Origin of the sequence: Natronoglycomyces albus (assembly GCF_016925535.1) — a bacterium.
Lineage (GTDB): Bacteria > Actinomycetota > Actinomycetes > Mycobacteriales > Micromonosporaceae > Natronoglycomyces > Natronoglycomyces albus.
The window spans coordinates 748,584-806,254 of record NZ_CP070496.1; the positions used below are offsets into that span (position 1 = coordinate 748,584).

The 57,671-nt window shown below is 61.4% G+C and carries 54 protein-coding genes and 1 riboswitch (2 of these 55 cut by a window edge); of the genes, 41 read left to right on the forward strand and 13 right to left on the reverse strand.

The window, feature by feature from the left end; genetic code table 11:
• The 4 genes from mgtE to JQS30_RS03140 form a co-directional block, all read right to left on the reverse strand.
• Positions 1-849, reverse strand: the 5' portion of a protein-coding gene (gene mgtE / locus JQS30_RS03125; RefSeq protein ID WP_213171943.1) for a magnesium transporter. The gene continues 522 nt to the left of window position 1, outside the view; the window shows 849 of its 1,371 coding nt (coding positions 1-849); the start codon lies at positions 847-849; its stop codon lies off the left edge, out of view.
• Between the two features lie 375 nt (positions 850-1,224).
• A riboswitch (M-box (ykoK) riboswitch) is annotated at positions 1,225-1,400 on the reverse strand.
• A gap of 317 nt (positions 1,401-1,717) precedes the next feature.
• On the reverse strand, positions 1,718-2,257 hold the full coding sequence (locus JQS30_RS03130) for a thioredoxin family protein (RefSeq protein ID WP_213171944.1): 540 nt from the start codon (positions 2,255-2,257) through the stop codon (positions 1,718-1,720).
• A 112-nt stretch (positions 2,258-2,369) separates the two neighbouring features.
• Positions 2,370-3,242, reverse strand: coding sequence for a Fic family protein (locus JQS30_RS03135; protein ID WP_213172939.1), 873 nt, complete (start codon positions 3,240-3,242; stop codon positions 2,370-2,372).
• Complete coding sequence (locus JQS30_RS03140; RefSeq protein WP_213171945.1) at positions 3,229-3,507, reverse strand: Fic/DOC family N-terminal domain-containing protein; 279 nt, start codon at positions 3,505-3,507, stop codon at positions 3,229-3,231. Before JQS30_RS03140 ends, JQS30_RS03135 begins: the two co-directional genes overlap by 14 nt.
• A gap of 758 nt (positions 3,508-4,265) precedes the next feature.
• Between JQS30_RS03140 and JQS30_RS03145 the strand changes: the two genes are divergently transcribed.
• The 10 genes from JQS30_RS03145 to JQS30_RS03190 all read left to right on the forward strand — a co-directional run bounded on the left by JQS30_RS03145 (position 4,266) and on the right by JQS30_RS03190 (position 16,627).
• Complete coding sequence (locus tag JQS30_RS03145) at positions 4,266-6,503, forward strand: HelD family protein (RefSeq protein WP_213171946.1); 2,238 nt, start codon at positions 4,266-4,268, stop codon at positions 6,501-6,503.
• Between the two features lie 467 nt (positions 6,504-6,970).
• Positions 6,971-8,518: a S8 family peptidase gene (locus JQS30_RS03150; protein WP_213171947.1), complete on the forward strand. Its 1,548-nt coding sequence runs from the start codon at positions 6,971-6,973 to the stop codon at positions 8,516-8,518.
• 10 nt (positions 8,519-8,528) lie between these two features.
• On the forward strand, positions 8,529-9,134 hold the full coding sequence (locus JQS30_RS03155; RefSeq protein ID WP_213171948.1) for an RNA polymerase sigma factor: 606 nt from the start codon (positions 8,529-8,531) through the stop codon (positions 9,132-9,134).
• Position 9,135: 1 nt separating this feature from the next.
• Positions 9,136-9,600, forward strand: a complete 465-nt coding sequence (locus JQS30_RS03160; RefSeq protein WP_213171949.1) for a hypothetical protein — start codon at positions 9,136-9,138, stop codon at positions 9,598-9,600.
• 1,138 nt (positions 9,601-10,738) lie between these two features.
• Entirely contained in the window at positions 10,739-12,172 is a 1,434-nt protein-coding gene (locus tag JQS30_RS03165) for a CHAT domain-containing protein (RefSeq protein ID WP_213171950.1), read from the forward strand.
• Positions 12,173-12,468: 296 nt separating this feature from the next.
• On the forward strand, positions 12,469-13,164 hold the full coding sequence (locus JQS30_RS03170) for a DUF4129 domain-containing protein (RefSeq protein ID WP_213171951.1): 696 nt from the start codon (positions 12,469-12,471) through the stop codon (positions 13,162-13,164).
• Complete coding sequence (locus tag JQS30_RS03175) at positions 13,161-13,679, forward strand: hypothetical protein (RefSeq protein ID WP_213171952.1); 519 nt, start codon at positions 13,161-13,163, stop codon at positions 13,677-13,679. The genes JQS30_RS03170 and JQS30_RS03175 overlap by 4 nt, the downstream gene beginning before the upstream one ends.
• A complete protein-coding gene (locus JQS30_RS03180; RefSeq protein ID WP_213171953.1) occupies positions 13,676-14,719 on the forward strand; it encodes an AAA family ATPase in 1,044 nt (347 codons plus the stop codon). The genes JQS30_RS03175 and JQS30_RS03180 overlap by 4 nt, the downstream gene beginning before the upstream one ends.
• Positions 14,719-16,065, forward strand: a complete 1,347-nt coding sequence (locus tag JQS30_RS03185; RefSeq protein WP_213171954.1) for a DUF58 domain-containing protein — start codon at positions 14,719-14,721, stop codon at positions 16,063-16,065. The genes JQS30_RS03180 and JQS30_RS03185 overlap by 1 nt, the downstream gene beginning before the upstream one ends.
• Positions 16,049-16,627 (forward strand): hypothetical protein, encoded by a 579-nt coding sequence (locus tag JQS30_RS03190; RefSeq protein WP_213171955.1) that lies wholly within the window; start codon positions 16,049-16,051, stop codon positions 16,625-16,627. Before JQS30_RS03185 ends, JQS30_RS03190 begins: the two co-directional genes overlap by 17 nt.
• Positions 16,628-16,692: 65 nt before the next feature.
• On the opposite strand, the gene JQS30_RS03195 is transcribed toward JQS30_RS03190, so the two are convergent.
• A complete protein-coding gene (locus JQS30_RS03195) occupies positions 16,693-16,866 on the reverse strand; it encodes a DUF397 domain-containing protein (protein ID WP_213171956.1) in 174 nt (57 codons plus the stop codon).
• On the reverse strand, positions 16,866-17,699 hold the full coding sequence (locus tag JQS30_RS03200; protein ID WP_213171957.1) for a helix-turn-helix domain-containing protein: 834 nt from the start codon (positions 17,697-17,699) through the stop codon (positions 16,866-16,868). Before JQS30_RS03200 ends, JQS30_RS03195 begins: the two co-directional genes overlap by 1 nt.
• A gap of 253 nt (positions 17,700-17,952) precedes the next feature.
• Between JQS30_RS03200 and JQS30_RS03205 the strand changes: the two genes are divergently transcribed.
• From JQS30_RS03205 to JQS30_RS03235, 7 genes are all read left to right on the forward strand, one after another.
• Positions 17,953-18,255, forward strand: a complete 303-nt coding sequence (locus tag JQS30_RS03205) for a hypothetical protein (RefSeq protein WP_213171958.1) — start codon at positions 17,953-17,955, stop codon at positions 18,253-18,255.
• Positions 18,252-18,596 (forward strand): hypothetical protein, encoded by a 345-nt coding sequence (locus JQS30_RS03210; protein WP_213171959.1) that lies wholly within the window; start codon positions 18,252-18,254, stop codon positions 18,594-18,596. Before JQS30_RS03205 ends, JQS30_RS03210 begins: the two co-directional genes overlap by 4 nt.
• 14 nt (positions 18,597-18,610) lie before the next feature.
• On the forward strand, positions 18,611-18,889 hold the full coding sequence (locus JQS30_RS03215) for a hypothetical protein (protein WP_213171960.1): 279 nt from the start codon (positions 18,611-18,613) through the stop codon (positions 18,887-18,889).
• Positions 18,889-20,232 (forward strand): NAD(P)/FAD-dependent oxidoreductase, encoded by a 1,344-nt coding sequence (locus JQS30_RS03220; protein ID WP_343076148.1) that lies wholly within the window; start codon positions 18,889-18,891, stop codon positions 20,230-20,232. Before JQS30_RS03215 ends, JQS30_RS03220 begins: the two co-directional genes overlap by 1 nt.
• Positions 20,233-20,578: 346 nt before the next feature.
• Entirely contained in the window at positions 20,579-21,268 is a 690-nt protein-coding gene (mtrA, locus tag JQS30_RS03225) for an MtrAB system response regulator MtrA (RefSeq protein ID WP_213171962.1), read from the forward strand.
• Positions 21,269-22,840 carry an MtrAB system histidine kinase MtrB gene (gene mtrB / locus JQS30_RS03230; RefSeq protein WP_213171963.1) on the forward strand — a complete coding sequence of 524 codons (1,572 nt, stop codon included), beginning with the start codon at positions 21,269-21,271 and terminating at the stop codon, positions 22,838-22,840.
• Positions 22,833-24,626 carry an LpqB family beta-propeller domain-containing protein gene (locus tag JQS30_RS03235; RefSeq protein WP_213171964.1) on the forward strand — a complete coding sequence of 598 codons (1,794 nt, stop codon included), beginning with the start codon at positions 22,833-22,835 and terminating at the stop codon, positions 24,624-24,626. The genes mtrB and JQS30_RS03235 overlap by 8 nt, the downstream gene beginning before the upstream one ends.
• A gap of 161 nt (positions 24,627-24,787) precedes the next feature.
• On the opposite strand, the gene JQS30_RS03240 is transcribed toward JQS30_RS03235, so the two are convergent.
• Positions 24,788-25,015: a DUF3107 domain-containing protein gene (locus JQS30_RS03240; RefSeq protein ID WP_213171965.1), complete on the reverse strand. Its 228-nt coding sequence runs from the start codon at positions 25,013-25,015 to the stop codon at positions 24,788-24,790.
• A 173-nt stretch (positions 25,016-25,188) separates the two neighbouring features.
• On the reverse strand, positions 25,189-25,821 hold the full coding sequence (locus JQS30_RS03245; protein ID WP_213171966.1) for a TetR/AcrR family transcriptional regulator: 633 nt from the start codon (positions 25,819-25,821) through the stop codon (positions 25,189-25,191).
• 122 nt (positions 25,822-25,943) lie between these two features.
• Between JQS30_RS03245 and JQS30_RS03250 the strand changes: the two genes are divergently transcribed.
• The 16 genes from JQS30_RS03250 to JQS30_RS03325 all read left to right on the forward strand — a co-directional run bounded on the left by JQS30_RS03250 (position 25,944) and on the right by JQS30_RS03325 (position 44,793).
• Complete coding sequence (locus JQS30_RS03250) at positions 25,944-28,199, forward strand: hypothetical protein (protein ID WP_213171967.1); 2,256 nt, start codon at positions 25,944-25,946, stop codon at positions 28,197-28,199.
• A 193-nt stretch (positions 28,200-28,392) separates the two neighbouring features.
• On the forward strand, positions 28,393-29,562 hold the full coding sequence (locus tag JQS30_RS03255) for an alpha/beta fold hydrolase (RefSeq protein WP_213171968.1): 1,170 nt from the start codon (positions 28,393-28,395) through the stop codon (positions 29,560-29,562).
• A gap of 19 nt (positions 29,563-29,581) precedes the next feature.
• On the forward strand, positions 29,582-30,361 hold the full coding sequence (locus JQS30_RS03260; RefSeq protein WP_213171969.1) for a DUF3152 domain-containing protein: 780 nt from the start codon (positions 29,582-29,584) through the stop codon (positions 30,359-30,361).
• Between the two features lie 177 nt (positions 30,362-30,538).
• Positions 30,539-31,717 (forward strand): adenylyltransferase/sulfurtransferase MoeZ, encoded by a 1,179-nt coding sequence (gene moeZ / locus JQS30_RS03265; RefSeq protein WP_213171970.1) that lies wholly within the window; start codon positions 30,539-30,541, stop codon positions 31,715-31,717.
• Positions 31,718-32,431: 714 nt separating this feature from the next.
• A complete protein-coding gene (locus tag JQS30_RS03270) occupies positions 32,432-33,343 on the forward strand; it encodes a transporter substrate-binding domain-containing protein (protein ID WP_213171971.1) in 912 nt (303 codons plus the stop codon).
• Positions 33,344-33,352: 9 nt separating this feature from the next.
• Entirely contained in the window at positions 33,353-34,072 is a 720-nt protein-coding gene (locus JQS30_RS03275) for an amino acid ABC transporter permease (protein ID WP_213171972.1), read from the forward strand.
• On the forward strand, positions 34,073-34,738 hold the full coding sequence (locus JQS30_RS03280) for an amino acid ABC transporter permease (protein ID WP_213171973.1): 666 nt from the start codon (positions 34,073-34,075) through the stop codon (positions 34,736-34,738).
• Positions 34,719-35,534 (forward strand): ectoine/hydroxyectoine ABC transporter ATP-binding protein EhuA, encoded by an 816-nt coding sequence (ehuA, locus tag JQS30_RS03285; RefSeq protein WP_343076149.1) that lies wholly within the window; start codon positions 34,719-34,721, stop codon positions 35,532-35,534. Before JQS30_RS03280 ends, ehuA begins: the two co-directional genes overlap by 20 nt.
• Before the next feature lie 471 nt (positions 35,535-36,005).
• A complete protein-coding gene (locus JQS30_RS03290; RefSeq protein WP_213171974.1) occupies positions 36,006-36,833 on the forward strand; it encodes an SGNH/GDSL hydrolase family protein in 828 nt (275 codons plus the stop codon).
• 176 nt (positions 36,834-37,009) lie between these two features.
• Complete coding sequence (locus tag JQS30_RS03295; RefSeq protein ID WP_213171975.1) at positions 37,010-38,029, forward strand: SGNH/GDSL hydrolase family protein; 1,020 nt, start codon at positions 37,010-37,012, stop codon at positions 38,027-38,029.
• Positions 38,030-38,538: 509 nt separating this feature from the next.
• Entirely contained in the window at positions 38,539-39,426 is an 888-nt protein-coding gene (locus tag JQS30_RS03300; protein ID WP_213171976.1) for an SGNH/GDSL hydrolase family protein, read from the forward strand.
• Positions 39,427-40,025: 599 nt separating this feature from the next.
• A complete protein-coding gene (locus JQS30_RS03305) occupies positions 40,026-40,901 on the forward strand; it encodes an SGNH/GDSL hydrolase family protein (RefSeq protein ID WP_213171977.1) in 876 nt (291 codons plus the stop codon).
• Between the two features lie 667 nt (positions 40,902-41,568).
• Positions 41,569-42,606 carry an ABC transporter substrate-binding protein gene (locus JQS30_RS03310; RefSeq protein WP_213171978.1) on the forward strand — a complete coding sequence of 346 codons (1,038 nt, stop codon included), beginning with the start codon at positions 41,569-41,571 and terminating at the stop codon, positions 42,604-42,606.
• Positions 42,603-43,379 (forward strand): ABC transporter ATP-binding protein, encoded by a 777-nt coding sequence (locus JQS30_RS03315; protein WP_213171979.1) that lies wholly within the window; start codon positions 42,603-42,605, stop codon positions 43,377-43,379. Before JQS30_RS03310 ends, JQS30_RS03315 begins: the two co-directional genes overlap by 4 nt.
• Positions 43,369-44,301 carry an ABC transporter permease gene (locus tag JQS30_RS03320; protein WP_213171980.1) on the forward strand — a complete coding sequence of 311 codons (933 nt, stop codon included), beginning with the start codon at positions 43,369-43,371 and terminating at the stop codon, positions 44,299-44,301. Before JQS30_RS03315 ends, JQS30_RS03320 begins: the two co-directional genes overlap by 11 nt.
• A 264-nt stretch (positions 44,302-44,565) precedes the next feature.
• Positions 44,566-44,793, forward strand: a complete 228-nt coding sequence (locus JQS30_RS03325; protein WP_213171981.1) for a hypothetical protein — start codon at positions 44,566-44,568, stop codon at positions 44,791-44,793.
• 312 nt (positions 44,794-45,105) lie between these two features.
• Here the strand turns inward: JQS30_RS03325 and JQS30_RS03330 are convergent, their stop codons facing one another.
• From JQS30_RS03330 to JQS30_RS03340, 3 genes are read right to left on the reverse strand one after another with little or no spacing between them, the layout of a single operon-like run.
• Entirely contained in the window at positions 45,106-45,993 is an 888-nt protein-coding gene (locus JQS30_RS03330) for a carbohydrate ABC transporter permease (protein WP_213171982.1), read from the reverse strand.
• A gap of 10 nt (positions 45,994-46,003) precedes the next feature.
• Positions 46,004-47,371 carry a carbohydrate ABC transporter permease gene (locus JQS30_RS03335; RefSeq protein ID WP_213171983.1) on the reverse strand — a complete coding sequence of 456 codons (1,368 nt, stop codon included), beginning with the start codon at positions 47,369-47,371 and terminating at the stop codon, positions 46,004-46,006.
• Between the two features lie 9 nt (positions 47,372-47,380).
• The gene (locus tag JQS30_RS03340; RefSeq protein ID WP_213171984.1) at positions 47,381-48,757 is read right to left on the reverse strand and encodes an extracellular solute-binding protein; all 1,377 of its coding nucleotides are present in this window, start codon (positions 48,755-48,757) and stop codon (positions 47,381-47,383) included.
• 571 nt (positions 48,758-49,328) lie between these two features.
• On the opposite strand from JQS30_RS03340, the gene JQS30_RS03345 reads away from it, so the two are divergent.
• Entirely contained in the window at positions 49,329-49,784 is a 456-nt protein-coding gene (locus JQS30_RS03345; RefSeq protein ID WP_213171985.1) for a DUF2269 family protein, read from the forward strand.
• Between the two features lie 159 nt (positions 49,785-49,943).
• On the opposite strand, the gene JQS30_RS03350 is transcribed toward JQS30_RS03345, so the two are convergent.
• Together JQS30_RS03350 and mca are read right to left on the reverse strand one after the other, a co-directional pair.
• Positions 49,944-50,537: a YqgE/AlgH family protein gene (locus JQS30_RS03350; protein WP_246498028.1), complete on the reverse strand. Its 594-nt coding sequence runs from the start codon at positions 50,535-50,537 to the stop codon at positions 49,944-49,946.
• 579 nt (positions 50,538-51,116) lie between these two features.
• A complete protein-coding gene (gene mca / locus JQS30_RS03355) occupies positions 51,117-51,974 on the reverse strand; it encodes a mycothiol conjugate amidase Mca (RefSeq protein WP_343076168.1) in 858 nt (285 codons plus the stop codon).
• Positions 51,975-52,219: 245 nt separating this feature from the next.
• Here mca and JQS30_RS03360 point away from each other — a divergent pair, with 245 nt between their 5' ends.
• From JQS30_RS03360 to JQS30_RS03390, 7 genes are all read left to right on the forward strand, one after another.
• Complete coding sequence (locus JQS30_RS03360; protein WP_213171986.1) at positions 52,220-52,636, forward strand: DUF4307 domain-containing protein; 417 nt, start codon at positions 52,220-52,222, stop codon at positions 52,634-52,636.
• Between the two features lie 149 nt (positions 52,637-52,785).
• Complete coding sequence (greA, locus tag JQS30_RS03365; RefSeq protein ID WP_425498832.1) at positions 52,786-53,343, forward strand: transcription elongation factor GreA; 558 nt, start codon at positions 52,786-52,788, stop codon at positions 53,341-53,343.
• Between the two features lie 844 nt (positions 53,344-54,187).
• Positions 54,188-55,414: a threonine ammonia-lyase gene (gene ilvA, locus JQS30_RS03370; RefSeq protein WP_213171988.1), complete on the forward strand. Its 1,227-nt coding sequence runs from the start codon at positions 54,188-54,190 to the stop codon at positions 55,412-55,414.
• 121 nt (positions 55,415-55,535) lie between these two features.
• Complete coding sequence (locus JQS30_RS03375) at positions 55,536-56,222, forward strand: uracil-DNA glycosylase (RefSeq protein WP_213171989.1); 687 nt, start codon at positions 55,536-55,538, stop codon at positions 56,220-56,222.
• A gap of 129 nt (positions 56,223-56,351) precedes the next feature.
• Positions 56,352-56,579, forward strand: coding sequence for a hypothetical protein (locus JQS30_RS03380; protein WP_213171990.1), 228 nt, complete (start codon positions 56,352-56,354; stop codon positions 56,577-56,579).
• Positions 56,580-56,597: 18 nt separating this feature from the next.
• Positions 56,598-56,879: a hypothetical protein gene (locus tag JQS30_RS03385; RefSeq protein ID WP_246498031.1), complete on the forward strand. Its 282-nt coding sequence runs from the start codon at positions 56,598-56,600 to the stop codon at positions 56,877-56,879.
• A gap of 214 nt (positions 56,880-57,093) precedes the next feature.
• On the forward strand, positions 57,094-57,671 hold the 5' portion of the coding sequence (locus tag JQS30_RS03390) for an alpha/beta hydrolase (RefSeq protein ID WP_343076169.1). Its footprint extends 199 nt past the window's final position; 578 of the gene's 777 nt are visible here — the first part of the coding sequence; the start codon lies at positions 57,094-57,096; its stop codon lies off the right edge, out of view.

The window sequence follows — 57,671 nt, forward strand, 5'->3', positions numbered from 1 at the left end:
CACCGAGTACCAGATGTTTCCGGTGGTCAGACGGTAGCTTCGCAGCATATCTGTGGCGTGGGCGACATCTTTGATGCCGGCCTTGCGGTACATGGTCTCCGACGTTTCGTCCTCCAGCGCGTCCATGGAGTCATCGAAGGTCACCGCTCCCACGAGGCGTTGCTCGGAATCGACCACCGCCAGCGCACCCAGGTCGTACCGTTGCAGCATCCGGGCGGCCTCAGGGGCGGGTTCGCAGGTGAGGACCGCGGCTTGTGAAAGCCGCGCCAGATCACTCACGGGAGTCGTCGGCTCAGCGGTGACCAGCTCGGTCACGCTCACCAGTCCCCGGTAGTGACGTTGCTGATCGATGATGAACACGGTGGTGACCTGCCTGGGGTCTAGGTCGCATTCGCGGACCGACTGGAGGGCTTCGCCAGCGGTCACGACGTCTTTGACGGCCACATAGTGTGGATTTGCCAGGCGGCCGGCACTTCCTCGTTGGTAGGCCAAGGTTGCCGCGACCTGGGTGACCTTGTCGCCGGTGCGTTGCGCGACCAGCTTCTTGGCCACCGACGCGGGTGCCTCGTCGAGCAGGTTCGCCATCTCACCGGAGTCCAGTGAGGAGAATACGTTCGCGGTCTCGGCTAGGGCGTTGAGTAGTTCGATCTTCTTCAGTCGCGGGAGCTCCTCGAAAACCAGGTGAGCTTGTGCCTTCTCCAAAAGTCGAAAGGCAAGAGCCTTTTCGGTTCCAGTGAGCTCGTTGAGTTCGACAATGATGCTGTCGAGTGGAAGCCTCGTCAGCAAATCCTTGACTTGAGAGAGGTCACGTTGCGTCAAGAGTTGGTGGATAGTGGTAGTGGTGGTCATCTTTTCCTCCAGCAAGAAGGCACACCAATTAACCCCACTCGGCCCAACGTGAAATAAGCGTGAAAGCGGGTTTTAAGTCTCGCGAAAAGGCGAGGAGGTTAATGGGAGGTGTGCCATTGGCGAATGGGATATGCGCGTGGTGGCTCGTACTATGACTCGGGTCCGCATCGACGGACACGCGGGAACTTCGACCAGGCATGGACCTCACCTCCTCGGTGGCATAGTGATCTGGGCAGGGCCGTGTCGCTGCCCAGCCGATGGGTGCGACTTCGAGCCAGTTTGGCCCAATGGGATATGTGGAATGGCGTACCAGTGGTAGGCAAGCATAAGAAAAGGCCTCCCCAGCAGGAGAGACCTTGCGTCACACTAAGAATTGGGTGATCCCAATGTCAAAGCTTCAGCACTGTGTGGTTAGTCCAAGCCGAAGCTTGACGGTCTGTATTAAGCCGGACCTTGATTCGGTCGCGGCCTGTTCAACCCATTGGGGTCTCTCGACCTTTCTGGGCAACAGACACATCCACACACAGGAGCCTCACCTAACGGGATGGCATTATGTGTTTGCCTCACATAGCCTAGCATGTCTTTTCGCATTGGCCTGGTAATGGTAGTGACAACGGCAATGGGGGAGCTATTGACACGACTGTCCCGTGCGCGGGGAGGTGATGGGGGTGGCGCCAATGCAAACCGGGCCTGTGTTGGCCGACTACCGGTTTCGAGACGGGAGATCTCATCGCCAGGCATGGCGTTCTCGCCGTTGCTGAGGGAGGGGCGGGACACGTGCAAGCGAAAAAGCACCTTTAGCGGCAAAGAGGGTGATATGTCAATGACGTGGACACATCACCCCCTTTGGCTAAGCCTCCCAAATGAATCACTTCCACTTGATGCCACAGCCGACCGAGGCGTGGTGCGGCTCGGGGACGGCCTGCCCGGACCGCACGGCCTCCACTGCGGCGGCTAGGTATTCGCCGGTGAGCGGCTTGCCGTTGCCCGGTGACGAGCCATCGAAGGCTCCGCGGTAGGCGAGCTTGCGGTCGGGGCCGTACAGGAAGAAGTCCGGGGTGCACACCGCCGAATAGGCCCGGGCGACGTCTTGACTTTCGTCGATCAGGTAGGGGAACTCCCAGCCAGCGCGCTTAGCCTGGTCGGCCAGCCCCTCTGGCCCGTCGTCCGGATATTTCACCGCGTCGTTGGAGCAGATGCCGACCACGTTCAAGTCTTCTTGCCCCGAGACGAACTGCCCAAATGCCGTCTCGATGTGTTTGACGTATGGGCAGTGATTGCATAGGAACGCCACCAGCAGTACCGGCGCTTCGAAGTCGGTCAGGGAGCGCCCCTGTCCGGCCAGGTCTGGCAGCGTGAAGTCAGGGGCGGGGGTGCCCAGCGGCACCATTGCGGATTGCAGGGCCATGCGAGCTCCTTTTCGGGTTCTTGTTGTGGGAGTTCACATTGTAGTGAACCGATATGAACACTTATGATGCGGAAGCTGAAGGATCGCACTGTTTGCCCAAGGCTTGCTCACCTTAGGGCCGCCGATACGGGCTCGGGTCGCGCCTACTCGTCACTGGACCAGTGTGGGAGAGGCGGTACGGTGAGGTGATCCTGTGGGCCTTCGGACATATGAAGTTTCTATTAACCTTTTGGCCGGTTGCTTTCCGGAGGATTCCTCGGTCCACCAACTTGGATACGACGTTATTAGATGATTCTTGCGATTTTCCCAATATGGTGCACACGGTCGCAACATCGATAGCTGGGTAGCCTATGCGGAGTTCCACCAGTTCGATGATCGTCCCGCTGAGGCCGTCGCGACGCAGCGAATTGATGGTTTGGTTCTTGAAAGCTGTGAGTTCTTCAATCGCCGTAACTGCTTCGATAGCTTGTCGTTCCATCGCAGTAGAAAAAAATTCGATCCAGCTATCGAACTTTCCGGATTCGCTGACTGACAACAGGTGGTCTTGGTAAGCGTCCTTATAAAGTTCGAGGTAGAAAGAGAGGTTAATGATGGGAAGCGCAAGTTCGCCGCTCTCGACTAGCTGGAGGATCGCTACCAGTCGGCCAAGCCTGCCATTCCCGTTGTGGTAGGGGTGCAAGGTCTCAAACTGGTAGTGCGCCAATGCCATTTTTATGATGATGGGAACATCGTTTTCCGCGTTGACCCACTTCTCCCAATCGCTCACGCCTTCTACCAATACGTTGCCGGGAGGCGGAGGCATAAAGCGTGCTTCTGTCACCGGGCGATTCTCCGCTCCGATGGCCACTTGGCGGGTTCGCAAATCACCAGCCTCAGGTGAGTCATCACGGGCGTCTTTGACGATTGTTTTTTGCAGCTTGCTAAGAACTGTTCTGCAAATAGGGTATTTCTGTATGAGCTCTAGCGCGCCTTCAGCGGCGGCAATGTAGTTTTTTCACCTCGCGAACTGCCGAGGACAGTTTCTGTTCGGCGATAAAGTCGGATTCAAGCGTTTCGTCGTAAGTCGCGTAGGTGCCTTCGATGGCCCACGTACTGACAGCCTCGCGCCGGATTGTGGGTCGAGCCAACAGCGCCGGATTCGGCAATCCAGACGCGGCCATATCGAGCCGTGCGACCGCCATCGCCGCACGGGTAGGCGCGTCGATGGCGGGGAACCCAACAGCGGGTGCGGCTGGCAGCGGGGGCAGCACGAACGCATGGTGGCTCCAGGTTTTCCCATGCGGTGGTCCTGCCCTGATACTGGAACCAGTCGGCCGCATGGGGAGTTTCCAAGTGCTTCGAGGTCCATAGATTCAAGGATGCGCTGATTTTCCTGAATCCAGCAGCGGTGAATTCAGGAAATACCCAAATTTCGGGAATCGTTTGCCCTGGATTCAGGACATCCGGAATCCAGCGCGCGTGGATTCACGGAAATGTCACAACATCTGAATGTGGGGCTCGCGAAGCGAGTGGCAAGGGTTTGGGCCGATGACTGAATCCAGATCTAGGTGCGGGGCTGCCGTTGGGCATAAATGCCGCCACCTGAAGAAGCGGCGGCCTCCTGGGCCAGGTAAATCAGGAGGCCGCCGCGCGGCCGCCCGAGCTACCCCACTACTCCGGGCGACCTGTGGTGATGGAGGTAAAGCCTCATCACTGGCCGCGGAAGTAACGTATAACGCCTCATTACGGATTGTAAGTCAATAATCCGACATCTAGGCGTGATCTTGTTCCAAAATAACCGTCGTCGCCGATAACAGACGTACCCTGCCCGCCCGATCGATATCGCCCAAACTCAGCAGAGACCTCAGCGGTCCCCAGGGCCCCGAACCGGCAAAATGCCGCCTGGAACCCAGAGAACAGCATCGCGCGGTAGGATTATTCGCCCGCATTCGTAGATCTCTGTGGCCCGGTCCACCAGGAACCAGGTCTTCGCCCACACCAGCCAAGCCCGACGGGAAGGTAGCCGGCCTTGAGCGCTCAACACCCGCGCACCTCAGTAGACGACAGCGCCCTTGGCGGCGACCCGACACAGCCACACGGCACCACGCCCGCACAGGGCCAGGACCGCGCCTCCGCCCACATCGATGCGGCCCTTGAACACGCCACCGACACCACGCACGCCGTGGCCCACTCCGACCCCAACAACACCCACGACCAGGAAGTGGCCATCGAACAAAAGTTCGTCGACCTGGTCTACCGCCGCCTTGACGACTTGCGCGACGACGCCCAACAACGCCAAAGGGCCGGCTATGAATGGCGCGAGGCCACCGTCCCCGGAGCCCAATTCGAACGCGACGTCTTCGTCTACCGCGCCACCAAACGCATCGTCGACATCGACTCCCAGCACGAGGGCCTCGTCTTCGGCCGCCTCGACCTCGACGGCGGGCGAGTCCGCCACATCGGCCGCCTCGGCGTGCGCGACCTCGAATACCGCCCGCTGCTCATCGACTGGCGCGCCCCCGCCGCCTCGCCCTTCTACCAAGCCACCGGGCTAGACCGCAAAGGCGTCGCCCGCCGCCGCGTCATCCGCTCCTTCGGCCAGACCGTGCAGGAAGTCTCCGACGACCTGCTCGACCCCGAAGCCGAAGGCACCCTACCCGTCATCGGCGACGGCGCGCTCATGGCTGCCCTGACCCGCAAACGCACCGGCCGCATGCGCGACATCGTCGCCACCATCCAGGCCGAACAAGACGCCGCCATCCGCGCACCCGGACGCGGAGCCACCTACATCACCGGCGGCCCCGGCACCGGCAAGACCGTCGTGGCGCTCCACCGCGCCGCCTACCTGCTCTACCAAGACCGCAGCCGCTACGAAGCCGCCGGAATCCTCGTGTGCGGCCCCTCGGCGGTCTTCATGCGCTATATCGACCGCGTCCTTCCCAGCCTGGGGGAGGAAACCGCCGCGCTGTACTCACTGGGCGAACTGTACGAAGGGGTCGAAGCCACCCGCCAAGACCCACCCGAAGTCGCCGAGCTCAAAGGCAGCCTGCGCATCCGGCCCGTTCTGGTTGCCCTGTCTCGCCTCGCGCCGCCGGAAGCCCCGAAAAACCTACGCATCGTCTATCACGGCGAGGTCTTCGACCTCGACGAACACGACCTCACCGAAGCGCGAAAGCGGGCGCTGGCGAAGGAGAACCGGCCCAACCTGGCCAAGACCGAGGCGGGCCGAGCGCTATTGGTCAGCCTGTGGCGCAAGATCAAGCCAGTGCTACCCGAGGCCGAGCCCGCCGTGTTTTCCCGCGACGTGGGCAGCCGAGGGGAGTTCCTGACTTTCCTGGATGCCTGGTGGCCGACCCTATCGCCAGAGATGGTGCTCGACTGGGCCGCCGATGCGCGTCACCTGGCCGCAGCGGCGGGGGACAACCTCACGCAGCGGCAGGTCGCCGACATCGCCGCCACGTTCCAGGAGACTGACTTTTCGATCCAGGATGTGCCGTTGCTCGACGAGCTGCGCCAGCTGCTGGGCGTGAAGCCGCAGCGAACCCAGTCCCGCGATCGAGTGAAAGTGATCGACGGGGTTGCCGAGCTTTCGACGGCCCAAGACCGTTTTTACGACGCCGGGCCGCGTACCTCGCGGGACGCCTTCTATGACGGCTATGCCCACATCATTCTCGACGAGGCGCAGGATTTGACGCCGATGCAGTGGAGAATGCTCGGGCGCCGAGGTAAAGGCGCGGGCTGGACGATCGTGGGCGATGAGGCCCAATCCTCGTGGCCCCGCCCAGGCGAGGCCCGCCATGCGCGCTTGCAGGCGGTCCATACGCGACAGACGCATGAGTTCCACCTGCGGACGAACTATCGCAACTCCGCTGAGGTGTTCGACTATGCCGCACAGTGGGTGAGCGGGCGTCTCTCCAAGGTGGATCTACCGGAGGCGGTGCGCAGCACTGGAATTCCGGTGCGAGAGCACCAGGTCGACGCCCATGAACTGCTGCCGCTAGTGGCGAGCATCGTGCAGGACATGCTCGGCGCGGTCGAGGGAACAGTGGGCATTATCGCGCCCTATGCGCGCCATGAGGAACTGAAGCGGGTCGTGACCGATGAGCGGGTTTCACTCGTGGGGCCCTTGGAGTCCAAGGGGCTGGAATGGGACGCCGTGGTGACAGTGGACTTGGAACAGATCGAGCGGCGACATGGTCCCGGAGTGGCCTATGTGGTGTTGACGCGAGCGACTCAGTTGCTCGACCGTCTCACTATTACGCAGTAGCCACCGGCCTGTAGTCGATTAGTCCCACTTACACCTCGGGTGTCGGCTTAAAGTCCAAAAGGGATATAACTTCCCTCGGTGAGCTGCGTCCGATTTCCGGCCCCCGGAGCGCCCTCAAGGGAGCCGTAACCTGCGTGAATGGCAAGAACATGCACAGATGTGCCTGAATGTCTCAATCAGGTCCACTCCACCTAATAGAGCCTGTTCGACCCAAAAATTCGATGGAAAAATAGTCAAAAAAATTCTGTATTTGAATGTATTTTTCACCCACACTCCGACTCTTAGATAAGCGTGACCCACTGAGAGGGAGTCCTGAACAGACTGACAGGCTTGCACCGACGACCCCTGCCGTCGTCGATGCTTCCCTGGGCCGGGAATGAGTGCCTCTCGGCCCCTGGGGCAGGCGTTTGGAGGGGCGCCTGCCCCACATAAGTTTCAATTGGACGAGTAGCGAAGGCCCCCAAGCAATGCGTTTGATGTTTACCGATCACGCCCCACGGATCGAATCTCCCAACCCGCGCCGAGACCGCATGAGCGGCGTCCCGAGTCTTTCGACTCCCACTCTCAACCGCCACCACGGGCGGGTCTTGCGACCCGGTCACGTTGTCAAAGCCCCGCAGTCGCCTGAGCCTGTTGGCACGATCTACCGCTACGACCGGCTGCTGGTCGACAGTTCCGTTTTCGAGGACGAGGCCCAGTGCCATCAGCTCGGCGAGGCGCTCGAAGCCAGTGGCATGTCCGCAGCGGCCACCGCATCCAGTAGCGGAGGCAAACTATGCCGTCGCGTCCCGCTGGAACTCAGCCCCAATGCCGATCCAGGGACGATTGACGCTTGGCGCGTCCTCCAGTCGATTCGCCGGCAAGCCAATGAAGGTACGTGTGATGCTGCGCTGGCAGACCGGGTGCGGCTAGAACACCTGATGGTTGCGGCGAGTGACAACAGTCGCCCTGGTATTGGCGGACCCGAGCCGATCAATACCAATTTGTTGCGCCCACAGGGCCGGGTTCCCGTGGACATGGTCGTCCCGATGCCCACTCGCAGATCTCTTGACGACTTGAACGGACGTCGCCTGCGAGTGGCGGTCCTGGACACGGGGGTGGCCCAAAAACACCCGGCGCTCAGCATTGCGGACTGGCGTGAGGGGGGCGATCCGTTCGTGGTCGTGGACTCCGAGTTCCAGCAGACACTGGGAGCCGATGCCGACCCGGCCCTTATCCCCCTGGACAGCCCATGGGATGAGGATGTCCACAACGGTGACCTCATCGCCGAGGTCGCCAGTCACTACGGTCATGGCACGTTCATGGCGGGGATTTTGCGCCAGACGGCGCCCGATGTGCAGGTGTATTCGCTGCGGGTCATGCATAATGACGGGCTGGCCTTCGAACGGGAAGTGGTGGCGGCATTGGAACATGTGGCCGATCAAGTCGAAGCCGCCTATGCGGGCGATACCGAGGCCCTCGGTGTCGACATGGTCATCCTCTCGCTGGGCTATGTGGATGAGGACCCGACCGATGACCCAGGCGGTTGGATGGCTGACATTGTCACCCGCCTGTCCCGCCTGGGTATACCAGTCGTGGCAGCAGCAGGCAATCAGTCCAGCGAACGGCCCTTCTACCCGGCGGCTTTTGCCACCAGGCAGAGTGAAGCACTGGCTCCGGTCTTGAGCGTGGGCGCGTTGAATCCCAATGGCAATATCGCCATGTTCTCCAACGATGGCCCCTGGGTCTCCTGTTTTGCCTCCGGAGCTTCGGTCGTGTCGACTTTCCCTCCGGTGGCACGTGGCTCGCTCTCCCCATATCGGCGAGTCGAGACCGACTACGCCGGGCGTTACCGCGAAAGCCTGGACCCCGATGACTTCAGTAGCGGGTTCGCCGTATGGTCAGGCACCTCGTTTGCCGCCCCACTGGCGGCGGCCTACCTGGCGAATGAAATGGAGAAACTTGGTCCGGCCCCCACTGTCGCCGAAGCCATGACCCGGTCGCAGGTGGCGTTGAAGAAACTCAAGCAGCGCTAGTCTGATGATCATGACGGCAATGAACACTGAGGACGGCATCGCGGACTTTCAGCGACGGGCTGAGTTGCTCAAACTGGCGCGATCAGGTGACCGGGTGGCAATGAAGTCTCTGGTGGATGATCTGGGGCCACTGCTGTGGCGGGTGGCCCGCTACCAGGGGTTGAGCATCGATGCCGCCGCCGATGTTGTGCAGACGGCGTGGATGAAGCTGGTGAAGCACTGGGAGTCCATCGAGGAGCCGCAGGCGGTTACCGCCTGGTTGACGACGACGGTCCGCCGGGATGCGCAACGAATTCGCACTGCGGCCCGGCGCGAATCCACTATCGATCCCGTCGAGTTCCCGGACCCTCCCTCACCGTTGACCGACAGTGTTGACGAGCAGCTGATTCGCAAACAAGAACATCGGGCGGTTCGGCGGGTCCTAGCCCGCACGGGCTCCCCGTGCCGGGAGCTTCTGGCCTATATTTCGGCCGCGGAACGCCCCGATTATGACGTTATAGCGCAATCGCTGGGAATGAAAAAGGGCAGCATTGGGCCTACACGGGGCCGATGTTTGGCCAGATTGCGCCGAGATCTACAGAAAGAACCGGATTGGGGCCATGGTGAGGAGCGCTGAGATGAACCGGGAAGATGCTTCCATCTTGCGAGCGGTCGATGAGCTACACCGAGAGATGGACCCGCCGCCGGAGGATTTGTCCGACCGCATTATGTTCGCGTTGGACTTGGAACAGAACCTTGCAGCCGAGGTGGCTGAGCTGACCGAAGAGCCGGTGCTAGCCGGACACCGGGGAGCAAGCGGGTCAATCACGTTTAACTGTGAAGCGGTGACCGTTATGGTCAGTCCCCGCACCGCCCTTGATAAGACGATTCGCGTCGACGGCTGGATCGCCCCCGAAGGCGAGTACCGGGTCCAGGTCCGGCTTCCCGAGGGAGACCGCGAGGCGATATCCAATGAGCATGGCAGGTTCGCGATGGAGCACCTGCCAGCTGGAGAAATGGTGCAATTCGTGCTACGTGCGTCCGACCAGCTGCAACGAGGAGGGGTGTCTGCGGTTGTGGTGACCCCGGCGGTACGCCTATGACCGACTGTCATTCGTAGCGAGCGTGTAGCACAATGTTGGGGTGACTGACCCCGACGACGAACTGATCACCCGAGCCTGGCGGCTGCAAGAAAGCGGCTGGAACCTGCACAGTCGTGGACACTACTCGGAAGCGGCAGCGGAGCTTAAACGTGGGCTGAGTTTGGTCAATTGGGATCCTACGGTTCCCCCTCGTCGGGGAGAACCTGCTGCTCGGGTAACGTCACGGCTACTTATATCGCTCGCACTGACGGAGTTTTATCTGGGCGGTACTAATCGCGAGTTGAAGCTGCTTGAGTATGCTGAAGAGTTCGTTATTCCTGAGGATAAGGGTAGGCTTTACAATCAACGCGGCATGATTCTTGTGCGTCGTTCCCGGGTCGAAGAAGCTCTAGATTGCTTTTTGGCAGCGGAACCACTTCTTGAGGAATATGGCCCGGAATGGTTGTACGCAGGTCTTTTCCTGAACCGGGCGGGAGCGCTTCATGATTTGAGTCGGCACCAGGAAGCCCTAAATGATGCTAGTCGCGCACGCGACTTGTTGGAGCAACAAGGTAACGATCTTCATGTGGCAAAGGCAGTCCATCTGACTGCGATGATCAGAGGAGAGCTTGGTTACTATACCGAAGCCCTCGCACTCTTCGAAAGAGTGAGGCCCGTATATGCCGAACTTGCGCCGGAACTTCTCTTTGAACTCAATGGAAATTATCAGGGAATGCTGATCAGGGTTGGAATGGTCCGTGAGGCACTCTCAATTTCCCGGACTCTTATTAGAGAGAATCAGGGGTCTGAGAAAAAGTCACTTATAGCTGGGAATCTTCAAACCGGGGCGAACGCGGCTCTTGCTGCGCAGGACTTCGAAACTGCGCGAAAATGGGCGAAAAAAGCTCAGGAAATGCGCTCTCAGCAAGCATATGAGCCGGCTATGATTGCCGCTCAGCTAACTGTACTGAGATGTGACTTGGAGATGGGTAATCTCCGCGCCGGAATGGCGAATGAGATTGAGATTCTATATGAAAAAATGAGAAAATGGCGCTGGGCGATTAGTCTTGATACTACAAGAGTTCTTGCTGCTCGAGCAGCACTGCAAGAGGGAGATGTCAATAGGTCATCCCGGCTACTTAGCCAGCCTATGTGTGACGTGTTTCAGAATGTTAATGCCCGATTCGAGACGTTTTTGGCTTTGGCGGAACTGGCCGGGGCTCAAAGAGAAGATCCTATTCCTCATCTCCAAGAGGGGTTGGATTTTTTGGCCGAACATCGTTCCAAATACGGAAGCATTGAGTTTCAAGCAGGCGTGTCGATGGTTGGGCAAAAGCTGGCTGACTTTGGGCTTGAAGTCGTCGCCGACCGAGGTGAAGCCAAGGCGATTCTTGCGTGGACCGAGCGAGTCCGTGCCCAAAACCTCCAGGTTCCCCCAACTCAGAACGACACTGATCCAGCTGTACGCGACCAAATGGCTCAGTTGCGCCGCGCGCGGAATGACTTGTGGGATGCTCAGCTGAATAGCCAACCGGTTGATGAGGTCGCCCAGCGTGTCGCCGATCTCGAATCAAAATTGCGTAGCAGCGCTTGGCAGCAGGCTGGCCCTGGCCATGTTGCGGAAGAGACCACCCCCGACCAGATCAAGGCCCTCGCGGCCGAGGGCAATGCCACGGTCATCAGCTACTTCGAGTATCGAGGCAAGCTCGCCGCGATTGTCGTCAGTGGTGAGGACATCCAGTGGACGACCCTCACCGATCTGGCCGAGGTTGAGGAGCTGGCCCGGCAGGTCAACGCCGACCTGGACGCGCTCGCCTCCGACTTCCTGCCGACGCCACTGCGCGGCAGCGTCACCAACTCCTTGCAATCCAACGTGGCTCGCCTGGCCGACAGCGTCTTGACTCCGCTCGATGAGCACGTGGGCACCGAATCGGTGGTCATCGTTCCCACTCGCGCTCTTAACTGGGTGCCCTGGGGCATGATGCCGCAGCTGGTCGACCGCCCGGTGACGGTCGCGCCGTCGGCCTCGGTGTGGTGGCGCTGCACGCGCCAAAACTCGCCGGGCGGCAGAGTACTGCTCGCGTCCGGCCCGGCGTTGCGCGAAGTGCATGAGGAGTTTGCCGCCGTCGCCCGCTGCTATGACGACCCCGATATTCTCACCGGCGAGGACGCCACCCCAGAGGCGATTCTCTCCGCAATGGACGGTGCCGCCGTGGCTCACTTGGCCGCGCACGGCCAGCACGAGCCCGACAACGTTCTTTTCTCACGCCTCAACTTCCACGACGGCCCGCTCATGGCCTACGATCTCGACAGCCTCGACACCGCGCCCACCGAAGTCATTCTGTCCGCCTGCGAGTTGGGGCGCTCCACAGTCGACGTGGGTGACGAGACATTGGGCTTTACCGCCGCGCTCCTGCACGCTGGCACCTCCACCGTAATCGCCAGCTTGACCCGAGTTCCCGAACAACTGTCCGCGGACATGATGTCGGCCTACCATCGAGGCCGCGCCGCCGGACTCCCTCCGGCCAAAGCGCTCGCCGAAGCGGGCAAGGGCCACCCGTGGCACCCGTTCATTTGTTTCGGGCGCGGCTAGTGGCACGGCTACGACACGCTCAGCAGCCAAGGAAACACAGTTCGGTAACGTTTTGCCGCGCAAACCCCGACATAGTGTCCGATTCCAGCTGTCGTCCGCTGGCAGCGTTTGTCGTTGACTATTAGGGTGGTCGCACACCCACCGATCGCCCCAGGACCAAGAACACACACGTTGCGGCAAGCCAGGCGACAGAGCCCGGCTCCCATCTCCCCAGGCCCACCCATGTCTCTTGGCTGACCCCTTGCGAAAACGGGCGCGCCGACAGCGCACCCACGACAGCTGACACGGAGGATTCGATGCGCCGACGCCCCTGGGTGCTCCTTACTTTGCTTCTGGTCCTCCTGGCTGGATACTCGGCGGCCAGCGGTGGGTTCTCGCACCGCGAGTCCGTACACGAGACCACTGAGTATGTGGATTTCGAGGAAGAAGAGCGCGATGAGGAAGATCTAGAGCTCTTGGGGGAGGCACCCGAGCAATGGGGAGCCCTTGATCTACCTCCATATTTTCACTACCTCCTCGTGGGAACGACTGTATTTCTCTCCGTCCTCACGATCCTGCTTATTCTGGTGGCGGTTCTGCGAGCAGCCAGCGATCTTGCGAGAATTTTCAATGCTCGCAGGAACCGGCAAAAGGTAGTGGCTACTTCGGATGAGCACGCCGACATCGGCACCATTCGGCAGGCTGTAGCCGAATCGTTGCGGCGCATAGACCTTGGTGATAGTCCGCGTGAGGCTATCTTCGCCTGTTGGCTATCGCTGGAGGAAGCCGCCGACCGGATAAGAGTGGAACGCAAACCCTCCGACACCCCAGGTGCTTTTGTGACCCGCCTGTTGGACCGGGCTGATGTCGATGCGCGCTCTATCAGGGAACTTTATGAGGTGTACCTGACCGCGCGCTACTCGCCGCACGACATTACTGATTCGGATGTGGCGCGAGCTCGCCGCACGCTAAGGGCGATCAGTGAACAACTGGGACGGACGGTGAACCGATGACTGGTCGAGTACCCACCTGGGCCCGAGTCTTTGGCAAAGTTAGTTTTCGGGGCGCTTCCGGAATGGTCTTGGCCGGTTTCTCCATATGGCTGGTTAGCGCAGTTTCGGGCCTATGGATTGAGCCTTGGCAGGTCCTTGTCACCTCGGCGTTGTGCTACCTGTTCTTGCGAGTGTTTCTGGCCACGAACGTCGTAGTGCAAGACTTCGCCTTGATGGTGGCCCACGATGTCAACCGGCCGCATGTCAATCCGTTCGAACATGTCAAGGAATGGGAACGCACACTCATATTCGCTCAGCGCTACCCGGACCACTTCACTGACTTTGCCCAGCAGAAGTTGCGGGCCCTGACCGCGAAGCGTCTCTCGGTGCGGCACCATCTAAATCTCGCCGATCACCCTGATGAGTCGAGGGCTCTCATCGGATCCGAACTCTATGACTTCCTCCATGATCCAACACAGACCTTCCCCACAAGGGCCGAGTTTGACCGCTATTTGAGCCAGATTGAGAAGATATGACGCACCCACATGACACCCCGCCTCTGCCGCTAGCCGAAGTCAGCGCAGCTGCCGACGAAGTCGTGAAGTCCGTTCAGTCAGTCATCGTCGGTAAGGAATCCTCGCTGCGTCTTGTTATGGCGGCGATTTTGGCTGGCGGCCACGTTCTGATCGAAGACCTGCCAGGTCTGGGGAAGACGCTGACCGCCCGCTGTTTCGCTCAGGCGCTGGGCTTGGAATTTTCACGGCTCCAGTTCACACCGGATCTGCTTCCGGCCGATGTGACAGGTTCCTTTATCTACAACCAGAAGTCGATGGAATTCGACTTCCGTTCCGGCCCGGTTTTCACCAACCTGGTGCTTGCCGATGAAATCAACCGGACCCCGCCGAAAACTCAGGCCGCGTTGTTGGAAGCGATGCAAGAGCGGCGCGTCTCGGTGGAAGGCCAGACGTTTGACCTCCCCGACCCGTTCTGTGTGCTGGCTACCTCGAACCCAGTCGAATTTGAAGGCACATACCAACTTCCCGAGGCGCAACTAGACCGCTTTTTGTTGCGGGTGTCGTTTGGCTACCCCAGCCGAAGCGAAGAACTGGAAGTGTTGGCCCGGCGCATGAATCGCCGCCAAGAGAACACTCATCTGGAACCGGTGATCTCGGCCGAACAGCTCACTGTGATGCAACGGTCCCTGGAATGGGTGAGCGTCGAAGACTCCGTTAGCGAATACATCGTAGACATTGTGGCCGCGACTCGTGACCACCAACAACTGCAAGTAGGTGCCTCACCACGTGGTTCGCTCGCCCTGATGCTGGTGGGCCGAGCAATGGCCGTGCTGGCCGGGCGGGACTTCGTCACTCCCGATGACATACGTTTGGCAGCGGGCCCCGCGTTGTCTCATCGGGTCAGCCTGCGGCCGGAACTGTGGATGCGGCGCATTGACGCGGCCGAGGTCATCGAGCAGGTCGTCCAGAAGGTTCCCGCCCCGTCCTCTCACGCACTGCCAACCCACGGTCAAACCAGTGCTGAGGAGAATCACCTAGGTTCCAATAAAGGGGCCGGTTAATGAGCCTATCGGGCGTACCCGCCGCTGCCGCGACCCCCGCGACCAGATCTGAGCTGGCGTTCTTTCCGACGCGGGCACTCAGGCGCAGCCTTGGTCTGATCATCCTGCTTGCCGTGTTGACGATCATGTTGGGACGGGTCGAGTTCGTCATCGCGTTGGCACCGTTCGCGATCGGCCTAGCCGCATTGCTGGGACACGTGCCGACCATCGAGCCCACGGCCCAGATTAAGCTCAGTTCGGAGGCCAGCTTTGAAGGTAGCTCCTCCGAGGCAGTGCTTCGCCTTCACAATGAGGCTGAGGTTCCAGTTGTGGTTCACTCGGCCCTTGATCATGGGCAGTGGCTCACGTTCACCCAGGGCACCAATTATGCCGATGTTGTCAAGGCCAATAGCGTCCGCGAGCGCCGCGTCCCCTTCACTATGAATCGGTGGGGTTCGCTTCACATAGGCCCGGCCTATTATCGGGCACTGGCCTGCGGTGGACTGTTGGAAGCAACGAGGCAAGTTGCCGCGCCCAAGAACATGAGGTCAACTCCGACCGCTATGCCCACGGATCTGAAGTTTCGGATGCCGGATGCCCGTGGCTTTGTCGGGCCTCACCGTTCCACACTTCATGGTGATGCCGCCGAGCTGGCTGAAGTACGTTACTTCCAACCTGGCGACCGGTTGCGGCGCATCGATTGGCGTTCCTCGGCGCGCTCCCAACACCTGTATGTCAACGCCACCGAGTCTGAACGCGATGTCGACGTCACGTTGGTACTGGATACGACCTCTGAGGCCGGAACCTCTGCCGGTGTTAAGGGAGCCGCGAGCGTTCTCGACCTCACCGTGCGGTCAGCGTTCGGAGTAACGGCGCATTTCACCGAACAAGGCGATCGAGTCGCCCTGTGGGAATATGCGCCTCACGCCCGTCACCTGCGATCAGGAACCGGCCGCCGCCAGCAAGAAGCCGCCGGTGTGTGGTTGACGAAGACGATGGTCGCTGAGCATCCCTCTCCGGTCGACCCGCGCCGCTACCTATCCATGCTGCGGTCAGGTCAGGGACTCATTATCGTGTTCACTCCGTTGTTGAGCAACTCGCCGCTGGATTTCATGGGGCTTCTAGCCAGCACTGGTCGGAGTCTCTTGTGTGTGGATACTCTGCCGCGGGACCTACAGCCCAACCATGTAAGCGAACAAGCCCTTCGCTTGTGGCACCTCGAACGCGAGAACCTGCTGGCCGATCTCGAAGAGCGTGGCGTCCACGTGCTTACTCCCACGCGCACCGCCCAGGGAGATCGCCTTTCATTCGTTTACAGCCCGGCCACGTCGCAGGGAAAGGGGCACTCATATGGTGCTGTGGCCTAAAGCGGGGCTCGACGCGTCCAAGAATTGGGCGGTCAGTTGGACGTCTACCGCGCTGATGGTGCGGGTAGTAATCTTCACCTGTTTCTTGGCAGCGCCCTTCGCCGCGCTTCCTCTGCGGGTCGTCACCGAGCCGCTCGTCACGTTCGCCCTCGTGGTGGCCGCGGCCACGTGCGCGGTGATTCCTCGAACCGTGGCCCCGGTCGTGATTTCGGTGGGGTACATCCTCACCTGGACTATGCAGATGGAGTGGGGGGCGGGAGCCTCGTCCTCGTTGTTGCGAGCGCTCGGATTCGGCCTCTTGTTGTATACGGCGTTCAGCCTGATCGCAGTCACCACCCACACCAGGCGCAACACCGCGATTGACCGTGAGATTCTGCTCACCTGGGGTCGTCATGTTGGGTTTGTAGCGGCCTTGACCAGCGCGGCGGCGGCAATACTATGGGCATCTACCACGTATGTTCCGCTGCTTCCCTCCAATGTGGCCTTCGTGGTGTCGCTGGTGGCAGTCGGCATAGTGATCTATGTCTTGGCCCGTATCGTTCATAAGAGCATCAACAACTAGACACAATAGAGCGAGTTGTGCGGCCCCCGCGTTAAGCAGGGGCCGGATTGCTTTGCGCTAGCTATTTATCGGGCAGCGTCGAGTAGGGCAGAGAAGTCAGCACTGGCCAGGGTGAAGATAGGCGAGCCCTCGCCCAGCTTCGAGTCCCGGACCTGCTGGTTTCCCGCCGCTCGACGAGCTTCGAGACATTGCCCGCCTTGGTTAGAACTCCTCGACGACTTGCGCCATGCTGTGTCCATTACGTGTACTCCTCTATCGGGGTTGCACTGTCAAATGCCAGCTTAAAAGGCTCCTTGTATAGCCTGATAACGGCCGGATCTTCGATATAGCGGCAGCCGTCGAGCCCATCTACGTACACGACGGTTTCAGTTTCATGGTCCCCGCTGTTAGTACGCGATGTGAGAAGAGTAAATGACCCCAGCGTAGGCCCCACCTGCCGGATGATGCGAATGTTAATTCCCGGACGCTTGGCCATCGAGTTGAGGTGCGCGAGCTGTTCGGCTTTTACGTTGGCGGGCATCGCGTCAAGGTATCCGATTGCTCCCATCCCAATCGCGAACCGCATTTCTGGCAGTGACGGTCTCTCGAACATGAGTACTTGGCGGTGGATTCGCAGGTTGCGGACGCCTTCGATCGCTTCGGCAGACATGCGGGATGCGGCCATGATCTCGTCTATATATGCGGGTGATTGCAGGAGCCCAGGAATGAACTCAAGGTCAAGGGTTCGGAGGTCTGTGGCCGTCTGTTCGGTCTCTAGATAGAGCGGTTGCAAGTGGATGTTGCCGTCCGGGTAACGCTCCCACCAGCCGCGCTTGCCACTGTCCAGCGCTAGGCCGACTAGGCGGCTGGTTTCGATGGGGTCGACTTCATAGATACGGCACAGGTCCCTGACTATTGGCAGTTTCGCGCCGCGCTTACCTCGGGCCTCTTCTAGCCGTGAGATGGTGTCGCGGCCAAGGCCGGTTTCTGCGGCGGCATCGGCGATGCTCATCCTGGCGGCCTCGCGGTGGCGGCGGAGCGCGCGCCCGACTGCGCGTCGCGCGATAGTGGGTTGCGTCTGTGACTGTGTCATTACTTGAGCGTACGAGCATTTGTGCGTATACGCACAACGCGACACGCAAAAACGAGACCGTAAATTGCGCATGCGCGTGTCTCTAGTTTTTTGGGTGAGAAGGCCCTTATTGTCGAGTTGTGGCCGTCACAGGCGGTCATGAAACGAGGCGACCACCCGATTCCTTGCAGGGTCCCTGGGTGGTCGCCTCTCGACATCACGAGTTGGAACCCGAGATGACATCAGAAACGATACTGCCTACGGGCGGCGCGCGATGAACGACACCTACAGCAGCTCAGTCAAAGCCCCAAAGACAACCAGCGACGCCGTGGTGGAGTTTGTGTTCAACTTCGACACCTACATGATCTCGCCGCATCCCAAACGCGGCGCAGCCCTGGCGCTGACCATGCAGGGGCGAAGCATGCCAATCCGCGTCGCCACGATCCTCATCCAACGAGGCCGCATCCACACCATCGAATGGGAAACACCCTTCAGCGGCTACCCGCCCGAATGGCAGACCACCATCGGCGACCTCGTCACCCAACACTGTGACCCGGTGATGAAGGAGCCCGTATGAGACCTCGCATCCCGCTAACCCGCAGCGCCAACGGGACGACCTTGGCCAGCAAAGGCCGCACGTCGGGCCTGGAAACCTGGGGAGCATCAGTGCAAGCAGGTAAATACTACGGTCGCTTTCTCAACGAGAGCAGCTACTACTACCTGTACGGTTCCACCCGAGGTGATTCCATCGAAATCATGCGCACCCAATCGCGAGATGAAAAACCCATCGGTCGCGCGTACCTCACGCCCAAGGGCGGCTGGTGGATTCAGTGGTACGTCTTCGGCCCCGCCGCCGAAGGACTCACCCGCTTCCGGGCTAACTTCCTGGCCCACCTAGAAGAGAATCACGACCTCTAAACCCAATACCGCTTGTGCCCGGCCCAGTCGAGCGGTGGGCCGGGCACGAGCACCTAAGGCTTTGGCGTCTGTTCGTCGCGATTGACCGTGAGATCCTGCTCACCTGGGGTCGCCATATCGGAGTTGTGGCCGCCTTGACCAGCGGCGTGACCGGGTTGCTGTGGGTCTCTACCACGTACGTTCCGCTGCTTCCGTCCAGTGTGGCCTTTATGGTCAGCCTCGTGGCTGTCACCACAGTGATCTATGTCTTGGCCCGTATGCTTCACATAGCGGCGAATAACTCGGCACAATAGTGCGAGTGAAACGAATTGTCGTGATAGGCGCCGGTCACGTCGGTTTTTATGTTGCCGATCGATTGAGCCGCAAGCTGAAGAGCGAGATCCGCCGTCGCCAGGTGGAAGTCATGGTCATCGAGCCCAACCAGCACATGACCTACCAGCCGTTCCTGCCCGAGATGGCGGCTGGACACATCTCTCCTCGCCACGGCGTGGTACCCCTGCGTCGTGCGCTCAAGCGCTGCAACATTCTCACCGGTCTCGTCACCGAGGTCAGGCACGCCGAAAAGACGCTGACCGTGCAGCCGATTTCCGGACCCAGCCGCGAGGTCGAATACGACCAGGTCGTCGTCGCCCCCGGCTCGGTTTCCCGCACCTTCCCGATTCCCGGTCTGGCCGAACTCGCGATGGGCAACAAGACCATTGGCGAGGCGATCTGGCTGCGCAACCACGTGTTGCAGCGCCTCGACGTTGCCGCGGCCACCCCCGATGAGGCGACTCGAAAGGCCGCGCTCACCTTCGTCACAGTAGGCGGCGGTTTCGCCGGCATCGAGACGCTGGCCGAGCTTGAGGACACCGTTCGCGCCGCACTCAAGGCCTACCCTGAGATCGACCCGGACGAAGTGCGATGGGTCCTAGTGGAGGCCACTCAGCGCATCCTGCCCGAGGTCGGCCCCGAAATGGGCGTCTATGCCGCGAAGCACCTCGTCAAGCGCGGCGTTGATCTGCGCCTCAACACGCAGCTGAAGTCCTGCGTCGACGGTCACGTCGTTCTCTCCGACGGCGAAGAATTCGACACGCAGACCATGATCTGGACCGCCGGGGTCAAACCCCACCCGATGCTGAAGAAGACAGACCTGCCGCAGGGGCCGCGCGGACACTTGCGCTGTAGCCCCACGTTGCAGGTCGAAGACGACAACGGCATTGTCGAGGGCGCTTGGGGCGCGGGCGACTCCGCCCAGGTTCCCGACCTGTCGGGCTTCGCGCAGTGGTGCTCGCCTTCGGCCCAGCACGCCGTGCGTCAAGCCGGGGTGCTCGCCGACAACATCGTTGCCACGATTCGCGGCACGGTCATCAAGGAGTACAAGCACAAATACATTGGCTCCGTGGCCGGTCTGGGCCTGTATAAGGGCGTCGCCAACACCTATGGGGTCAAAGTCAAGGGCCTTATGGCGTGGATGATGCACCGTGCCTACCACCTGTCGCGGGTGCCTGGCATTGGCCGCAAGGGCCGCATCCTCTCCGACTGGATTCTGGGGCTGTTCACCAAGCGGGAAATCGTGCAGCTGGGCGAAATGCACAACCCACGCGATGCGTGGGAAGCACTGGCTTCAGGCGAAGAGCGTAACTCCACCTCTTAGCCGCAACGGTCGCCAAAGGCACGCAAGAGGCCGGCGCGACATAGTTTCGTGTGCGCTTCTGTGCCCACCCGGAGGGGAATCTCCTCTCAGAGTGGCTGGGCCGACGCGCGGACGAATCGGTCATCCGATTGGGCACAATGTCTGTCAATAGGGACTATCCGCGCTCAGCCAGTCTCAAATTGGCCGCGATAGTGCCCGAATCGTCACAATTGGCCCCCTCTCTGCGGCGATATTGCCTCGGACAGTGGTTGACATTCGATAACGGGCGGTACTGTATTACCTGTACTCAGTACCGGTGGAGCGTGGCAGGCGCGCACGCTGTAATCAATGATGAAATATTGGATGTATGAGAGCACGCGTACTAGTCGTCGATGACGACCCGGCCTTGGCCGAAATGTTGGGCATCATCCTCCGCACCGAAGGTTTCACTCCCTCCTTTGTGTCCGATGGAGAACGTGCCCTGGCTGCCTTCAAGGAGCACCGCCCAGACATCGTGCTGCTCGACTTGATGCTTCCGGGCATGAGCGGGCTGGACGTCGCCAAGGCGATTCGCTCCGAGTCCGGCGTCCCCATCGTCATGCTCACCGCGAAGTCCGACACCGTTGACGTGGTGCTCGGCCTCGAATCCGGGGCCGACGACTACATCGTCAAGCCCTTCAAACCCAAAGAACTCGTCGCTCGCGTCCGGGCTCGGCTGCGTCGAGGAGACGACGTCACGCCCGAACGGCTCCAAATTGGTAAGCCCGGGCTGCAAGTCACCATCGACGTGCCCGCCCACCAAGTCACTCTCAACGGCGCGGAAGTGAAGCTGACGCCGCTGGAATTTGACCTCCTGGTCGCGCTGGCGCGCAAACCACGCCAGGTGTTCACCCGCCAAGTTCTGTTGGAACAAGTGTGGGGTTACCGCCATTCAGCCGACACACGGTTGGTGAACGTCCACGTGCAGCGCCTCCGCGCCAAGATCGAACCCGACCCTGAGCGTCCGCAGCTCATCCAGACGGTGCGGGGAGTGGGTTACAAAGCCGGGCTCGGGTAAATGAAGCTGAAGCACCGGCTCGCCTCAACGCTGCGCCGAGCTGCCACCCCCGTCGTCGTCGCCTTTCGTTCCTCGCTGCAATTGCGCGTGGTCTCGGCGACCTTGGTCGCTTCGGGCGTGCTGGTGCTGACCTTTGGATTCGTCGTCGCCGGTTCGGTTACCTCCGGGCTCATCGGAGAACGCTATGAATCGGCCATCCACGAGGTGCGCGAAGCCTCCACCGCCGTGGGCGAAGAACTGTCCGACTACACCTCCACCGCCGATGGAAACCTCGAATCGGCCATGAACCGGGTCATCGGGGGACTGGAAAGCTCCTCGGCGGCTGGACCTCTCATCATGCTGCACACCGCTGACGATCAGCAGAAAGTCCAGCGTCCGACTCAGATGTCAGAGTTCGTCCTGCCCGTGGAGATCCGCCAACACGTCGAGGACGGTTGGCTTGCCACCCAGTACGCCACCTATGACTTCTATGGTGAGGGCGAAGCCCCCTACTTGATCGTCGGCACCGAAGTCGATCTCGGCGTTGACTACCACCTTTACTATCTATATCCGCTCGACAGTGTCCAAGACGCCGTCTCCCTTCTGCGTACCAACCTGATCCTGGCCGGCGTAGCGCTCGTGCTGCTGCTAGGCGTCATCGCCGCGCTGGTCACCCGACTTGTCGTCACACCCGTGCGCGAAGCGGCCCGCACCGCGCAGCGCCTCGCCGCCGGGCTACTGCACGAACGTATGGACGTGCGCGGCTCCGATGACCTGGCACGCCTGGCTAACTCGTTCAACCTCATGGCCGCCAACTTGCAGACCCAAATCAACAAGCTCGAAGAGATGTCGATGCGGCAGCGGCGCTTCACCTCCGATGTCTCCCACGAATTGCGCACCCCGCTGACCACCATTCGGATGGCAGCCGACCTGCTGTATGAGTACCGCGAGGACTTCGGAGAATCATCGCGCCGCTCCATCGAACTGTTGGAAAAAGAGCTGCAACGCTTTGAGGACCTCCTGGGCGAGCTCCTGGAAATCTCCCGCTTCGACTCCGGATTCGCGAATCTGGAGACTGAAGCGGTCAACCTCGTGCCCATCGTCGAAGACATCGCCGAGGGGTTCGACAGCCTGGCCGAAAGCTGCGGGGTGACTGTTACCGTCCACTCCGACCAACGCCGCATCGTCGCCGAAGTGGATGTGCGCCGTTTCCAACGCATCGTGCGTAACCTGATCGGCAACGCCATCGAACACGCCGAAGGACAACCGGTCGAGGTGCGCGTCAAAGCCTCCGAGACCGCCGTGGCCGTGGCCGTGCGTGACTGGGGAGTGGGCCTGAGCGAACCAGAGGCCGAGCGGGTCTTCGATCGATTCTGGAGAGCCGACCCCTCCCGTGCTCGCCAAACTGGCGGCACCGGCCTCGGGCTTGCCATCAGCCTTGAAGACGCGAAACTGCACCGTGGGACCTTGCAAGCCACTGGCACCCCCGGCGGTGGTTCGCTATTCTTGCTCACCTTGCCTCTGCACGCGGGCAACCGAGTCGTTACCTCACCGCTGGCACTCACCTTGAAGGAGGGAGCGCCCCATGCGTAAATCCTCGCACTGGACCAATGGCCGCGCTTTGGCCGCCATCGCGCTAGTGACCGCGATGCTGCCCCTCCTGACCTCGTGCGGTATTCCCACCGGGTCCGGGGCCCAAGCGGTCGAACCCGCTCCAACCGGGGTCGGTTCAGGCAACGACCGCACCGACGAGGAGTACCAGCCCACCGACGACATCGCCGAGACGGTCCGCTACTTCCTGCGCGCCTCCGCTGGAGACTCCGGCAGCCGCGACGAACGCCTCCACGTCTTCACCGGTGACCTCAACCTTCCCTACTCCGAACTTTCCGAAGGGCTCCGGCTGGTCGAGATCGACGATGTCGACGTCACCCAGGACGACGATTTGCTTTCCGGTGAAGCCGTTGTCACCGGCGACGTGTTGGGCACATACCTCCTCGATGGGCAGGTGCGCATGATGAGCACCCCCGGCGACTATGAGGAGACCTTCGCGCTGTCTCGCTCGTCCCTGACCGAACCCTGGACCATCACCGACGCGCCCAGCCAGGTCGCCCTCACCTACTTTGAATTCCGCCGTAACTACCGGGCCGCGCCCCTGTATTTCCTCGGCCCGGGAAACGAAAGGCTCCTCGTACCCGACTTGCGATGGATCTACAGCAACCTTCCCGAACAACGCGACCACCTCACCCGACTTGAGTGGCTCCTAGCCGGACCCAGCGATTGGTCCCGCCAATCCACCCGCACCGCCATCCCCTCCGGCGCGACCCTGCAAAACCTCGACACCGATCTGCCAGGTGACAATGTCGCGGTTGAACTCGAAGCCTCGGCCTCGGGCGACTGGGACGTCGAGACAGCGGAGTTCATGGCCGCGCAGATCGCCTGGACCCTCAACATGACCCACAACGCCGAACTGGAACTCTCCATCGACGGCACCGTGCGCGTCAATTCCCAAAAAGCCACCTGGGACCACTGGAACTCCATCCCCGCCGACGGCGACGCTGGCCGCACCAGTTACGCCGTCCGCGACGATGAGGTATGGCAACTAGACCTCAGCCGCGAACGCAGCCACCGCCTGAGCAACGTCGAACCGTGGGCCAACATGGACATTGGTGGCATCACCCAGGTGTCGGTGGGCGCTGATGGGCGCGTCGCGGTCATCGGCGACAACGGCCGCAACCTCTACACCGGATCAGACACCGATTCCTTCAGCGCGGTTGACCTTGACCTCAGCGGCTTCGAGGACGTGGCTTGGCTGTCGAGCCGCACCCTGTTGGTGTTGGCCGATGGCGCGGTGGTCCACATCGAGTTGGGTCGCGACGAGGCGTCGATGCAGGAACTTCCGCTGGCCACCAGTGAAGAATTGACTGGCCTAGTGGTGGCTCCCGATGGGCACCGGATCGCGTTCGTGGCGGGGGATCGGGCCTTCGTGGCCACGTTGGCCCGCGACGCGGACGGCAACCACCAGATTGGGGAGCCGCGCCGGATCGGATTGAACCTGACCGGGGTGCAGAATGTGGTGTGGAGCCGCGAGTATTCGCTCATGGTGATCGGTGAGTCCGCAAGCTCTGTCGAATGGCTCTTTGAGGTCTCGATCGACAACGCGCAAATGGAGACCCAGTCGGGCACTTCCTCATTCCCCCGGGCCAACGACATCGCCTCGGCTCCGGCCGACCCGCGTGACCGATTGCAGTCTCGTGGCGAGCCAACCGTGGTCGTCATTGGTGGAAACCTCTATCGGGTGCACTCGCAAAACCTCGAACAGATCAACACCGACCAGGGGGAGCCACTCCAAGGCACGGCCCCGTTCGTGACGATGAGGTAGGGCATTCGTCTCGCCACCAGCGCTTTGGAGTCCGTTCCTCAGCTGCTCGGTGTGAGGCCGCACCCGAGGGGGTCGTGACCCGCCTACGACAAAGCGCATCCTCGCCACGGCGAGGATGCGCTTTTGGATGGAGACGTCGCGGGTTGACCGCGACGGTCTCCTTACTCGTCTACGGTGAACCCAACCGGGCGCGTTGTCTTGCCCGAGACCTCGACATAGGCCAATGCGCCGGTGGGAACCATCACGCTGGAGCCCTTCTTGTCCGTCAACTGAAGCACAGTTTCGGACTTGACGGCCTCTTCAACTTGCTTGGCAAGTTCCTCCGGAGAAAGTTCACTCTCCACGACCAGCTCGCGCGGGGCGTGCTGGACACCGATCTTGACCTCCACGGGCCCTCCTTCTGACGCTTGACGTGCTGCTTGACCAGCTTAGCGCGCTGGTGACGACTGAGGCTCGCGCACAAGATTCCTTGAGCGGCCTCGAGCTATCCACGATGGTGGACGGCCCTTGGATGACCTCGGCAGGTGCCGCATCTGTGCTGTGCACCGTGCCAGAAGCCTCGTTATGGGTTTGATTCCTGGTCCTCGTCCAGCGGAAAATGCGAGATACCTCTCCACGCCAGTGTGCTGACCAGAGCCACCGCCTCGTCCTTGGGCACCACACAGCCCGAGGCGACCCATTTACGGGCCGCGACTTCGGCCGCTCCCGCCAAACCGGTCGCCAGCAGTTCGGCCCGTGCCTTGTCGACGCCGGTGTCGGCCATGATGGTCTCCGCCAACGCCACGACACATTCGTGTTCCATGCGGTCCATCCGGTCGGCCACCGCCGGGTCGTTGCGCTGGTCGGACTCGAAGATAAGGCGGAAGGCGTCTCCCTGCGCGTCCACAAAGTCGAAATAGGCTTGCATGGCCAGGCGGACGCGTTGTTTGTTTTCGGGGGACTTATCCATGGCCGCGCGTACGTTGTGTACTAGATTATCGGCGTGTTGATCCAGCAGTGCCAGGTATAGCTCCAGCTTGGACGGGAAGTGCTGGTACAAGACGGGCTTACTGACCCCGGCACGATCGGCGATGTCGTCCATCGACGTGGCATGGTATCCCCGCGAGACGAATACTTCCTGCGCGGCGCTCAAGAGTTGTCCGCGCCGCTGAGAGCGCGGCAGACGCACAGTGCGACCTTCCGATCCAGTAACCATCGTTAAAACCTCCCCTTTGAGTATCGCAGGCCCGGCCGCAGCGGATGACTCGTGTGGGGCGTTACCGTTAAAGTTGAGACAATTACGGTACATCCCCACCGGGCATCTGAGGAGTTTGTCTCGTGTACGACCAGAACCGATCCGACGGACCGAGGCACGAGGGGGAAGACCCTTCTGGCCACGAGCGCCGGGTCAACCGCACCAGGGACGCCTCCGGTGCGTTTCCCAGGCATCCGGACTCTCCACCGGAGCACGCGGGCTACTCCTCGTCGGGTCCTGGTATTTCGCAGCCGGAGATTCACCCCGATATTCCGCAGCAGGCAGGTTCGGAGAGCTACCGTTTCGATCCGCGCGCCCGCCGTCGCCGCTATGCGGCCGAGGACGCTGGCGGTCTGCCCGTGGGGCCGCATCGTCTTCCCGACGACGAAGACGACACGATGGAATATCCTCCCGTCGAGGTGGCGCAGACGCATCCGGGGGCTCCCGCGACTCGGCACCCGCGTCGGGCCGACCCTGAGGACGCCTCGATTCCCGGCGCGCCGTTGAATCCTTTCAGTCCTCGCTCTCACTCCCGGCCAGCGCAGCAGGCAGCGGCCGGGCAGGATGCGCGGGATACGGCTGACCCGAGCAATGGCCAGGCACCTGGGATGAGCTTCGGTATTCCCGGCGCTCCAGGCCAGTCGCCACATCCGAGGCAGCCTCCGGGCGCGCACCCGGGGCAGCCTCCCATGGGGCCGACGCAGCCGCCGAGCGCCCGCTCTACTTTCGCCCCTGTGTCTCCCAGTGAGGACACCACCCCTGCCCCCGGCGTCATCGCACCGGGCACGACGCGGCCCGGTCAGATGCCACAGCCGTCCCAAGCCACCCCACCCCCCGACACTCCCGCCCATGCAGCTCCGGAGATGGAAGGCACCGCCCACCCACCGATGTCCGCTTCACCTGGTAATCCACCTGTCCGCAATCGTTCTCGATCCTCCAATCAGATCTCCGAGCCGCCGTCGGCTCCCGCTCAGGTTTCGCAGCCTGGTTCGGCTCGCGACCATGACTATCCGCACGATGAGCCGCCCCAGCGCGCGCAGACTCCGCACGCGATCGGCGAGACGACGCCACCGGCGGTGCGCACGATCAACCTGTCCAAGTTCGACTTGGCCCCGAACCAGTCGTTGTTGATCCCGGCCTTGGAGTCCATTCCCGGAGTTGAGATCGCCGAGTTGGGTGAGGACTCCGAAGGGCTAGGTCAGCTTCGCCTGGAAATCGATCCGACCGCCAATGAGATGAACTTGCGTTCGGCCGTGGAGGAGGTGCTCACGCAGCAGCTAACGAGCCCCGAGTCGGTCGAGCCGACGACTCCTGCCGCCCCCAGCGCTCCCGGCAACCGGGCGGCGGGGCCCGATGCCGCACCGGCTGGGCCCGAGCTGGCCCCGTCCCAGCCCAATCCGCCCGATAGCGCGCCGGAACCGGATCAGCCACCGGTCGAGCAGGAGGAACAGCTCGAACAGGGGGCTGCCGCCCCTGCGCCAGCTTCGCGCGGAGGACTTCAGCGGGAGCGGCCGCCACGCCGAGGCGAGGAGCACGCCGGTTTTACCGCCGACTCGCACAGCCCGATGGGCGAGGACCAGCAGGGCTCGCAGGGGCGAGCCGGGGATGCCGACCGGCAGCGGCCCGAATACCAAGGCGGCCGACGCCGCCGCTCTATCGCCGAACGCGCCGCGGAACGGGAAGCGGCCCACAACCGCAACGCTACGGGCGAGGCCGCCGACACCGGTAGCGCTGAGGCCGAGGAGGCCCAGAACCGGGTAGTCGACAACCAGGCCCCGCCTAACAGTGTCGCCATACGCGGCCGCCGCGAACGATCCCGGCCCGAAGGGCCCGAACCTCAGGTAGACCCGGCAGCGGAAAAGTCCGCGACGCAGGCGGTGGCTCCCGTGGCCACTCCTGATGCGGCCGAGGGCGCGGTTGACCACCCCGATGGGGACGTCTTCAAGCAGATCCACACGGAGCCTTTGCCCGGTCGCTTTGTTCTCAAACAGCTCAACGCTTCGACCTCTGATCTGGAAACACAGGTCACCGTCACGCTCTCGTGCGACGACACCGACACTGTCGGCGTAGCCGTGTCACCGGCGATCGACTGGCATGTTCACCGCGCGACCGCCGCCGCCGCGCTGGAGGCCGTCCGTCCCTATCTGGGAGAGGACGCACGCTACGAGATTGAGCATGTCAACATCGAGTCCGCCGGCCCGGTCAAGGTCGCGCTGGTGGTGGTGTTGACGATGGCGGGTAATGCTATCCACCGCCGGGCGGGGGCAGCCGTGGTCACCAGTGAACGCCGCCAATCCATCGTGGCGGCCACCTTGAGCGCCCTCAGCGTCCAGATCTAGCCGCTTGCGCCGGTCCGCCCTACAGGCATCCACCCTTGGATGATTCATCAGTAGGGGCGTGACCGGCGTTTTCGCGGGCGCATGGTCCCTTGCCTGGGCTAGGCGCTTTGAGGTAGGGCTCGGGTGGCGGCCGCTGAGATCCGGCCATCGAAACCCGCCAGTAACTTCGTCTGGTAAATGGCATAATAAATGCATGAAAAGGGCGCGTTTGTCTGATCCAGATCGAGTCAGACACCCGGACTGGCCCCATCCGCCGTGGCCGGGGACCGAACACACGGTGGGGGAGCAGCGGATTTTCGTCCGTAGTACTCCTGCCACCCATCCCGACGCCGAGCCTGCCGTCTTCCTGCACGGCCTAGGAGGTTCGGCGCAAAACTGGACCGACTTGGCCGACGCCATGTCCGACCACCTGGAGGTGCAGGCGCTCGACCTACCAGGTTTCGGCCATTCCCCACCGGCCGCCCAGCCCGTCACCATCCCTCGGCTGTCCCGCATCGTCGCCTCTTGGATCGTGCAGTCAGGGCGGGGGCCAGTCCATCTGGCAGGCTGCTCACTGGGCGGCGCTGTCGCCTCCCACTTGGCGGCCACCCGCCCCGGCCTGGTACGCAGCCTCACCCTGGTCTCTCCAGCCCTACCGTTTCGCAATCCTCGCCGCTCCCGACAGGCAAAGTTCGTGCCGCTCATGGCGGTCCCTGGCCTGGAACACTTGACCGAACGCGCGCTGGCCCAACGCACACCCGAAGAGGTCGTCGACGCGATCTACCAGGGCTGCTGGGCCGAGCCGGACCGCGTCCATCCCCAACGCCGGCAAGAATCAATCGAAGAGGCACGGCGGCGGCTGTCATTGCCGTGGAACACCAGCGCCTATATCCAGACCTTCCGCGGTCTGCTGGGGTCATTCGCGCAGTCGATGCTGCCCTCGGAATCCTCGCTGCGAAAACTGGCCGGACGCATCACATGCCCAACGTTGGTCATCTGGGGCAAACAGGACCGCATCCTGGATGTGCGGTTGGCCCCTAACGTCGCCCAAGTGATCCCAGACTCGCGTCTGATCATCTTCAACCGCTGCGCACATGTGGCCATGATGGAATACCCACAGGCGGTTGCCCGCGCGATGGTGCATCTCCTTGACGAGATCCATGACAATACCGCCCATGTGGTCGCCACGCCGTTGCCCAACATCGAAGAATCGGAGGCGGGCTCGGCGCGGGTGGATCCAGAGGCGACCCAAGTACGCGATAATGAAGGAAACGGCGCTGGCGATGCAACCTCGTCGCCCTTTGGCCGAGTTAACCACCGGGAGGCTCCCAAAACCTCTGACTCGACACCTCTGCCATCCCGGGCGACCTCGGTACACCCCTGACAGGAATAGGCTACTGACGATGACTGTGACCAGGCGACTATCAACCTCCACGATGCTCGTCGCTGCCCTGGGCTCACTTACGTTGGCTCTCGGCTGCGGATTTGAGACGACGCAAGACTCCTCGTCTACCGCGCCCGAATCCGACCATGCCGCCATCGACCCGCAGGAGATCGAACCTGAGCAGATGGAAGAACCTATTCGCCTGCTGCGGTCGGGAACCGGGACGTGGGACTACGCGCCTGGACGTGACGGCGAGATTTGGGGAGATTCTGGCACGTTGTTGCGTTTCAATGTCGCCGTTGAGGAGGGCCTGGGCATCGAGACGGCTGATTTCGACGCCATGGTCAAGGAAACCCTCGACGATGAGCGTTCGTGGATCGCGGGCGATTGGCGTTTTGAACAGGTGGGTGAAAATGGTGATGCCGACTTCACCCTTTACCTGGCCAGCCCAAAGAAGCGGCAGGAATTGTGCGGGTCGGCCAATCTGACGGTCTCGTGCCGCAACGGAGACAACGTTGTCATCAATTCCGCGCGGTGGATCGAGGGCGTCGAACACTGGGACTCCACCTTGGAGGAGTACCGGTATTACGTGATTAACCACGAGGTGGGTCACCGGCTCGGCCACGGCCACGTCGTGTGCCCCGCCGAGGGCGAACCGTCCCCGGTGATGGCGCAACAGACTTTCCAACTTGCCGGGTGTACCGGTAACGGCTGGCCCTACCTGGATGGCGAGTTCATCGACGGGCCGGTGGGCGAGTATGGCGGCCCGGCCCTCCCAGAGGACGACTACGACGATTGAGGAGACGTGTCCGTGTGGCTGGTGAACACTGGAGCACGGTGACTTATCTCATCTTCGACCTGCGGTAACGCCACTGCCAGGCGGTTGAGAAGCCAGCGGCTGCCACCATCTATCCACATCGTGGGATGGCCGGTTCGATCGGGAATGAATCGCGGCCTGTGCGGCATTATGACGAGTATGAGTCTCCCGCCGCTTGTAGAACCAGCCGCAGAACTGTCCGTCGACGAGGTCCGCCGCTATTCACGCCACCTCATCATCCCCGACGTGGGAATGGATGGCCAAAAACGCCTCAAGAACGCTCGCGTGCTCGTGGTCGGAGCCGGGGGCCTGGGCTCACCTGCCCTCATGTACCTCGCCGCCGCCGGTGTGGGCACCCTCGGCTTGGTCGACTTCGACATCGTCGACGATTCGAACCTCCAGCGCCAGATCATCCACGGCGCCTCCGACGTGGGCAAGCCCAAGGTTGTCTCGGCCGCCGCCACCATCAGCGAGATCAACCCCTATGTGAACGTGCAGATCCATGAGACGGCGCTGACCAACGACAACGTCTTTGAGATCTTTGCCGACTATGACCTCATCATCGACGGCACCGACAACTTCGCCACCCGCTACATGGTCAATGACGCGGCGGTCTTGCTCAACAAGCCCTACGTGTGGGGCTCGATCTTCCGTTTCGAGGGGCAGGCCTCGGTCTTCTGGGCCGACCAGGGCCCGTGCTACCGCTGCCTGTACCCCGAACCCCCGCCGCCGGGAATGGTCCCCTCCTGCGCCGAGGGTGGAGTGCTGGGCGTCCTGTGCGCCTCGATCGGCTCCATTCAGGTCAACGAGGCCATCAAAGTCATCACCGGCATTGGGGAGCCGCTGGTGGGCTCGCTCATGGTTTACGACGGTTTGGAAATGGAATACCGTAAGATCAAGGTGCGCAAAGACCCGAATTGCGCCTTGTGCGGTGACAACCCGACCGTCACCGAACTCATCGACTATGAGGATTTTTGCGGAACCGTGAGCGAAGAAGCTGCCGACGCCATCAGAGAGTCGACCATTACCGCCTCCGAACTCAGTGACTGGGTGAAGGAAGGCCGCGACATCGACATCATCGACGTCCGCGAACCGGCCGAATGGGACATCGTGCGCATCCCCGGTGCCCGCCTCATTCCCAAGGGCGACATCATCTCGGGAGCGGCGCTGAAGGACCTCCCCACCGACAAACAGGCCGTCTTCTACTGCAAGGCGGGCATCCGCTCGGCTGAGGCGCTGGCCGCGGCGAAGGCCGCGGGCCTGTCCAACGCGGTCCACGTGCAAGGCGGCGTGGTCGCTTGGATCAAGCAGGTAGATCCTTCTTTGCCCATCTACTAGGGCCAACATTGGCCCGAAGCGCCGCGTGAACCAATGCGCCGGGTGGGCCTGGCGAGGCATCGCCAAGAGAGACCACTTCTGATCGCTATGGAACATTGTGGCGCGAAGAGCGGCATCAATAAACGATAACGAGCGGGCGGCGAGGGCGGCCCGTGACACAAGCTGAGGGCGTTGGCTGCCAGATTGCCAACGCCCTCAGCCATACCCTTGCTACAAGATTCCTGACCGAGATAGCGCGCGGAATCCCATCTCCTTGAGACTTATCGGTCGGCCCGGGTGAACAGGCTTTTGCTCCTGCGTGTTGGCAGGAGCGCTGTTGAATAAGTCTCCCAATCGAGGTGTGCGCTCATACTACTCTGAAAACGGCACTAACCGGAAGAGTCGGACCCAAAGATATCGATGGCTGGTGGGCCGATTGGGGATATCGCCCGAAGATCAGGTTTGATAACCCTCTGTAGTCCTATACTGAAGAGTGATTGGGTGATGGGATGCCAGGTCAGGAGGGGTATCGCGTTCCATTTGCGTAGATATAGATAATTATCAATCTATTCAATCCAAAGTGGACTATGGCTGACCCTCTATTCTGGAGTTTTATCACCCCGTAGAGCAGCGGTTTTCTTATTTGTTATCAAATCAAGACGCGCATACGCTCGACACTCTGGGTAGCGGTCGGTAATGTCGGGCAGCATACGCAATATTTCTGGAGGAATGAACGTGACTAAGCGCACGATCTGGAACCGGCGAAACCTCATGCGCACCACCGCTGCTTCATGCGCGGCTGCACTGGGGTTGACACTAAGCGCCTGTTCTGCCACCGCAGACGCAGAAACTCTTCTGGAGGAAGCCCAGGATGGTGGAACCCTCCGCGTGGCCTACGCCGACGAAGAGCCCTTTGCCTACACCGACAGCGACGGTAACGTCGTCGGTCAATCTGTAGCCATGCACACCTACTTGCTCGGTGAGCTCGGCATTGAAGAAGACCAAATCGATTGGGTGCAAACCGAGTGGGACTCGCTGATTCCCGGCCTCGGCAGCAACCACGACATGGTCATCGCTGGCATGTACGTCAACGCGGACCGCTGCGAAGCGGCGCTCTTTGCCGACCCGGACTACGTTATGCCCGATACCCTTCTGGTTCCGGCGGGAAACCCCGAGAACCTGGAGAACATCAATAGCTTCATCGACCGCGATGACCTCGTCGTCGGCGTCATGAACGGCACCACCGAACACGCCAACGTCGAACAGGACCTGGAGCTAGACGACAGCCAATATGACGTTCACCCGAACCTCTCCGCCCTGGTGCGTGAGCTCAAGGCCGGACGTATCGACGCGGTCGCTTTGACCGACATCAACCTGCGTCTCGAAGCCGAGGCCGACGACGACCTCGACACTGTCGAGCCGTTCTGGCCCACCGACGCCGACGGAAACGACATCATCGGGGCCGGTGCCGTCGTCTTCCCCGACGGAGCGAACAACTTCCGCGACGCGGTCAACGAAATTCTGCACGAGACCTTGGAAGATCGGGACCTGTGGCTGAGCCTGGTGGGGGAATACGGATTCAACGAAGACAACATCCCTGACCCGGACATCACCGCAGAGAACATCTGTGGAGATTCCTACCAGTAGGACCTTCGCATGGATCTCCTCTTTCGCACGATCGAGGCACTCCCAACGTATCTTGAACCGTTGGGAGTGACCCTCCTCGTCACCGTGCTCAGCCTCTTCGGGTCGCTCATCCTGGCTTTCGTCCTGGGTCTGGCGACCGGCTCCCGTTTCCTGTCAGTGCGCTTTGTCGGGCGCACCATTGTGGAATTCTTTCGTGGTACTTCACTGGTGGTCCAGCTGTTCTGGATCGCCTTTGCCATGCCAGTGCTACTGGGATTCTCCTTTGACTGGCTCATCCTCTCCGGTGTCCTCGCCCTATCGCTGAACTTCGGTGCCTACGCTTCCGAAGTCGTCCGTGGTGCGATAGCCGCAGTGCCATCTGGCCAGTACGAGGCCAGTACTGCCATTAACCTCAGCTACTGGCAGCGGATGCGGCTGGTCATCATCCCGCAAGCTTGGCCGGAGATGATCCCGCCCATGTCGACTCAAGCGGTCCACCTGCTGAAGTCGACCTCCCTGGTGTCGATGATCGGCATCGTCGACCTCACGGCCCGAGCCAATACCGTGGGCGCGCGCCCCGGACAAGACCTGCTGTTCCAATACGGCATCATCTTGGTCATCTACTTCATCCTGGCCTGGCTGCTGGCCGCGGGAATGCGGCAGTTGGAACATCGTGCCAAGCGCAATATCGGCCGGGCGCCGGTGGCCACGAAGAACACCGCCACCGCCGGAGCGGGAGTGGTCAACTAAATGGACAGTCAACGTATATCCGACCTCCTCCCACTGGTGTGGGAAGGCTTCGTCGTCATTTTGCAACTGACGTTCTGGGCAGGCATCATCGCCCTGAGCCTGGGCCTGGTCATCGCGATCACCATTCGTAGCGCGCCCAAACCCGTCACCGTGCCCCTGTTCTGGTTCACCGAATTCATCCGGAACACGCCCCTGCTGGTGCAGGCACTATTCGTCTACATCTTCGTGTCTCGTATAGAGCTGATCGAGGGGTTCATGACGCCCTTCGTCACCGGCGCGATCGTGCTTGGTGTGCACTACGCCTGCTACTGCTCAGAGGCGTACCGGGCGGGAATCGACGGCATCCCCAAGGGTCAGTGGGAGGCGATCACCGCCATCTCGCTGCCGAAATCGCGCGCCTGGATCGACATCCTCATACCGCAGATGATGCGCCGCTGTACCCCAGCGCTGGGTAATTACATGATCGCCATGTTCAAGGAAGTCCCGATCCTGTTCGCGATTGGCGTCTTCGAGATGATCGCCCAAATTCAGCGCTACACGGGCCTGTCCTTCGCCGGACATGTGGAGGGGTACACCCTCGCTGGCCTGCTGTTCCTGGCCATCAGCTACCCGCTTGCAGTATCGATGCGTAAACTGGAGAATCGCCTTGCAAGAGCACACGGATAACCAAGAACCGATCATTAAGTTTGACCGGGTGGTAAAGCAGTTCGGTGATTTGACGGTGCTCAACCAACTGAGCTTCGACGTCGATCCCGGCGAGCGCGTCACCCTCATCGGACCTTCTGGATCGGGAAAGACCACCATCCTGCGTCTACTCATGACGCTGGAACACGTCACCCCGCAGCGTGACCCGAAGTCCGACGGCGGCGTCATCTACGTCGAAGGCAAGCCGTTCTCCCACATGCCCAAGGGAGACAAGCTGGTCCCGGCCAAGGAACGCTACCTCCGCCAGGTGCGCAAGAAGGTCGGCATGGTCTTCCAGCAGTTCAACCTCTTTCCCAACATGAAGGTGCTGCGCAACGTGACCGAAGGTCCGGTGCACGCACTCGGACTGTCAAGGGACGAGGCGGCTGAGAAGGCTAAGTCCCTACTGGAACTGGTGGGTCTGTCGGACAAGCTCGACAATTACCCCAGCCAGCTCTCCGGTGGACAACAGCAGCGTGTGGCGATTGCCCGGGCGTTGGCGATGTCTCCGGACATCCTGTTGCTCGACGAGGTCACCTCGGCGCTTGACCCGGAGCTGGTCGCTGACGTGTTGGCGGTTCTTCGCGATATCGCCAACTCCACGTCGATCACCATGCTGTTGGTGACCCACGAGATGAGCTTTGCTCGTGACGTTTCCAACCGCGTCATGATGTTCGACCGGGGTGTCATCGTCGAAGAGGGCGGGCCCGACCAGATGTTCTCCGACCCGCAAGAAGCGCGGACGCAGGACTTCTTGAAGGCCGTTCTCGCCGACTAGGTACGTCGGGATCGATTCCCTTTAACTCCATAGTGCGGTCACGGCCGCACACAGTCCCGTCACGGGGTCCGCGACGCTTTCAGCGTTGCGGACCCCGTTGTCATGTGTGCTGGCCTGGCGCGACAGGGGGGCTGAGTGCGGTGGGGCCGGGTGCTACGGCGGAGGCCTCCATCTTTATTCGGATTGGTTTCCCAACTTGCTAATTTGCTCCACTATGGCCTGAAATATCCACTCAGGGTAATGGTGTCAACGCGGCTGGATTGGGGTCACAGTGCTTGGTGCGCAAGGAAAGCGCTAGAGGGGTTGCGCATCGAAAAACATCGGATGATTTGCGTGAAGAGGGTTGTGGCGTAGATTACTGCCTGGTTAGCATATCGAGAAACTCCGATATAGGAAGCCATCGATATCGGTATTCAGCAGGTATAACTCAACATCTATAACTACTGAGATACCCCATACGGAGAAGCCCATATGAATCCTCCTCATATAACCTCCCGGCCCAGCCCTTCGAAAAAGATCTGGCGACAGTTGCGCAATGCCAGTGTGATCACGGCATTCATCGGCCTACTCCTCGCCTTCACCCCAGCCGCCGCTCTGGCGCAAGAGACCAACTACGTCGCGCTGGGCGACTCCTACGCATCCGGCACCGGCACCCGTGCCTACATAGACGACGGTTCCGGCTGCGAACGCTCCACCCACGCTCACCCCTACTTGTACGCCAACCACATTGGCGCCAACTTGGATTTCCAGGCGTGTGCCGGGGCTCGAATTCCCAACGTGCGTAACAGTCAACTCGCGGCGCTAGGCCCCGACACCGACCTGATCACCATCAGCGTTGGCGGCAACGACACCGGCTGGGTCGATGTCTTGATCAGCTGCGGCACCCCCTTTTCCGGTCCTTGCTGGGACGACATCGCCCAAGCCGAGCGCTACATTCAAGAAGAGCTGCCTGCTGAGCTCAATGGCCTCTATGCCGACATCAACACCGCCGCACCCAATGCCAACGTCTATGTGACCGGCTATCCGCGCCTGTTCAACGGCGAGCGCTGCAATTGGCTGGTTGACCTGTCCTATGAGGAACAGATGGCGCTCAACGACGCGGCCGACCTGCTGAACTCCGTAATCGCCAGCGCCGCCGCTGGCGCTGGGTTCGGGTTCATTGACGTGACTGGGGCTTTCACTGGGCACGCCGTATGTGACGACCCCGAGTACCTCAACGGCCTGTCCTGGCCGTTGGGGGAGTCCTTCCACCCCAACACCTTGGGCCATTCACAGGGTTACCTCCCCCTGCTGCCCTGATTCGATTCACCCGAATACACCCCTGCTAGTGAACGTCGGTTCGCCGGGCCCTCCTGAAAATTCCCGGCGAACCGCACACCCCTCACGACCGCTGGTTTCGCGCCCGGCTTCCTCCATGCGGTGTGTTCGGTGTTCTAGCGCTGGGTTTCGTGCGTTGATCCACTATTGACGACTTCATGCTCGGTCTGGCTATTGCGGACGCGGATGTGCCGTGTTGCCGTGGCGCGAACCTTCCACTCCAGGGCTGGAATGACTTGTCAGACCGGATTCCTTCCGTCGCGGCTGCGGTTTCTTCATGCCCTTGGAGCTATATCCCACCTGGAGTAATCAATGAGCAAGACTTACCACTCGGGCACTCGGCCTCCTATGGGTCGCTGGCAGCGCTTGCGCCAGCGCGCGGGGCAACCGTCGTCGCCGCTACGGCTGGCCTGGTTTTGGCTCTCAACCCCGCCGGGGCCCACGCCGAAGAGGTCTCAGCCCAGAGCGTGCGGTACGTCGCCCTGGGCGACTCCTACACCTCCGGTGCCGGTGCCGGTGCCGGAAGCTACGACGGCCCGGACTGCCTGCGCTCGAACAATGCCCATTCGGTGTTGTGGGCCAACCGTATCGGTGCGGACTTGGATTTCCAGGCGTGCAGTGGGGCGACGATCCCAGATGTGCGCAATAACCAACTGGGCGCTCTAAGCCCCGAGACCGACATCGTGACCATCGGCATCGGTGGTAACGACACCGGCTGGGTCGATGTTTTGATCGCCTGCGGCACTGCCTTCACCGGGGAGTGTTGGGATGACATCGCCGCAGCGGAACACTATGTGCGTAACATTCTGCCCGGACGGCTGAACTCTCTGTACAGCGATATTCGTGCGGCGGCCCCCAATACCACGATCGCCGTCACCGGCTATCCGCGTCTGTTCAACGGGGATAATTGCAGCTGGCTGGTTGATCTGACCTATGGGGAACAGATGGCGCTCAATGACGCGGCCGATCTGCTCAATGCGGTCGTCGCGGGTGCGGCAAGCAGGGCCGGGTTCTCGTTTGTGGATGTGCGAAGCAACTTTGAGGGCCATGTCGTATGCGATGACCCGAGCTATATCCATGGTCTGCGGGCTCCCATCGTCAAGGAGTCATTCCACCCCAATGCTCGGGGTCAGAACTTGGGGTACTTTTCCGCGATGCGATCGATGCTCGTGGGTTAACTGTCGCTAGTCGCGTTTCTGGGCGCGGATGATTCTGTAGGTGCGGGTCCACGCCGTCTAGGGGTGGGTTCGCACCTACAGCCTTGTCTGGCACCGAAAACGCACCCTCCTTGCGGAGGGGCCCACCTGTTCAGCGGCCAGGCTGAGTGCGCCTGCCTTATCGCTGCCGGGGCTGTGGGTTGATGTGGCTGTCCGTCGGGGCGAATGAACATCGGGCTTGGGTCGAGTGTCTTTGCCTCTGAGGGCATTGGGGTTGCCGACCCGGGGATGAACCGCCACCTGTCGGATATCCGATCATGTGCCGATGGGAAAACTCTATATCCATTGAAGAACATGAATAAAAATGAGGTTGCTATCAGGCGGAAGGGTATCTATTTTTTTCGTTGGGGTTGTGGGGATGTTACTCACCAGTTAGGGTAATGAAAATTTCTAATGTCTCGATGTGTCGATGCCTGCGATCGGCTGTCGTGGACGACAACTGCACATGAATTCCCACAATGGAGTGACATATGCGCCCATCCCTCTCCGAGCGGCCTGCCCGGCCGCGCACCCGACGCTCAACACTCATCGGCACCATCGCCTCTGCCGCGATGACCGCCCTTCTCCTCACCTTCACCCCGACCGCGGCCCTGGCTCAAGAGCAGGCCGAACCAATTCAGTACGTGGCCCTGGGCGACTCGTATTCCTCGGGAGTCGGAGCTGGTGGGTACCTCTTCGACGACCTGCTGTGCTTTCGCTCTGAGCATGCCCACCCCTTCGTCTACGCCGAGTCAATCGGCGCTGAGCTGGACTTCCAAGCCTGTGGGGGAGCGACAATCCCCGATGTCCACAACAAGCAATTGGGAGCCCTCTCGCCAGAGACCGACCTGGTGAGCATGGGGATCGGTGGAAACGACACTGGCTGGGTCGGCGTCTTGCTGGTGTGTGCCCTGCCGTGGTCTCCCACCTGTCATTCGCAGATTGCCCAGGCCGAGGAGTACGTGGTCAACGAGTTGCCCGGCGAGCTCGACGCGCTCTATGCGGCCGTTCGAGACAATGCCCCAAACGCGGAGGTGGTCATCACCGGCTATCCGCGGCTGTTCAATGGGACCCAATGTCAGTGCCTGGTCAACATTGCCCCGGATGATCAGGAGCTGCTCAACGACGCGGCGGACTTGCTCAATGACGTCATCGCCGGGGTCGCCGCTGAACACGGCTTCACCTTCGCGGATGTGCGCGACAACTTCGATGGGCACGCGGTGTGCGATGACGTCGAATATCTGCACGGTCTGACCGCGCCACTGCTCATCGAGTCGTTCCATCCCAACTGGAATGGCCAGACGTACGGTTACCTACCGGCTCTGCAAGAGGCGATGGCTCAGTTTGGCCACATCGAGGACGACGCTTCACTCGTATAGCCATGAGGCTTATGCGAAAGGTACTTTCGGCGTTCTCGTCGGCTCGTTTACCTGTAAGAGTTTTTCCCCTTGCGAGTTGGCGATTCACCAAGAAAAGGTCCATATTTCGCCTAAGTCGTTGGCCCGCTGTGTTTTCCGTTCATCACGCTTTGCGGCGCGATGGTTAGCGGAAGAGGCGGCGGGCATATCTGTGTGTCGCCGGAGTCGGCATTGCCGATGGAAAATGAGTTCGTTGGAGTGGAAGGAATTGGTGCCGTACTGGCTACATAGGCACGTGCAATACGCTTGTGCAGCCAATATGGATAGTGAAGTGATCATGAGAGTGCTCTCAGTGAGAGGGGTGTGCGCCGGTGTCACGGTGGCGGCATGATCTTGCGGTGGCACGGAAAAGTAAATTGATTGCGAAGGCGAATGATTATTCATGCGTCGAAATTTGCTCGCTCGATTAATCCGATATCCGTTGCCGCACAGGGCTTGTGATCTATGTTACCGACGGGTTAGGGTATTGATGAATTCCGATACGGAATTGCCCACCCCGCAGCGTATCGGAGTTCACTCCCGGAACAATTACACATTTATCCCCCCACAATGGAGTGAATATGAGCTCAGTCCACACCTCCCCGGACCGCCCTCGTAGCTTCTGGCAACGCCTCCGCGCCCGCGCCCTCGGAGCCACAGTGGTCTCAGCGGCCACCGGCCTCCTCCTGGCCCTGACGCCCAGCGGTGCCTTTGCCCAAGAAACTGCCCACATCAACTACGTAGCCCTCGGCGACTCCTACACCTCCGGAGCCGGAGCCGGAAGCTACTTCGACTTCGGATGCCTGCGGTCGAACAACGCCCACCCCCGCCTCTACGCCAACCAGATCGGAGCGAACCTCAACTTCCAGGCCTGTTCAGGAGCCAGGATTCCCGATGTCCGCAATAACCAAATGGGTGCGCTTTCCCCAGACACCGACTTGGTGACCATGGGCATCGGTGGCAATGACACTGGCTGGGTCGACGTGCTGATCAGCTGCGGCACCCCGTTTACGGGTCCGTGCTGGGATGACATCGCCGAGGCCGAATGGTACGTGCAAAACGTCCTGCCCGGAGAGCTCGATGCTCTCTACGGAGAGATTCGCGCCGCCGCGCCCAACGCCCAAGTAGGCATCACCGGTTACCCGCGCCTGTTCAACGGAGACCGTTGCAGCTGGCTGGTCGACCTGTCATACGCGGAGCAAATGGCACTCAATAATGCCGCGGACCTGCTCAACGATGTGATCGCTGGAGTTGCCGCGAACCACGGATTTACCTTTATCGACGTGCGCCCCACGTTCGACGGTCACGTGGTGTGCGACCGCCCGACCTACATCCATGGCCTGCGGTTCCCGATTGTGAAGGAGTCCTTCCACCCCAACGCGAGCGGCCAATCGCAAGGCTACTTGCCGCAGATGACCGCCGCGCTGAACTCGTTCGTCGAATCAGCCTCGGCGTAGGGAGAAGCCCTCGTCCGAATGATCCGCTGACCGTTCCATTAGGCGTCTCAGCCCCGGCCTAGAGCTCCTGGCCGGGGCTGAGACGTGTCCGGGTCCCTGCCGCCGGCATCAACGCCCCTCGTCGGTGGCCTGAACTGGCCCAACGCTGCGGTAGTGGAGGTGCGTTTCACTGTGTAGGACGGCCTGCCCGGCTTTGGGGGGTCCCTGCGCGCGCGGTGTTGAAATGTGTATCTAAGAACTCGCTTCAGGTTTGACCCACAGCGAGGAGGTCGAGTTAGCCGCGCCTGGCACATCTCACCCACGGGTCCGTGCCCAGCGGGCACGGGCGTACCGAAGGGATGTCTATGCGCGTTATCCCGCCTCCAAGGCAGGGGAGGACCTGAATCGAGCGTGAGGCCCCAGTTGCGCCGCGCGGCTATGTCGGTTTTCGGTCGCGGCGTGAATGAGCCGCCCGCAAACTCGGCTGCGGACAGTGAAATCTGGGGCGGCTAGCTCCGGTGAGCCCGCTGACGTCCTCGTCACAAAGGCGATATTGCGCGAAGTTGGAAACCGGGTTTGGCCGCTGATGAGTCAGAATGGCGACATTGTCAAAAGTGACCCAGGGCTTACGCTGAGTACTAATCCTAGTTATTCGGTAGGAAATAGCTGAAATGAAGGATGTGACACCGTGAGACTGCTCAACAAAGCAGCAATCGCTCTAACAGCCCTGGTCACCGCTGTGCCCATCTTGTCCGCTTGCGGTAACGGCAACGATGAGAACGTCCTTCGTCTGGGCTACTTCGCCAACGTCACCCACGCTCCCGCGCTCGTCGCCATCGAGCTGGGCCTCATCGAGGAGACACTGGGCGACGATGTCACCGTTGAGCCGGTGCTCTTCAACGCCGGGCCCACGGTGATCGAAGCGTTGTTCTCCGGTGCCATCGACGCGGCCTACGTGGGCCCCAACCCGGCCATCAACGGCTGGGCCCAATCTGGCGGAGAGGCACTACACGTCATCTCCGGCTCCACCTCCGGCGGCGCCGCATTGGTCACCCGCGATGGCATCGACGCACCAGCAGACCTCGCTGGCACCGCCATCGCCAGCCCCCAATTGGCCAACACCCAAGACGTGGCCTTGCGCTATTGGCTGGCCGAACAAGGCTTCGACACCGACTACTACGGGGGTGGCGATGTGGCCGTCACCCCCACTCCCAACTCCGAGCTCGCCGCCGCCTATGCCACTGGCGCGGTCGATGGAGCCTGGGCCGTCGAGCCGCATCTATCCGAGCTCATCATCGAACACGACGCGAACGTGTTGCTCGACGAACGCGAACTGTGGGAGGAGGGCGAGTTCGTCACCACGCACATCATCGCCGCCTCAGACTTTCTCGCCCAGCGGCCCGAACAAGTTGAGGCCCTACTGCAAGCCCATCTACAGGCTCTAGACCTCATCGAGGACGAACCTGACCAAGCTCGCGCGGCAGCCAACGACCACATTGAAAGCCTCACCGGCAACCGGCTCGGCGAGGACATCATCGCCGCCGCGTTCGACAACTTGACCTTCACCGCCGACCCGATCGCCGCCTCGCTATACGGCAGCGCCGAACACGCCACAGCGGTCGGACTGCTAGACGAGGTGGACCTGGGCGGTATCTACCGGCTGGAGCACCTCAACGCGGTCCTATCCGACCACGGACGTGAGCCTATTTCAGGAGACCGAGTATGAGTGACACCGCAGCACAGACGGACACGGCGCAGGCAGCCATCGACCTGCGCTCCGTTACCAAGATCTATGGACGCCGATCCGGTGGGTTGCTCGCGCTCGACCACGTCAGTCTCTCGGCGGCTCAAGGAGAGTTCGTGTGCCTCCTTGGGGCCTCCGGCTGCGGAAAGAGCACCCTCCTGTCCCTGGTTGCTGGGCTTGACTCGGTCACAGATGGAGACATCGACACCCACGACCACAATGTGGCGATGATGTTTCAAGAACCTGCCCTCTTCCCGTGGCTAACCGTCTCAGGCAACGTCGAAATTGCCCTTCGCAAACGGGAACCGAGCCGTACGGCTCGCAAGGAGTGGGCCGCCCAGCTGCTGTCGACCGTGCGACTAAGCGGCTTCGCCGACAAGCGGCCACACGAACTATCCGGGGGCATGCGGCAGCGAGTCGCCCTCGCCCGCTCACTAGCCCAAGACGCTTCGATCCTGCTCATGGACGAACCCTTTGGCGCGTTGGACGCCATGACGCGCGACATCTTGCACGATGAACTCGAACGTATTTGGCGTGAGCGCAACCTGACGGTCTTGTTCGTCACCCACAACGTCCGGGAGGCGGTACGGCTGGGGGACCGAGTCGTGCTCATGAGTTCCCGCCCCGGACGCGTCATCGCTCAGTTCGACGTCCAGCATCCGCGCCCCCGCCGCATCGACTCAACAGAGGTGTCCTCGCTGGCCGCCACCATCACCGACCAACTGCGCCAAGAGGTGTCGCGCCATGCCCACTAATCCCTCCACGACCGAAACGACCACCGAGTCACACGTTCCGGCGGTCCCCAAACAAGCCGATCAGGCCAGCGCCTGGGTCTCCGGGCTCGACGCTTTGGAGCGGCGGCCACAGCTCACCGACGCCGAGAGCAACCTGCGCCGGTGGTTGCTCAAGTTGTGGAACGCGACGTGGCCAAAGCTGCTCGCAATCGCGATCGTCATTGGGGCTTGGCAGATCGTGTACTTGAGCCAGTGGCGGCCCTCGTGGGCGCTGCCATCGCCCATGGCCGTATTCGAGGACATGGCGACGTTTATTCCCACTGCTGAGTTCTGGCAGGCCATTGGGATCACCATGCAACGGGCGCTGACCGGGTTTGCGCTAGCGCTATTGATTGGCACCGTGATCGGGGTGGCGGTCTCTCGGTTTAAGCCGCTGCGCGCCGCGATTGGTTCGCTGATCACCGGTTTGCAGACCATGCCGTCGATCATGTGGTTTCCATTTGCGATCCTGCTCTTCCAGATCTCTGAGGCCGCGATCATGTTCGTGGTGATCCTGGGAGCGGTGCCGTCGATTGCCAATGGCCTCATTTCGGGCATCGACTATGTGCCACCGGCGTGGAAGCGGGTGGGGACGATGTTGGGAATGCGTGGTTTTGGTTTGTATCGCCACGTGATCTTGCCTGCCTCATTGCCCTCGTTTGTGTCTGGTCTCAAACAGGGCTGGGCGTTCGCGTGGAGGTCGCTGATGGCCGGTGAGCTACTGGTCATCATCGCCGGGCAAGGCTCGATCGGTGCCCTTATGCAGGGGGCGCGGGAGTTCAACAACGCCCCACGGGTCTTGACGTGGATCATCGTGGTGCTCACCATCGGCATCATTGTGGACATGATCTTCAAGGCCATCGACAGCCGCTTGCGCCGCACCTGGGGTCTCACCAGCGGTTGAGTCACGCTGTGCCGGTAACGCGCTGGGTGGCATTCGCACGGCCGGACCTTGGTCGGTCCCGCATCAGCCTGGAGACGGCATGCGGGGAGTCCAGGCCCACTCTTGCGGCCGCCCTGGTGGTCTATGTGGTCAGAAGATGACGAGTGTCACTGCGCTGATGGCCTGCCAGGTCGTGGCAGGTATAGAGCCGATGCGGCCCTGTGGTTTGTTGGATCGAGCGAAAAAATACGCGACAAGTTAGCTTTGGATCATTATTGTGGGGGTGTGTCTGCGCCCACCGGCTTCAGTTACTCCACGCGCCGCAACGGTTCCGTGGTGATTTTCTTCGCGAATAAAGTCGCCACGACGTTGAAAGGCCAGCGCGCCGCTAAGTTCCTCGCTGACATCGACGCGGGGGATGAGCAGCTGGTCATGGCAAAGTGGACAGGCAACTTCAAGCGGGGCAATGAGCGTTCGCTCAAGAAGAGCAACGGTTTACGCACGAGGCGTTGACGCCTGCGCGCCTAAAGGCGCGCAGCGGGCACTGATCGCAGAGCTCTCGCGCCGGGAGCGCAACGGTGTCCTCCATATGGCAACGGCCGGTGACATCAAAGATGTCACCGGCCGTTGATGGTTGAGCTAACTGTTTCCGATCAAGTCCTATGGGCCGTTGCGTGCCATGTCCTGCTGGTCTCTCAACGGTTATTCGTGGCCAGGCTTGTGCAAAAGGCACCTTCGGCATTCTCGTCGGCTTGTTTAGGAGCGTAAACTTCGCCTCCTGCGGTCTTGAACGTGCACTCTTGCATAAGCCTCTTAGCCTCTATATCACTTGTCGCGGTTCATGGCGAAGCCCGACATAAACGGCTTTTGCAGGAGTAGAAAGACGATGACCGGCGGAATTGACGCCAGCAGCGCGCCAAGCAGTAGCGGACCGTATGCCTGGCCCTCTCCAGCTTGTTGCAACGTGGCCAGTCCTACTTGAACCACCTGTTCGTTGCGGTCAGTCACCGATAGCAGTGGCCACAGGTACATGTTCCATCCGAAGAGGAACGAAATCACCAACATCGCGCCGATGACGTTCCACGACAGGGGGATCAACACTCGAAACAGGAACTGCATGGGGCTGGCACCATCGAGCTGGGCCGCCTCCGACAGGTTGGCCGGAAGATTGGCAAAGTGCTGCCGGAACAAGAACGCCGCCGTGGCCGAGGCCAGGAACGGAATCGTGAGCCCGCCGAGGTTATTGGACAACCCCAACAAGTCCACGATGCCAAACAGCGCCAGAATCGAAACCTCGGTTGGCATCATCAGGGTGATGAGGACCAGCACGAACACGATGCCCCGCCCGGGAAACCGGAAGTACACGAACGCTAGCCCGGCCAGGAGGCCCGTGATGGCCTTACCGATGGCGATGACGGTGGACATGATGGCGGAGTTGATGATGTAGCGCCACAACTCCCGCTGGTTCCACACCGTGTCGAAGTTATCCATAAGGGAACTGCCCGGGTACAACTGGGCGTTCACCACCTGGGCATTGTTTTGAGTCGCGCCGAGAAACGCGTACACCACTGGCGCACACAGCAGCCCGCAGATGAAAATCAGTGCCAAGTGGATATGGAAGGTGCGCTTGCGTTTCTTCGGCCGTAGGTTCAGTGAGCGACCGTTGAACTCGCGTGGCAGATCGCCGGAGTCGGGAAGTTTGAGAATCGACATGTTCCGCCTCCTATCGTCCGTAGTGGACGCGTCGTCCGGTGGCGTGGAACTGCCACGCCGTCACTGCCAGAACCATCGCGAAGAGCACGAGTGAACGCGCGGCTCCGTCTCCGATCCATTCCTGCGACAGCCAGACCGCCGTTAGCGCGTCTGTCGTCGCCCCGCTGGGGCCACCTCCGGTGAGGTAGTTGATCGTTCCGAACACTTCGAAGAACGCGTACGTCACTTGCGTGACGATCAGGAAGAACGTGATAGGCGTCAGCGAGGGAATGATGAAGTACCACAAGCGTTTGAAGGGGCCGGCGCCGTCTACTCGGGCGGCTTCCAGCATCTCGCGGGAGACGTTTTGTAGCCCGGCGATGTAGAACAAGATGGTGAAGCCGAGGGTTTTCCACACACTGGCAACGATCACCAGGGCCCGCGCCAAGGTCGGGTCGTGACGGTAGTTGGGGAAGTCCAGGCCGGTCAGCGTCTCGTAGAAGTTGCCGACGATACCCGCCACCGGGTCGAACATGACGAAGAACAGGATGCCCGCGATTGGCGGGCTGAGCGCGAACGGCCAAATGAGGAGGGTGCGGTAGATGCCGCGTCCGCGGATTGGCTGGGAGACCAGCATCGCGATGGCCAGGCCGAGGACGAGGCTGAAGACCACCACCCCAGAGGTCAAGATCAGCGTGGTGACAAAGACCGAGCGGTAGGCCGGACCAAATGCTGAGGTGGCCGCCGCGAGGATTGTGGCCAGCAGGAGCCAGCCGCGCAGGTGTCCCAGCCATGTGGCGGAGTCCTGTTCGTTCTTCTTGGCCGCCCACGCGGCTGTGGCCACGATGGCCAACGCGATGAGTGGGACGTAGAGCCACCATTCGAAGGTGGGGCCCAACAGGCGCGTGTAGTTGTCGACGCACACGAAGCGCTCCACATGCGACCCGCGTTGGGTCAGCAAGGTGGACAGGCGCAGGGTCTCAAACAGCGGCCAGTACAAGAACAGCGCGATGACGATCAGGGTGGGGGCCAACAGCGGCAGCGCGTATGAGGCTCCTTGGCGGAACGTCCCGGAGTCGTTGTCGACATCGAGGTTGCTGACTCCGCCTGGCTTGCTGAGCGCCCGACCGATCCAGACCATGATTCCGGCAATGACGGCGGCACCCGCCGCGAACGCGAGAACGCCCACCGCGATGTCCTGGTTGGTGCGCCCGGGCTCGAACGTGCAGGCCTGGAGCGGATACATCGTGAGCAGCGGACCGGCTCCGGCCCCTGCTCCCACGAGAATGGCGCCTCGTGAGCCGGGCAGCTCGGCGTTACGCCAAGCTGCCCAGCCAATGAGTGCGCCGATAATGATCGCCGCCGCGAATAGCGGCAGCATGAGTGGGTATATCGGCATCGTCAAGTGTTAATCGAAGTCGTATAGCAGGTTGTATTGGTCGAGAATGTGCTGAGCGTCGACCTGTGCCTCGTCCATGCGCTCCTCGGGGAACGCCTCGGAGACCAAGATGTCCTCTACGGCCTGGGTCACTTCGGCTCGGATGCCGACGAAACCGCCCACGAGCGCTCCAGCCGAGGCATAGGAGTCGTCGGCGGCGTCGAGTTGTTCGTTGGCCACCGCGTGGTAGGGGTGCTCGTCAAACCAGCCTTCCTCTTGCAGCAGTTGCTCCGAGGCGTAGGTGATGGGGATGTAGCCGGTGGCCCGGTGCCAGTCGGCGGCGTTTTCCGGGTTGTTCAAGAACTGTAGGAAGGCCAGGGCACCATCTTGGGTGTTTTCGCCCAATCCGCTGGTGAGCCACAGGGTCGCGCCACCGATGAGGTTGCCCGCGTAGTCGACGTCACCGTTGTAGGGCATGCGGGAGACCTCGACATCGAAGCCGGCGTCGGTCCCGTCGTTGACCACGAGGGTGGCGTCGCCAGAGGAGGTCATGGTGAAGGCGGTCTGCTCGGCGATGAAGGCGTTGCGGGGCCCGTCCCAGTCATCTTGGACGCCCGAGTAGTAGAAGTGTCCGTCGACGGCTAGTTCCCGGATCCATTCCAGGTAGTTGAGCATCTCCGGAGAGGTCAGATTGACGCTTTCGGCGCGGGCGGTACGGCCGTTGTCATTGTCGGCCAACAGGCCGCCTTGCATGGCGATTGCCTGTTCGACAAACCAGCCGTGGTTGGGCCAGGTGACGCAATAACGTGGGCCGTCTTCTAGCGCGTCGATCAGTTCGCAGGCCTCGGAGAGTTCTTGCCACGTTTCGGGCGGAGAGTCAATTCCGGCCTCGTCCATGACATCGGTGTTGCTGTAGAACAGCGGGGTTGAGGTGTTCCACGGCATGGATTCGAAGACGCCGTCTACTGAGTAGTAGTTGCGGGCGGCGTCGACGACGTCATCGAGGACCACGGGTTCGCCGAGGATCTCGGTGCGGCCGTCGATGGCTTCTTCAATGGCCACGAACATCGGGTCGCCATCTTCGTCGACCTCGTCACGGGCGTCTTGGGTCGCGGCTTCGAAGTACTGGACGATTGCGGGCGGGTTGCCCTGGGCCACGGCGTTCGACATTGAGTCGAACAGAACTTCGTATGATTCGAAGCCGCGCACGTTGATGGAGAGGTCATCGTGCTTTGCTTCGAATTCCTCGGCGACTGCCTCGGCCCAGTCGAGCCGGTAGTCGGTGAAGGCGATCCAAACCTCGATTTCGCCATCGTCGGCGCGTTCGGAGTCGCTGCCGCAGGCAGCCATGGTGCCGAGGAGAGTAGCCGCGGCGGTCGCCGCGACAATTGAGCGCGTTCGGCGCATTTGTAGCTCCAATGAGAAGGGTGGACGGTGGGCTCACCGTGGTGGCTTGGCTCGACGGTGCTGTCGCTTCATGGCGCGGGGTGCGCGATGAAGCTGGGGCGATTGTTCAAACTCAAACACTCCACGCTGTTACTTGGCCAGTGCGAGCCCGAAACTCGCGTTATGGCATGGTTTGCCTGGGCAAACACTACCGTAACGACTATGTGAATCGGTGCTGCACGTGCCTTGTGAGTACTGCGCGAGCGGGGACGGCTAGCCCCTCACCCCGGATGCGCAGGCCTCGAGTCGGTGGGCCAGAGGCGGCGGGGTGGCCGCGACCCATTGTCGTACGGGCGGTGCGGCTTTCATCCGATCATCATATGAGGACGAAAGCTCCACGCGGATCATACGACACAGTAACTAAAATGTGAACAAACACTGTGTTACGAGTTTTGAACGAAAATAAAGTTGCCTACTGTGGCCCATGTTTCGTAGGCGGATGGGTACGTAAGCCATAAAATGGCGAAATATTCACTCTGGTCTCGGGGTGTGAAAACCCGCCAAACGCACCCTGGTTTCTAGACTGGGGTCTATGTACACATTCATGGTGATTTTGCATGTTGCCGCGGCGCTAGCGGTCACCGGGCCAGCCCTTCTCTTCCCCTACCTGGGTGTCACATCGGTTGAACGCCACCATGCCGAGGAAATCCTCGCCTATGGGCGGCGGACCATGTTGTTTAACTCCCTGAGCGTGGCCGTGTTCGTCACCGGGGCGCTTGCGCTGTTGTTGAGCGATGAGTATGGATTTGCCGATCCGTGGATCGTCATTTCGATGACCTCTTACTTCATCGCCGCCGTGGTGGGGATCGGGGTGCTACCGGCGACATTCGCCCACTGCGGGAAGTCACTGCAAGACGCCGATAGCGCCGACTCTCAGGTGAGGGTCTTGCTCGAACAGTCTCGGGGCAAACTCGTGTCGTTGACGATCTTGCTGGCAGCCATGTACGGAGTCATCGTCATCATGATGGTGGCAAAACCGTTCGCCTAGCGATCGATGCCAGCTGCCAGCGGAAGTTGGCCGGGACTTCTTCGCACGCGGGCATCGGTGTGACGCGGCCGTCTTGAGATGGCCCGCTGCCCTAGTCGCCCTAGTCGCAGTGCCGTACTGGGCTGTGGTCAGGGAATTCGAGGCGGTCCCCTTGTCGCCTCAATTGAGGGTGGGGTCCGTCGGGTAGTGGGCCACCGCTGCCAGTAGGCCCCCTTGCCGCTTCCACACCATCGGCCATAGATCTTCGGGTTGATTGGAGAACGGGTCACCGGGGAGCGCGTCGAAAACCATCCACGCGCCTGCGGAGATCTCCTCCTCCAATTGCGCGGGGGCCCAGCCGGCATAGCCGGCGAAGACGCGCATACTGTCCAGCGAATCACGCAGTTGGTCGGGGTCGGCCGACAAGTCCAAGGTCCCCAAACGTCCGGTCACGGTCCGGAAGGATGGGCCGGTGGGTTTGTCAGTCTTCTTCCAGCCCAAGGCGATGGCCGCCTCTGGCTGCACCGGTCCGCCTTCGAACAAGACCGCCGGAGAGCCCGCCAGCTCGCCCCAGTCGCCCAGTACCTCGCTCACCGGCATTTGCGTGGCACGGTTCAGCACGACACCGAGAGCACCGTCCTCTTCGTAACCGACCATGATGACCACAGTGCGGTCGAAGTTGGGGTCTTGAAGATGTGGGGTCGCCACCAGTAGGCGACCGACCAAGGATTCAGTCGTCGCCGGTGATGCCATACCCGGTTCTTGGGTAGCCATGGCTCCACCTCCGTTTGGTAGTCGGGGCCGCTACCGTCGGCCTGTTTTGGCCAATTGCCACGTTCCACATCGCGAAGCGATGGTGAACGCTATGGGAACTCGTTGTCAGCACGTGACCTTGGTTTCCGTTCACCGACGGTGGAATCTCAGTGGTGCCGCCTCTGGTGGTGTAGCCAGCCACGGCATAGCCAGGTCGGTTCACCCCCTTGCGGGGCACTTGTCGGTGGGGCCGTTCGCGCGACTTCTCATCCTCAAGCGTCCGCAGCGCCTCGCTGCACTGCCTTTAGTGGCACAGTATCTCGGCTCAGTGTTCTTGCAACTACGTTCCCGTACTTTTCGAAGAAATACACTATGCTGTCGGGACTCCGACAGTTCATGCTGGCAAGTGAACGAATACGCTATCCAGCTGCTTTTGCCGGTTTCTGCGCGTCGCCTCCAGACGCGCGGAGGACCGAATCTAACGAAAACGCCCGTAGCATACGGTCCGCCCGACATTTGTCGGTCGAAATCGTAGCCCGGGCATTTGTATAGCGCCTCGGGGCGGAGCCTCACTCACGGTGAGTTGCCGCCTGCGACGAGCTACACCTTAATTCCAGCAAAAAGATCGTCTTCTGGCAATGTCGTGGGGACTTGAGATTCGACTAGTTCGTACGACTCCCACGGCCAGACCTTCTGTTGCAACTCCAGCGGCACGGTGAACCAACGGCCGTCCGGGTCGATCTGGGTCGCGTGTGCGCGCAATGCGTCGTCGCGTACCGAGAAGAACTCACCCACCTGAACCATAGTGGTCACGCGGTGGCTCTTGTCTCGCGCCCAATCGCGGCTCTCCAGCCATTCGGCGTAGGGCGATTCCAACCCCTCGGCGAGCATCGCGTCGTGCAACGCCTGCATACGCTTGCGGCCAAAGGAAATCTCAAAATAGAGTTTTTGCGGTTGCCAGGGCTCCCCGGCGGCGGGGTATGCCTTCTCGTCACCGGCGGCCGCCCACGCGGCCATGGTCACATCGTGGGTACGGATATGGTCGGGGTGCGGGTAGCCGCCGTCTTCGGCGTAGGTGGTGATGACGTGCGGTTTGAACGAGCGGATCAGTTCCACCAACGGCGCGGCGGCTTCTTGCAGCGGAACGTTGTAGAACGCGTCGCCGGGAAGGTCTATTCCCGCCTCGGGAAGCCACCCGTCGGGCAGGCCCGAGTCGATCCAACCCAGCCAGGCTTGGCTGACTCCCAGAATTTCGCGAGCCCGGTCCATTTCCTGTGACCTGATCTCGGTCAGGTTCTCCCACACTTCGGGCTGGTCCATCTTGGCGTTGAGGACGGAGCCACGTTCACCGCCGGTGCAGGTGGCTACCATCACCTCGGCGCCTTCGCTCACGTAGCGCGCCATGGTCGCCGCGCCTTTGGATGATTCGTCGTCGGGGTGGGCGTGAACTGCCATCATTCGCAGGCCCTGTTTGGGCAGCGTGACGGCCTCAGCGCGCTGGGAACCGGAGGGTTCGGGTGTCTCAGGGGGGGTGTTCGAGTCCACAGACACGTCAGTTACCTCGCAAGTTGACACGTAGTTAATAGGTATGGCCACGACCATGTGCATGGGCCATGCTTGTCGGCGGTGGCAATCTATGCAACGATACGCGATACTTGGATTGTTCCCAATTTGTACGACAACCACTCCAGAAAGCGGCAGTTATGAGTGAGACCGGCACCACCGAGGTGCGTTTCCCTCCCGGCAGGTATGGCCGGCGCCGTGAGTCAACCCATCGTCGAAAATGGATTGCTGGAGGGCTGTCTGCCCTGGTCATCGCGGGAGGTGTCGGAGTGTCACTCATTATGTATGACAAGTACGGAGACCCCAACTTCAGCGCCACGGTCCAGGGCTACCAACTTCACCCCGATGAGGTTGAGATCACTTTCCAAGTGACGAAACCCGCCGATGAAGAGGCGATTTGCCTACTCAGATCGCGAGACATGAGCGGGGCCGAAATCGGGAACGCCAATGTGGTGATTCCCACCGGAGAAGAGGACAAGGTCTCGGTGACCTACAACCTCTCGGTGGATGGAGACCCGAACACAGCTGAAGTGCTGAAATGCTGGCCGGCCTCATAGTCACCTAGCGAACCCAGTCGTACTTCGTCGCCTCGCGCCAGGCATTGCCTCCTGGGTCCAACCAACCGGGCCCGCGCTCTTGCCCACGCGCACCATTTAATCCACGTATACCCGCAGCGAAGTGCGGTGACTGATGCTTACTCACAGTGATGGAAGCAAATGTCAGGGTGGAACACCAGACTGAAGATAACCCTACGTATGTACCCGGAGGTAATGAAGTGTCAATTAATGAAGGAACATGGCTGACACCGGATGCCTATGACCGCCTTAAAGTCGAGCTTGATGACTTGATCGCGCAGCGTCCTGCTATGGCCGCCGAGATCAACGAGCGTCGTGAAGAGGGCGACTTGAAGGAGAACGGCGGTTATCACGCGGCCCGAGAAGAACAGGGCAAAATGGAGGCGCGTATCCGCCAGCTAGAGGATCTGCTGCGTCATGCCAAAGTGGAGGAAGCGAAGGCCTCGGGTGACATCCAGCCTGGCATGGTCGTCACCGTTGCCTTCGATGGCGATGAAGACGATACGGAGAAGTTCCTCTTGGGCTCAAGGGAAATCGGCGCCACCACCGACTTGACTGTCTACAGTCCAGAGTCGGCTATGGGCGCGGCGCTGATCGGCCACAAGGAAGGCGACATGGTCACCTACGAGGCCCCCAACGGAGCCAAGCTAAAGGTGAAAGTTCTGGCCATTGAACAATTCACGGGTTAACCAACCCGTGAATCCTTGGCAGAGGACGGGTTAACTGGCCTGTGGTTCCTTGGCTGGGGACGGGTTAACTGGCCCGTGGCTCCTTGGCAGAGGACGGGTTAACTGGCCCGTGGCTCCTTGGCAGAGGACGGGTTAACCAACCCGTGGTTCCTTGGCTGGGGACGGGTTTACTGGCCTGTGGTTCCTTGGGCCCAGGGCCAGCTTTCGGCCCATGACTTCAGAGTTTGTCACTGGTCGAGGTGGAATCTCGTTCGTTACCTGAATGATTGACCGCCGGTAGCGGATCGTTTGACGTCGCCGACGCTGTCGCATTGCGGACTTACTTGCGGCACCGTCGGCACAACGTGGATCTCGTCAGGTCGACTAACGCTTGCCAGAACACAACTATGCCTGATTGGGCATATGGTGCGTTAAGACCGCTCCTTTCACCTACTGCAAGCGAGGTGGGGACGATGAGGCACTCGCAGGCCGCGCTCCCCTCGGGGCGCCGCGTGGGCGAGTTGTCGAGGTCGGCTCATCCGGAACGCGGGGTGCCTGGCTGCACAGGGCATATGGCAGCCAGGCTCTCTCGGTTCTACCTTTTCAAGCGGCGATTTCTTCCTCCTCCGCTTGACTATCCGCGTGGATCTGGCCGGGTTTGGGCGGTTGCGCCCAATCGTGGCCGCATGCGGTGCCGGCGGCTAGGTGGCAGGGCCTGACCTGGTACCAACATGTCCCATCAGGTGGTTCGAATGTGGGCCTGGAGTGAAGCAAAGGCGCAGGTTGCGCCTGTTGCTTCGGCCCTTGTCACCCAAGAGAGGTGGTGGGGTCGTCACCAGTGCCGACAAATGGCAAGATCACCTATATGACGAGTCTCGTATCGCTGAGTGAGATCCAGGTTGCCGCCAAAGAGCTGGAAGGCGTCATCCGTCGCACTCCCGTGGAACCCTCCCGCGACCCGCGCTTGCCGCGCGACACTGTGTTCCTTAAGTGCGAGAACCTGCAACGGGCCGGATCGTTCAAGATTCGCGGAGCCTACTTGCGCATTAGCCGCCTCTCAAAGGAAGATCGGGCTCGTGGCGTGGTCGCGGCCTCGGCCGGGAACCACGCCCAAGGCGTCGCCTTGGCGGCCCGGATGCTGGGCATACCCGCCACGGTGTTTATGCCCAAGGCCGCCCCGCTGCCGAAACTGGCCGCCACGAAGGACTATGGAGCGGACGTGATCTTGGGTGGCAATACCGTTGATGACGCGCTTGAGGCGGCCCACAAGTTCGCCGCCGAGACCGGGGCGACTCTTATTCACCCGTTCGACCATATGGATGTCGTTCGAGGTCAAGGCACGTGTGCCTTGGAAATCTTGGAACAGGTTCCCGATGTGGCGACCATTGTGGTGGCCATTGGCGGGGGTGGGTTGGCCGCTGGTGTCGCCGCTGCGGCGAAGGCGATCAACCCGTCGGTCACGGTCATCGGGGTGCAGGCGGCCGAGGCTGCGGCGTACCCCCCTTCGTTGGCTGCGGGGAAACCGGTCAAGCTCGCCCAGATGCAGACGATCGCCGACGGTATCGCCGTGGGCCGCCCCGGCGACATCACGTTCCCACACGTACGGGATCTGGTCGATGAGATCGTGACGGTCTCGGAAGAGGACATCACGCGCGCGCTCCTGTCTTTGCAAGAACGCAACAAGCTCATTGCCGAGCCGGCTGGTGGGACCGCGTACGCGGCGCTCATCTGTGGCAAGGTATCGGTCGACGGACCGACTGTCGCCATTTTGTCCGGCGGCAACATCGACCCGCTGTTGCAAGTGCGGCTCATCGGCCATGGGTTGGCACTGTCGGGCCGCTACCTGCGTTGCAACCTGCGTTGCTCCGATAAGCCCGGCACCCTGGCGGCGGTCTTGAACTTGCTGGGCGAACGTGGCGGCAACATCGTCGACGTGACGCATCAGCGAACGGACCCGCGTCTGCACATTGGCGAGGTGTCCATCGATCTGTCTGTGGAGACGCGCGGAGACGACCACGCGACGCATTTGGTCGCCGCGATGCGCGACGCCGGATTTATTGTCACGGTCAACGGCCCCACCGGGCGCGGCTGAGTCGGACATCGCACAGCCCACCGAGCTAATCCGCAGTGATGCGGAGGTGACAGACCTACCTGGGTTTCGTATCCCTATAGGACATAAAAGGAGTGTCTGACCCATTTCGTATTCTTGAGTAATGTCAAACGAACTGGACAACCTGATGGAACCTGGCTGGGCAAAGGCCTTGGCCCCCGTTGCTGCCAACGTGAAGGCGATGGGAGCGTTTCTGCGCGAGGAGGTCGCGGCCGGTCGCCGCTATGTTCCCGCCGCCGACCACATCATGCGGGCCTTCCAACAGCCCTTCGCTGACGTGCGCGTCCTCATTGTCGGTCAAGACCCTTACCCGACCCCCGGGCATGCCATCGGGCTCAGCTTCGCCGTAGCGCCGCAGGTGAGGCCCTTGCCCAAGAGCTTGGTCAATATCTTCAACGAATACCGGGACGACCTGGGCTATCCGCTTCCCGCCAACGGGGATCTAACTGCGTGGGCCGAGCAGGGCGTGCTGCTGCTGAACCGTTCGTTGACCTGCGAACCGGGCAAGCCCGCCTCCCACCGTGGCAAAGGGTGGGAGGCCATCACCGAGCAGGCGATCACAGCGTTGGCACAGCGGGGAGGTCCGGCAGTGGCGATCCTGTGGGGTGCCGACGCACGCAAACTGCGAGCCGACCTCGGCACGATCCCGGCGATCGAGTCGCCACATCCATCGCCGTTGAGCGCCTACCGGGGATTCTTCGGATCGAAGCCGTTTAGCCGCGCCAACGCGCTACTGGAGGAGCAGGGCGGAAAGCCCGTCGACTGGCGGCTCCCAGCATTGGAATCCTGACCCGATCGGCGACGGTGGCGCGGCCCGCAGGCGGCCCGCTCAGACACTGTGTGCTCTGCCGGAGCACCAGGGCACCGGCGCGGCCTTGCCACGTGTGTGTGAAGTCGGTCAAAGCGCTAACCTGTAAATATGCAGGAGAATCTCTTCACGCTCATGGCCGGGGACCTGGCCCAGTTCGGGCCGGAACGCGATGGCGCACTCGCCGGGCCCATCGGGATGGTCATCATCATGTCCTTGCTGGCCGTCACCGTGCTACTCGTCATGAACATGAGTAAGCGCGTCAAACGACTGCCGCAATCGTTTGACCATCACGAGGACGCGAACCAAAGCTCAGACGACCGTCCCGCTTCCTCCTAGCCTTCGGGGGCCATCGCCGTGCCGCGCCGTAATCGACGTCAGGCAGACGACCGCTCTCGTAGGCAATCGTCACGACCCATCCTGCACAACACTGTTGACGGGCCTGATGGGCGCTGGAACGTGCGTCGTATCGCCGCGGCCGCCGCCGAAAAAACCTACCGCTGTCCCGGTTGTAACCAGGAGATACGCCCAGGAGTGGCGCATGTGGTCGCCTGGGCCGATGCGGGCGACGGGGACGACCGCCGTCATTGGCACTCCTCGTGCTGGGAGATGCGCCACCGTCGTCGCCCCGGCCGCTGACCTTCTCATCTGCAAACGCGACCAGGGGATCACGCACCGGAACTTATGGCAAGGATGGTGCCTCGTACACCGCCAAGCGGTGATTCCCATGACCTGCGAGGAGAAATCCTAGGGCCGCACCGGCCCCGCGTGACATAATCCGCGTGACGATGTACCTGGCCGCGAACCAGCCACCTCTTTGGGAGCCACCGTGAGCGCGATCCGATCCTCATCCATGCTGCCCGCCCGCCGGGAGGCCATCACCCTCCACACCGCCGACGAACTGCAACTGGTCGGCGAACTGGCCTTGCCGCAGGAACGCGACCCCGAGGCGACCCTCATCATGGTCCACCCGCTGCCCACACATGGCGGCATGATGGACAGCCACATCTTTCGCAAAGCCGCCTGGCGCCTTCCCGCGCTGGCCAATATGGCCGTGCTGCGGTTCAACACTCGCGGCACCAGCAGTCAGCAAGGCACCAGCCAAGGCGAGTTCGACAACGCTCGAGGCGAACAGTTCGACGTCGCCGCCGCCATCGAATACGCGGAGTTCGCCGAGCTGCCTCGCATCTGGCTGGTGGGCTGGTCGTTCGGAACCGACCTCACTCTCAAGTACGGGCTGGAGCCCAGCGTCGAAGGAGCAATCTTGCTCTCGCCGCCGTTGCGCTATAGCACCGAAGAGGACCTGGGGCGCTGGAACGAAGCCGACAAGCCATTGCTGGCCCTGATCCCCGAACACGACGACTACCTACAGCCCGCCGAAGCCAAAGAGCGCTTCTCCATCATCGAACAGGCCGACGTCCGGGGCGTGGA

Coding starts and splice junctions, on each gene's coding strand:
- JQS30_RS03130 (WP_213171944.1), bottom strand. CDS start 2,257: ATGGCCCTGCAATCCGCAATGGTGCCGCTGGGCACCCCCGCCCCTGAC.
- JQS30_RS03150 (WP_213171947.1), top strand. CDS start 6,971: ATGCGTTTGATGTTTACCGATCACGCCCCACGGATCGAATCTCCCAAC.
- JQS30_RS03155 (WP_213171948.1), top strand. CDS start 8,529: ATGACGGCAATGAACACTGAGGACGGCATCGCGGACTTTCAGCGACGG.
- JQS30_RS03160 (WP_213171949.1), top strand. CDS start 9,136: ATGAACCGGGAAGATGCTTCCATCTTGCGAGCGGTCGATGAGCTACAC.
- JQS30_RS03170 (WP_213171951.1), top strand. CDS start 12,469: ATGCGCCGACGCCCCTGGGTGCTCCTTACTTTGCTTCTGGTCCTCCTG.
- JQS30_RS03175 (WP_213171952.1), top strand. CDS start 13,161: ATGACTGGTCGAGTACCCACCTGGGCCCGAGTCTTTGGCAAAGTTAGT.
- JQS30_RS03180 (WP_213171953.1), top strand. CDS start 13,676: ATGACGCACCCACATGACACCCCGCCTCTGCCGCTAGCCGAAGTCAGC.
- JQS30_RS03185 (WP_213171954.1), top strand. CDS start 14,719: ATGAGCCTATCGGGCGTACCCGCCGCTGCCGCGACCCCCGCGACCAGA.
- JQS30_RS03190 (WP_213171955.1), top strand. CDS start 16,049: ATGGTGCTGTGGCCTAAAGCGGGGCTCGACGCGTCCAAGAATTGGGCG.
- JQS30_RS03195 (WP_213171956.1), bottom strand. CDS start 16,866: ATGGACACAGCATGGCGCAAGTCGTCGAGGAGTTCTAACCAAGGCGGG.
- JQS30_RS03200 (WP_213171957.1), bottom strand. CDS start 17,699: ATGACACAGTCACAGACGCAACCCACTATCGCGCGACGCGCAGTCGGG.
- JQS30_RS03205 (WP_213171958.1), top strand. CDS start 17,953: ATGAACGACACCTACAGCAGCTCAGTCAAAGCCCCAAAGACAACCAGC.
- JQS30_RS03210 (WP_213171959.1), top strand. CDS start 18,252: ATGAGACCTCGCATCCCGCTAACCCGCAGCGCCAACGGGACGACCTTG.
- mtrA (WP_213171962.1), top strand. CDS start 20,579: ATGAGAGCACGCGTACTAGTCGTCGATGACGACCCGGCCTTGGCCGAA.
- mtrB (WP_213171963.1), top strand. CDS start 21,269: ATGAAGCTGAAGCACCGGCTCGCCTCAACGCTGCGCCGAGCTGCCACC.
- JQS30_RS03235 (WP_213171964.1), top strand. CDS start 22,833: ATGCGTAAATCCTCGCACTGGACCAATGGCCGCGCTTTGGCCGCCATC.
- JQS30_RS03245 (WP_213171966.1), bottom strand. CDS start 25,821: ATGGTTACTGGATCGGAAGGTCGCACTGTGCGTCTGCCGCGCTCTCAG.
- JQS30_RS03255 (WP_213171968.1), top strand. CDS start 28,393: ATGAAAAGGGCGCGTTTGTCTGATCCAGATCGAGTCAGACACCCGGAC.
- JQS30_RS03260 (WP_213171969.1), top strand. CDS start 29,582: ATGACTGTGACCAGGCGACTATCAACCTCCACGATGCTCGTCGCTGCC.
- moeZ (WP_213171970.1), top strand. CDS start 30,539: ATGAGTCTCCCGCCGCTTGTAGAACCAGCCGCAGAACTGTCCGTCGAC.
- JQS30_RS03275 (WP_213171972.1), top strand. CDS start 33,353: ATGGATCTCCTCTTTCGCACGATCGAGGCACTCCCAACGTATCTTGAA.
- JQS30_RS03280 (WP_213171973.1), top strand. CDS start 34,073: ATGGACAGTCAACGTATATCCGACCTCCTCCCACTGGTGTGGGAAGGC.
- JQS30_RS03290 (WP_213171974.1), top strand. CDS start 36,006: ATGAATCCTCCTCATATAACCTCCCGGCCCAGCCCTTCGAAAAAGATC.
- JQS30_RS03295 (WP_213171975.1), top strand. CDS start 37,010: ATGCTCGGTCTGGCTATTGCGGACGCGGATGTGCCGTGTTGCCGTGGC.
- JQS30_RS03300 (WP_213171976.1), top strand. CDS start 38,539: ATGCGCCCATCCCTCTCCGAGCGGCCTGCCCGGCCGCGCACCCGACGC.
- JQS30_RS03305 (WP_213171977.1), top strand. CDS start 40,026: ATGAGCTCAGTCCACACCTCCCCGGACCGCCCTCGTAGCTTCTGGCAA.
- JQS30_RS03315 (WP_213171979.1), top strand. CDS start 42,603: ATGAGTGACACCGCAGCACAGACGGACACGGCGCAGGCAGCCATCGAC.
- JQS30_RS03320 (WP_213171980.1), top strand. CDS start 43,369: ATGCCCACTAATCCCTCCACGACCGAAACGACCACCGAGTCACACGTT.
- JQS30_RS03330 (WP_213171982.1), bottom strand. CDS start 45,993: ATGTCGATTCTCAAACTTCCCGACTCCGGCGATCTGCCACGCGAGTTC.
- JQS30_RS03335 (WP_213171983.1), bottom strand. CDS start 47,371: ATGCCGATATACCCACTCATGCTGCCGCTATTCGCGGCGGCGATCATT.
- JQS30_RS03340 (WP_213171984.1), bottom strand. CDS start 48,757: ATGCGCCGAACGCGCTCAATTGTCGCGGCGACCGCCGCGGCTACTCTC.
- JQS30_RS03345 (WP_213171985.1), top strand. CDS start 49,329: ATGTACACATTCATGGTGATTTTGCATGTTGCCGCGGCGCTAGCGGTC.
- JQS30_RS03350 (WP_246498028.1), bottom strand. CDS start 50,537: ATGGCTACCCAAGAACCGGGTATGGCATCACCGGCGACGACTGAATCC.
- mca (WP_343076168.1), bottom strand. CDS start 51,974: ATGATGGCAGTTCACGCCCACCCCGACGACGAATCATCCAAAGGCGCG.
- JQS30_RS03360 (WP_213171986.1), top strand. CDS start 52,220: ATGAGTGAGACCGGCACCACCGAGGTGCGTTTCCCTCCCGGCAGGTAT.
- greA (WP_425498832.1), top strand. CDS start 52,786: ATGGAAGCAAATGTCAGGGTGGAACACCAGACTGAAGATAACCCTACG.
- ilvA (WP_213171988.1), top strand. CDS start 54,188: ATGACGAGTCTCGTATCGCTGAGTGAGATCCAGGTTGCCGCCAAAGAG.
- JQS30_RS03375 (WP_213171989.1), top strand. CDS start 55,536: ATGTCAAACGAACTGGACAACCTGATGGAACCTGGCTGGGCAAAGGCC.
- JQS30_RS03380 (WP_213171990.1), top strand. CDS start 56,352: ATGCAGGAGAATCTCTTCACGCTCATGGCCGGGGACCTGGCCCAGTTC.